Raw genomic sequence first — 57,671 nt, 5'->3', positions numbered from 1 at the left:
TTGTTCAGTATCACTCAACAGATCACTGAAGAACTGTTTGCTGGTGCTGAACGGATGGCGCAGGCGATCCTCGGTTCATGACAGGTCGCCACCTCGGACTCGCCGTCCTCGTCGCCGCCATCTGGGGCGTCAACTTCGTCGCCATCGATGCCGGGCTCAGTCACTATCCGCCCCTGCTCTTCACTGCGCTGCGCTTTCTGGTCGCGGCGGTGCCGGCGGTCTTCCTGGTCGGGCGGCCGGGGGTGCCCTGGCGCCACGTGCTGGCCGGCGGGCTGGTGCTCGGCGCGCTGCAGTTCGGGCTGCTCTTCGAGGGGATGAAGGCGGGCATGCCGGCGGGGCTGAGCTCGCTGGTCCAGCAGGGTCAGGCGGTCTTCACGGCGGCCTTCGCGGCGGCGCTGCTACGGGAGCGGATCGGCGCGCGTCGCCTGCTGGGGCTCGCGGTCGCCGTCGCGGGCATGGCGGTCGCGGCGCTGGACCAGGCCTCGCGCGGCGGGGCCGCGCCGTTGGGCGCGTTCGCCCTGGTCGTGGGAGCGGCGGCGGCGTTCGGGCTCTCCAACATCATCACCCGGAGGGCCGCACCGCCGGACGCACTGCGCTGGATGGTCTGGGTGAGCGTGGTGCCGCCGCTGCCGCTGGCGGCGCTGTCGCTGCTCACCGAGGGGCCCCGGGCGGACGTCCGGGCGCTGACCACCTTCAGCCCGAGCGCCGTGGGCTCGCTGCTCTACGTCGCGTGGGGCGCGACGTTGGTCGGCTTCGGGCTCTGGGGGTACCTGTTGCAGCGTCACGACGCCTCCGTGGTGGCGCCGTTCTCGCTGCTGGTGCCGGTCTTCGGGATGTCGTCGGCCTGGCTGCTCCGCGGGGAGCCGCTGACCCGGCTGTCCGGCGCGGCAGCCGCGTTGGTGATCTCCGGGATCGCGATCGCGTCCATCACCCCTCCGCGGCTCACCCGTCCGCGGCTCACCCGTTCCTGGCTCACCCGTCCGCAGTTCGGGCGGTCGGCGCTCAGTCCTGCGCCGAGGGCTGACCACCCCGAGCAGGCTCGTGGGTGTGTGCGTGAGCATGACCGTGCGGGCCGTGGTGCGGATGGGCCTGCTCGTACGCCTCTTCCGCCACGTGCAGCAGACGCAGCAGCGTCACCCGTTCAGCCGAGCTGACCGGGCCGAAATACTCGGCGGCGACCTCGCGGCGCACCGCCGCGATCTGGGCCACCGCCGCCTCGCCCTGCCCGGTCAGGTGGAGCAGGGTGGCGCGGCGGTCGTCCGGGTCGGGGGAGCGGGTGACCAGTCCTGCCGCCTCCAGGGCGTCAACGACCGTGGTGGCCGAGCGTGGCGCGATGCGCAGCCGCTCCGCCAGCTGGTTGAGGCGGATGCCGCATCCGCCGCTCCAGGCCAGGGTGTCCAGCGCGCGGCCCTGCGAGGGAGTCAGGCCGTGGGGGGCCAGGCGATGGAAGGTGGCCTTCCGCATGCGCTTGCTCGCGCGCATCAGCGCGTCGGCGAGCTCGACCTCGGTGGGGATCGGCTCGGGCGCGGTGGCGGACGGGGCGGCGGTCACGGAAGGGCTCCTGCGTCGGGGGAAGTCAGGATATCGACAGAGCCGGTCTGGGCAGGCATGGGAAATAATTAGAGAGCCAAGCTCATTATGCCTTAGGCTCGCCTAAGCGGCCAGGGTTTCACCGTGGCCGCTGACCTGCTGCCGTACCTCTGGAGGTTTCCATGGCCCGCTCCCATGCCCGCGTCGCCACCGACCGTCCGAACCGCTATGCCAAGCAGCTCGCCTCGCACTTCGGTCGCAAGATCGAGACCAACTGGGACGAGGAGACGGGGCAGGGCTCACTCAGCTTCAGTTTCGGCACGGCCGCCATGACCGCGACGCCGGACGCGCTGCTGCTCGTCGTCGAGGGCGCCGACGACGACCTCGGCCGACTGGAGGATGTCGTCGGCCGCCACCTCGTCCGCTTCGGGACCAAGGACGAGCTGGTCGCCGAGTGGCACCGCGCCGACGGCACCCCCGGCACCGTCCAGCGCAACGAGGAGGAGGCTGCCGCCGAACAGGCCTGACCGGCCGGGATCAACCCAGCGGCAGCTTGAAGCCGACGTGTGAGCCGGTGAAGCCCAGCCGCTCGTAGAAGCGGTGCGCGTCCGTGCGGGAGTTGTCACTGGTCAGCTGCACCAGCGACGCGCCGAGACGGCGCGACTCCGCGACCGCGTGCTCCATCAGCTCCGTGCCCAGCCCGCTGCCCCGCTGGTCGGCGCGGACCCGGACGGCCTCGATGACCGTGCGGGTGGCCCCGCGCCGCGAGAGGCCCGGGATCACCGACAACTGCAGCGTGCCGACCACCTCACCCGACCGCTCCGCCACGATCTGGTGCTGGTTCGGGTCGGCGTCGACTCGGACGAACGCCTCCTCGTAGGGGGCCAGGTCGTCCGGCGACTCCCGTCCGACGCCCAGCGAGTCGGCGGCGAGCATGGCGACGATGGCGGGCAGATCGGCGGCGGTGGCCCGCCGGAAGATGACATCGGTCATGATCGTCACCCTACGCGGCGGGCCGTTGGAGGCGTCGCTCAGGCCGAGAGCTGGGCCTCGATCGCGGCGACCAGTTCCGGTGCCTCCGGCTCGGTCCGCGGGCGGAACCGGCCCACGACCTCGCCCTTCGGCGACAGCAGGAACTTCTCGAAGTTCCAGGTGATGTCACCCGCCTCGCCGGCGGCGTCCTCGGCCGCGGTCAGCTCGGTGTAGAGCGGGTGCCGCTCCGGGCCGTTCACGTCCGTCTTCTCCAGCAGCGGGAAGCTGACGCCGTAGGTGGTCGAGCAGAAGGTCTGGATCTCCTCCGCCGAGCCGGGCTCCTGACCGGCGAACTGGTTGCACGGCACGCCCAGCACGGTGAAGCCGCGCCCGGCGTAGGTCTGCTGGAGCCGCTCCAGGCCTGCGTACTGCGGGGTCAGGCCGCACTTGGACGCGACGTTGACCAGCAGCACCGCCTGGCCCGCGTAGTCGGCGAGGCTGGTGGGCTCGCCGCCCAGGGTCTTCAGCGGAATGTCGGTCAGGCTCATGGTGGATCCTCCGGGGCTCTGCTCGTCAGGGCACGGTCGGCTCGTCAGGGCGCGGTCGGCCGACGTCGAGGGTAGCCCTCGACCATCGGCCACAACCGCGCCGCTGGCCCGCTTCTTCCCGAAGGGTCCCGTGCTTGTTCCCGAAGGACCCGGAACGGACGCCCGGCGCCCGGGTCAGCCGGCCTGAGGGGCGCTGGCGATCACCGAGAACAGGGAGCCGTGCGGGTCGCGCACGGAGGCCATCCGGCCGACGCCCTCGAGCGACGCCGGGCCCATGAGCACGGTGCCGCCGAGCTCGGAGACCTTCTCGGCCGTCGCGTCGCAGTCCGCGACCTCGAAGTAGGGCAGCCACATCGTGACCGTCTCACCGGGGAAGTGGCCCATCAGACCGCCGAAGGAGGTCTCGTCGCTGCCCATGGAGGTGACCGTGTAGGTGAACTCGCCCATGTCGTTGTCGGTCAGCGACCAGCCGAAGACGGAGGTGTAGAAGCCGCGGGCGGCCTCGGCGTCGGCGGTGTGCAGCTCCGTCCAGGAGAGGGAGACCGGGACGGCAGCGATGTCGAAGCCCTTGGTCAGCTGCGGCTGCCAGACGGCGAACTCGCCGCCCTGCGGGTCGGTGAACTGGGCCATCCGGCCGAAGCCCATGACGTCCGAGGCGGGGATGCGGACCTTGCCGCCGGCCTGCTCGACCGCCCTGACGGTGGCCTCGGCGTCGTCGGTGCCGAAGTAGATCGTCCAGGCCGGGGCGGCGCTCGGGTCCATCAGCGGGCCGACCCCGCCGATGCGCTTGCCGCCGCTCAGGTAGAAGCCGTAGCCGCCGGCCTCCGGCCCGGCGTCCTCCTTCTCCCAGCCGAAGAGGGCGGTGTAGAAGGCGTCGGTGGTCTCGACGTCCGGGCTGCCGAGGTCGATCCAGCGCGGGGTGCCCGGGGTGTACTCGGTGCTCAGCATGAGTGCTCCTGTGGATGGTGTCCTGGTGGGTGTGGACCGTGAGCCGCTTCACAGTCTTCCGCGCCCCACTGACAATTCGGGGCCCCCGGGACGGCATGGTCGCGAAGAATCTGTATCGGTCATTTTCGAGCAGACTCGAACGGGAGGGTCGGTTGTCCACAGGGCGTACGGTCCCGCCCGCCGCTGTCGGCCCCACCCGCTACCGTGCTGCCCATGAACCAACTGGCGGTCGTCGAGGGGGTGCTGGAACGCATCACCTTCGCGAGCGAGGAGACGGGCTGGACGGTCGCCCGCGTCGACACCGGTCGCGGCGGGGGCGAGCTCCTCACCGTCGTCGGCGCGCTGCTCGGCGCCCAGCCGGGGGAGAGCCTGCGCATGCACGGCCGCTGGGGCAGCCATCCCCAGTACGGCAAGCAGTTCACCGTCGAGAACTACACCACCGTGCTGCCCGCCACGGTCCAGGGCATCCGCCGCTATCTCGGCTCCGGGCTGATCAAGGGCATCGGGCCGCGCCTGGCCGAGCGGATCGTCGACCACTTCGGCGAGCGGACCCTGGACGTCATCGAGACCGAGCCGGCCCGCCTGATCGAGGTGCCCAAGCTCGGGCCCAAGCGCACCAAGCTGATCGCCGCCGCCTGGGAGGAGCAGAAGGCGATCAAGGAGGTGATGGTCTTCCTCCAGGGCGTCGGGGTCTCCACCTCGCTCGCTGTCCGCATCTACAAGAACTACGGGGACGCCTCCATCTCCGTGGTGAAGAACGAGCCCTACCGCCTGGCCGCCGACGTCTGGGGCATCGGCTTCCTGACCGCCGACCGGATCGCCCAGGCCGTCGGCATCCCGAAGGACAGCCCGCAGCGGGTCAAGGCGGGGCTGCAGTACGCCCTGTCGCAGTCCTCCGACCAGGGCCACTGCTACCTGCCCGAGGAGCGGCTGATCTCCGACGCGGTCAAGCTGCTCGCCGTCGACACGGGCCTGGTCATCGAGTGCCTGGCCGAGCTCGTCGCCGAGGAGGGCCTGGTCCGCGAGCAGGTCCCCGGGGAGGAGCAGGACGAGGCCGGGCACGCGGTGCCGGTCAGTGCGATCTACCTGGTTCCCTTCCACCGGGCGGAGGTCTCCCTGGCCGCCCAGCTCGGCCGGCTGCTGCGCACGCCCGAGGACCGCCTGGGCGGCTTCGCCGACGTCGACTGGACCCGGGCGCTGACGTGGCTGCGCGCCCAGACGGGGGCCGATCTCGCGCCCGAGCAGGAGGCAGCCGTCAGGCTCGCGCTGACCAGCAAGGTCGCCGTGCTGACCGGCGGCCCCGGTTGCGGCAAGTCCTTCACCGTCCGGTCGATCGTCACCCTGGCGCTCGCCCGCAAGGCCAAGGTGGTGCTGGCCGCGCCGACGGGCCGGGCCGCCAAGCGGCTCGCGGAGCTGACCGGGGGTGAGGCCGCCACGGTGCACCGGCTGCTGGAGCTCAAACCGGGCGGGGACGCCGCCTACGACCGCGACCGGCCCCTCGACGCCGACCTGGTCGTGGTCGACGAGGCCTCCATGCTGGATCTGCTGCTGGCCAACAAGCTCGCCAAGGCCGTCCCGCCCGGCGCGCACCTGCTGCTGGTGGGCGACGTGGACCAGCTCCCCTCCGTCGGCGCGGGCGAAGTCCTGCGGGACCTGCTCGCCCCGGGCAGCCCGATCCCGGCCGTCCGGCTGACCCGGATCTTCCGGCAGGCACAGCAGTCCGGCGTGGTCACCAACGCCCACCGGATCAACGAGGGCGTCCCGCCGATCACCGAGGGCCTGGCCGACTTCTTCCTCTTCGCCGAGGAGGACACCGAGCGCACGGCCGATCTGACCGTCGACGTCGTCGCGCGCCGCATCCCGAAGCGCTTCGGTCTCGATCCCGGCCGCGACGTGCAGGTGCTGGCGCCGATGCACCGCGGCCCGGCCGGCGCGGGAAATCTGAACACGCTGCTCCAGGCGGCGATCACGCCCGCTCGCCCGGACCGGCCCGAGCGCCGCTTCGGCGGGCGGACCTTCCGGGTCGGCGACAAGGTCACCCAGATCCGCAACAACTACGACAAAGGACGCAACGGCGTCTTCAACGGCACCGTGGGGGTCGTCACCGCGCTCAACCCGGAGGAGCAGCGGCTCACCGTCCGGACCGACGAGGACGAGGACGTCGACTACGACTTCGACGAGCTGGACGAGCTGGCCCACGCCTACGCGGTGACGATCCACCGTTCGCAGGGCAGCGAGTATCCGTGCGTTGTGATCCCGCTCACCACGAGCGCCTGGATGATGCTCCAGCGCAACCTGCTCTACACGGCGGTGACGCGCGCCAGAAAGCTGGTGGTACTGGTCGGCTCCCGCCGGGCGCTCGGGCAGGCCGTCCGAGCGGTCTCCGCAGGTCGCCGACACACGGCTTTGGACCATAGGCTTTCTCGGGGGTAGGTTCCGCTGTCAGAACTTGAAAGCGAATGACCCGATTCTTTGTGACCTTCGGCTCTTTCGAGCCACCCCGCCTGCACAGGTGTAACCCGCCTGGGGGAAGGTAGGAGGGAGTCAGGGCACCCCTTGAACCCTTGAACAGGGTCATTCCGCTGGTGATGAGGGAAGACGTGAGCGACAACTCTGTAGTACTCCGCTACCAGGGCGGCGAGTACGAGTACCCGGTGACCGAGGCCACCGTCGGCAACGGCGGCTTCGACATCTCGAAGCTTCTTGGCCAGACCGGCCTGACCACCCTGGACAACGGCTTCGGCAACACCGCCGCCTGCAAGTCCGCGATCACCTACATCGACGGTGACGCCGGAATCCTCCGCTACCGCGGATACCCGATCGAGCAGCTGGCCGACCAGGGCACCTTCCTGGAGACCGCCTACCTCCTGATCAACGGCGAGCTGCCCAACGCGGAGCAGCTGCGCATCTTCCAGCACGACATCTCCCAGCACACGCTGCTGCACGAGGACGTCAAGCGCTTCTTCCAGGGCTTCCCGCGCGACGCGCACCCGATGGCGATGCTCTCCTCGGTCGTCAGCGCGCTGTCGACCTTCTACCAGGACAGCCACAACCCCTTCGACGCCGAGCAGCGCTACCTCTCGGCCGTCCGGCTGATCGCCAAGCTGCCGACGATCGCGGCCTACGCCTTCAAGAAGGCCCAGGGCCACCCGTTCGTCTACCCGAAGAACGACCTCGGCTACGTCGAGAACTTCCTGCGGATGACCTTCGCCGTCCCGGCCGAGGAGTACGAGCTCAACCCGGTCGTGGTCAACGCGCTGGAGAAGCTGCTGATCCTGCACGCGGACCACGAGCAGAACTGCTCCACCTCCACGGTGCGTCTGGTCGGCTCCTCGCACGCCAACCTGTTCGCCTCGATCTCGGCCGGCATCAACGCCCTGTGGGGCCCCCTGCACGGTGGCGCCAACCAGGCCGTGCTGGAGATGCTCCAGGGCATCAAGGCCGACGGCGGCGACGTGGACGCCTTCATCCGCAAGGTGAAGAACAAGGAGGACGGCGTCCGCCTGATGGGCTTCGGGCACCGCGTCTACAAGAGCTTCGACCCGCGCGCCCAGATCATCAAGGTCGCGGCCCACGACGTGCTCTCGCAGCTGGGCAAGGCCGACGAGCTGCTGGACATCGCGCTGAAGCTGGAGCAGCACGCGCTGACGGATGACTACTTCGTCTCCCGCAAGCTCTACCCCAACGTGGACTTCTACACCGGCCTGATCTACCGGGCCATGGGCTTCCCGACCAGCATGTTCACCGTGCTGTTCGCGCTGGGCCGGCTGCCCGGCTGGATTGCCCACTGGCAGGAGATGATCACCGACCCGACCAACAAGATCGGCCGTCCGCGCCAGATCTACACCGGCGAGGTCATCCGGGACTACGTCCCGATCGAGGCGCGCTGACGCGCTGACGCGCTGAGACGCGTCGGGACGTCGCACTGACGTAGAACGGGCCCCTGCAGCCGCCGTGGCGGCTGCAGGGGCCCGTTCTCATGTCTGTCGGCTGGTACGGAGCCGCTTGCGGCGCACGGCGGGGCGCGGGGGAGGCCGCTCAACCACCCTGATCACGCCCGCGCCGTGCGCTGTCGGCCGCCCAGCGACGGCGGCCGTCCACCGGGATCCGCCGGAACCCCGGCTCTGGAGTTCTAACACAAAGTTGGCCGGACGAAGTTACGGTCCGGCGATGTGACGCCACACTCACCGACCTTGCATATGCCGATCGGGAGCGGTCCCATCGCCGTTCGTGGTCACCCGTGCGCCCGCAGTCCCGGACGGGCACGGGGCGGGTCGGGGCGACCCGGTGCGAAGCGGGCGAAAGGACGCGTGGTAGGAATCACGTGAGCCGAGGTATGGACTGGGGGCGTAGATGGCTAGAAGTGTCGTCGTGACGGGCGGCGGTACCGGGATCGGACTCGCGGTGTCGCGCCGTTTCGTGGCGGGGGGAGACGCGGTCACCATCGTGGGCCGACGTCAGGAGGTCCTCGAACGGGCCGCCGCGGAGCTCGGTCCGACGGTGCGTCCGCTCGCCTGCGACCTCGCCGACCCCGACGCGGTCGAGGCGCTGCTCAAGGAACTGCCGGGAAGCATCGACGTGTTGGTGAACAACGCCGGCAGCCGCGAAGCCGGCGTCGGCGGCGGCCCGCACGCGCTGCTGGCCCGCTGGCGCGGGGACTTCGAGCGCAACGTGCTGACCGCGGTGCTGCTGACGGAGTCCGTCCGCGACCGGCTGACGCCCGGTCAGGGCCGCGTGGTGACCATCAGCTCGATCGCGGCGCTGCGGGGCGCCGGCTCGTACGGCGCGTCCAAGGCCGCGCTGCACGCCTGGAACCACACCCTGGCCGGACAGTTGGGTCCCATCGGCATCACCGCGAACGTGGTGGCGCCCGGAACGGTGGCGGGCACGGAGTTCTTCGGCGACCGCCTCGACGAGGCGGAGCTCGTCCGCCGGGCCGGACGGACGCTGGTGGGCCGTGTGGGAGCGCCGGAGGACGTGGCGGCGGCGGTCCACTTCCTCGCCTCCCCGGAGGCCGGTTACGTCACCGGCGAGATCCTGCACTGCAACGGCGGCGAGCTGCTCGGCAGGTGAGTCCGGGGCGGCGCGGCGGACGCGAGCCGAGACACCCTGGGAGGACGCCCCTCCGACGAGGGGGAGGTTCCGCCCGGGGTGGCTGGGCGCCCAGTCCCCGGGGCCGGGGCCGGGGCCGCGCCGGTCCTCGGCCGGCCCGGACCCTGCGCGGGTCCTCGCGCGGGTCTCCGCGCCGGTCCTCGGGCAGGCCTCTCGGGAAGCCCCCCGTGCGGGTCTCCGTGCTGGTCCTCGCGCAGGCTCTGGGGCGGGTCCTCGCCCAGGCTTCGGGCGGGTCTCCGCGCCGGTCCTTGGGTGGGTCCCCGGGCGGGTCCCCGGGCGGGTCCTCGCGCCGGTCCTTCGGGCGGGTCTCGTGCGGGCCTCTTGGGCGGGTCCCCGCGCAGGCTTCGGGCGGGTCCCCGCGCGGTCCCCGGGCAGAGTGCCCGCGCGGGTCTCCGCGCCCGCCCCCGCGCGGTCCTCGGGGCCCGCCGGTCCCCGCGCCGCTGAGGTGGTGTAGTCGCCCGCAGTGGCGGAGCGCGTCAGGTCTCGGCCTGGAAGCGGCGCAGCCGGAGGCTGTTGGTGACGACGAAGACGGAGGAGAAGGCCATGGCGGCCCCGGCGATCATCGGGTTCAGCAGCCCCAGCGCGGCCAGTGGCAGCGCGGCCACGTTGTAGCCGAAGGCCCAGAACAGGTTGCCCTTGATCGTGCCGAGGGTGCGGCGCGACAGGCGGATGGCGTCCGCGGCCGAGCGCAGGTCGCCCCGGACCAGCGTCAGGTCCGCGGCCTCGATGGCCGCGTCCGTGCCGGTGCCCATGGCCAGGCCGAGATCGGCCTGGGCCAGGGCGGCGGCGTCGTTGACGCCGTCGCCGACCATGGCGACCGTGCGGCCCTCCGACTGGAGCCGGGCGACGACCCCCGCCTTGTCCTCCGGGAGGACCTCCGCGATGACCTGGTCGGGGTCGATGCCCACCTCCGCCGCCACCGCGCGCGCCACCGTGGCGTTGTCGCCGGTGAGCAGGACGGGGGTGAGTCCCAGCCCGCGCAGGCGGGCGACGGCGTCGGCGCTGGTGGGCTTCGGGCGGTCGGCGACCTCCAGGACGGCACGGGCCGCGCCGTCCCAGCCGACCAGGACGGCCGTCCGTCCGGCAGCCTCCGCCGCGGCCTTGGCCTGCGCCAGTGGCGCGGACAGGCGCATGGCCCAGTCGTCCAGCAGCCGCTGCCGGCCGGCGACGACGGCGTGGCCGTCGACGACGCCCTGGACGCCCAGCCCCGGGACGTTCCGGAAGTCCTCCACCGCGGCGGGCTGTTCGACGGCGGCTGCGACGGCCGCCGCGATCGGGTGCTCGGAGGCGTGCTCGACTGCTGCGGCCAGCCGCAGCGCCTCGGCCTCGTCCACGCCGTCGGCGACGTGCACGCCGACCAGGGACATCCGGCCGGTGGTGACGGTGCCGGTCTTGTCCAGCACGACGGTGTCGACGCGACGGGTGCTCTCCAGCACCTCGGGACCGCGGATCAGGATGCCGAGCTGGGCGCCGCGTCCGGTGCCGACCATGAGGGCGGTCGGGGTGGCCAGGCCCAGCGCGCAGGGGCAGGCGATGATCAGCACCGCCACGGCGGCGGTGAAGCCCTCCGTCGCGCCGTGTCCGGTGGCGAGCCAGGTGACCAGCGTGCCCACGGCGATCAGCAGCACCACGGGGACGAAGACGGCGGAGATCCGGTCGGCGAGCCGCTGCGCGGCAGCCTTGCCGGTCTGGGCCTGCTCGACCAGGGCGGCCATGCGGGCCAGTTGGGTGTCGGCGCCGACGCGGGTGGCCTCGACGACCAGGCGGCCACCGGAGTTGACGGTGGCTCCGGTCACCGCGTCGCCGGGACCGACCTCGACGGGCACGGACTCGCCGGTCAGCATCGAGGCGTCGACCGCCGAGTTGCCCTCGACGACCCGGCCGTCCGTCGCGATCTTCTCGCCCGGCCGGACCACGAAGCGGTCGCCGATCGCCAGCCGGGCGACGGGGACGCGCTCCTCGCGGCCGCCGCGCAGCACCGCGACGTCCTTCGTGCCGAGCTGCAGCAGGGCGCGCAGGGCCGACCCCGCACGGCGCTTGGCGCGGGCCTCCAGATAGCGCCCCAGCAGGATGAGGGCGGTGACGCCGGCGGCCGTCTCCAGGTACAGCGTCCGGGAGGCGTCCTGCGGGGAGAGGCTGAGGTCGAAGCCGTGCCGCATGCCCGGCATGCCGGCGTCGCCCAGGAAGAGCGCCCAGACCGACCAGCCGAAGGCGGCCAGGGTGCCGACCGAGACCAGCGTGTCCATCGTGGCCGCGCCGTGCCGCGCGTTGGTCCAGGCGGCCCGGTGGAACTGCGCGCCGCCCCAGACCACGACGGGGGCGGCGAGCGTCAGCGAGAGCCACTGCCAGTTGCGGAACTGCCAGGCGGGGACCATGGCGAGCAGGACGACCGGGAGGCTGAGTGCCACGGTCACCAGCAGGCGCTGTCGCAGCCGGGTCGTCTCCTCGTCCTGCGGGGAGCCCGCGTCGGCGTCCTTCTCCTCGGGCGCGACGGCGGCCGGCGGCGGGGGCGGCTCCGCGGTGTAGCCGGCCTTCTCCACCGTGGCGATCAGGTCGGCGACGGCGACGTCGGGGGCGAAGTCGACGCTGGCCTTCTCGGTGGCGTAGTTGACCGTGGCGGAGACGCCCTCCATCCGGTTCAGCTTCTTCTCGATCCTGGCCGCGCAGGAGGCGCAGGTCATCCCGCCGATGGCGAGCTCGATCCGCTGGGCGGCCGGGTCTATGCCGGATGTGGCCGTGGTCATGCCGTTCCCTCCTGATGCACTCGGACTGGACGCCGACGGACTCGGTCAGGCGCTGCGGCCGGTGAGCTCGTAGCCGGCCTCGTCGACGGCGGCACGGACCGCGGTGTCGTCGATCGGCTGCTCCGACTCGACGGTGACCGTGCCGGCTTTGGCGTCGGCGGAGACCTGGAGGACGCCGGGCAGCGCGCCGACCTCCTCGGACACCGACTTCTCGCAGTGGCCGCAGGTCATGCCGGAAACGGTGAAGACGGCGGTGGTCATGGCTGCCTCCTGGGGGCTTGCTCGCTGGGTGGGACGTTCGATGATGACAACACCATACCCCCCTAGGGTATGCCGCAGTACGGGGGGTGGATGGAGAAATCTCATCTGTACCGAGAGTAACGAATCGTCGCTGGGGGTAGCAGAAAGCCCGCCGACCACACCCGAAGGTGTGGCGGCGGGCATGCCGGGCGAACGAGCCCTACAGCAGTTCGAGCTCCGGGCGCTTCGCGACGACGTGGTCGCCGGAGGATTCGCCGCGCAGGCGGCGGCCGACCCAGGGGAGCAGGAACTCGCGCGCCCACTGGATGTTCTCCCGCCGCAGGTCCGCCGGGGTGTGCGGGGCGGTCGGCGGCCACGGCGACTCCGGGTCGCCGGCGGGCACGCCGAGCGCACGCGCGGCCAGCTGGGCGACGCGCTCGTGGCCCTCGGGGGAGAGGTGCAGCCGGTCCTCGCTCCAGGCGCGGCGGTCGCGCACCGAGCGCAGGGCCCAGACGTCCGCGACGGCGAGGTCGTGCCGGTCCGCGATCGCGCGCAGGTGCGCGTTGTAGGTGGCGATCTTGCCGCGCAGGTGCTTGAGCACCGGGGTGTCCCGGGTGTCGAACCCGGTGAAGATCAGCACGCGCCCGGCGTGCGGCGTGATCCGGGTGACGGCCTGCTCGAAGCGCTCGGCCACGCCGTCCGGGTCGCTGCCCGGGCGGAGGATGTCGTTGCCGCCGGCGCAGATGCTGACGAGGTCCGGCTGCATCGGCTCCAGCTGCGGGATCTGCTCGGTGGCGATCTGGTCGAGCAGGCGCCCGCGCACGGCGAGGTTGGCGTAGCGCAGGTCGTAACGGCCCGACTCCGTCTGGGGGCGCTGCTCGGCCAGCAGCCGTGCCAGCCGGTCGGCCCACCCGGCGAACCCGCCGTCGGGGCCGGGGTCGTTCAGCCCCTCGGTGAAACTGTCACCGATGGCCACGTAGGACGTGATCTCTGGGGTCTCCTGGGGTGATCGCGAAGTCGGCATGGCACGATACTTCACCTCATGAAGTGACCTACGCCACCGTAGGTAGGCCTTGACGATGGTGAGATGAGGCACGTCCGGCGCGGGGAATAGCCCGCCGACGCGACTCGGCCGGTACCGCGTCGTCGTGACGCCGCACCGGCCGAGTCTGTTCAGTTCAGGTCAGCGGTGCACGTTGAGGATGTGCTGCGAGGACCAGTCGAGCTGCTTCCAGACGCCCTTGCGGGGGTTCGAGTCCAGGACGAGACGCAGGTCGTACTCGCCGGCCGGGAGGCCGTGGTTCGCGACGGCGTCGAAGCCGACGCGGTGGCCGGACCGCCGGTTGCTCTCGCAGATCGCGGTGTTCCAGGCGCTCCAGCGGCCGTGGACGAGCACCCGCTGCTGCAGGCAGATCACGCCGTAGGAGGTGCGGTAGTCGTAGCCGGTGCCGGTCACGTGGAAGGCCTGGCCGGTCTTGATGCTGGACGGCGCGCTGATCGAGACGTAGTGCGACGACGCGGCGGACGCGGCCCCCGCGGCGCCCACGGTGCCGACGAGAGCGCAGGTCGCGACCGCGGCCACGGCGGCGGCGCGCATGGTGGTACGCATGGTGGTTCCCCCCAATTTGCAGTTGATCGTATGTCGTTGGCGCAGAAGGACCCGCGTGGACGGGTCCGAACGTGCTGACGCCGAGGCTATCGAACCGGTTCCTGGCCGGCTCTGGGTTTTTTCACAGGGAGCGGTCGGTCACGTCCCGGGCGGGCTCGGCGGCCGGTACCAGCGCTGGTGCGGCTCCAGTGGGGGCTGCTGCGGACGCGGCCGGGTGCGGCGCGGCGGCAGGTCGCCCTCGCGGCGGGCGCGGTGGACGATCAGCCCGAGCCAGCCGAGGCCCAGGCAGGACACCAGCACCAGCCCGAGCGTGGAGAAGAGGGTGAACAGCGCCACCTGGTCGCGGGTCGGGTCGGGCAGGTAGCCGAGGTCGAAGACGGCCCGCTGCCACCGCGTCTCGGTCAGCCTGCCCACGATCCAGGTCGCGATGCCGTGCGTGGAGTCCCACAGCGCGTGCAGCACGGAGACGCCGAGGAAGGTGAGCAGGACGCGCAGGTTCAGCCGGAAGCGCCCGTCGCCGCGTCGCTCGTGGAACAGCACCGCGCCCAGGATCGCCGTCCACAGGCCGTGGCCGAGCGGCGTCAGGATGCCGCGCAGGATCTCGGTCGAGACCAGGTCCCGGAGCGAGTACCCGTGCTCGGTCAGTACCGCGTTGAAGGCGTACCCGGCGCTCTCGAAGGCCGCGAAGCCGAAGCCGACCGTCGCGCCGAGCACCAGGCCGACCCGGACGCCGCCCGCGGGGATCCGGCGGGTCAGCAGGATCAGCACCCAGGCCTTGACCGCCTCCTCGATCAGGCCGACCCCCAGGTAGAGCCAGACCGAGGACCTGAGCAGGTAGTACTCGAGCAGCGACGCGCCCAGCACACCGATGACCCCGCCCACGGCGAAGCAGGCGACGATGCGGTCGGTGCCCAGGTCCTGTCCGTACCGCTCGTGCGCCCAGACCACGAAGCTGCCCGGCACGAGGAAGCTGCCGAGCAGGACCACGGTCGGCACGAGGGTGTGGTTGCCGGTCCAGTAGGTGACGGCCACGCTGGCCGCCCACAGCGCGAGGCCTACGAGGAAGCAGGTGCGCCAGCGGTGGGTGCGCGTGTCGGGGAGGGGCGGGCGCTGCGGCGGGCGCGGGGGCGGAGCGGCCGCAGCGGACATGTCGGGGCCTCCCGGCGAGTGGATATCTCCCTTTCTGTCATATTTCCTCATCCGTCGCAGGGCGGTGATCCAAACGTGTTGCTTACCGGGCATTCCGATAAATTCGGCGTGTGAGAAGCACGCGGCCCGGCGACCGAGCGGGCTTTCCCGCGCCGTCGGCCGGCCTGGCCGTCGAGACCGGCGCCACCCTGCTGGGGCTCCCGATGTGGCAGCGGCTGCTGCCGATCGGCGCTGCGATGGCCGTCGTCTGCGCCGCCGACCTGCTGGCCGGTCACGACACCTACCTGGCTTCGCTGATGTCCGTGGTGCCGCCGTTGGCCGCACTGCTGCTGTATCCCCTGGAGGTGGTCGTCAGCAGCAGCCTGGGCCTGCTGCTGATGGTGGGGCTCACCCGCTACGACGGCCTCGGGGACGCGGAGGCGCGCAAGCTCTTCGAGGGCACCCTGGTGGCCTACGTCGCACTCACCGTCGCCGCCGTGTTCATCTCGCACTTCCGGATCATCAGGACCCGCCACCTGGTGGCCGTCCGCACGGTCGCCGAAGCGGCCCAGCTGGCCCTGCTGCCGCCGCCCGAGCCGCGCGTCGGACCGGTCCGGGTCGCCGCACGCTACGTCTCGGCGGCCGACCTGGCCCAGATCGGCGGCGACCTGTACGCGGTGCTGGACACCCCCTACGGCGTGCGCGCCCTGATCGGCGACGTCCGGGGCAAGGGCCTGCCGGCCGTGCGGATGGCCTCCCTGGTGCTGGGCGCGTTCCGCGAGTCCGTCTACGACGAGCCGGAACTGGCGGGCGTCGCCGCGCGCCTGGACCGGAGCGTGGCGCGCCACGCGGCCACGGGCGAGTTCACGACGGCGCTGCTGGTGCAGTTCGAGCCGCCGGACACCATCGAGTTGGTCCACTGCGGCCACGTCCCGCCGCTGCGCGTCCGGCCGGACGGTTCGGCGAGTGTGCTGGAGCCGCCGGACCCCTGGGTCCCGCTCGGGCTGGCCGGCCTGGCCGGGGGCAAACCCCAGCCCTGGCTCGAACGCTTCGCCCCGGGCGACCGGCTCTTGCTCTACACCGACGGGGTCGCCGAGGCCCGCGACGCGGACGGCGCGTTCTACCCGCTCGCCACCCGCGTACCGGAGCTGATCGGCTCCGCCGCCTCGGACCTCGACGCGGTCCTGCTCTCCGTCCACACCGACGTCACCCGCACCACCGGCGGACCGCTGCGCGACGACGCCGCCCTGATGCTCCTCACCTGGGCCGACCCGCCAGCGGAGCGCTGAGCCGCACCCCTGGGCCCGCCCCCCGGGCGCAGCGTGCCTGAGCCTCTCCCGACCCGGCCGACCCCGCCGACCCATGGCCGACCAGGGCGAAGCCTGCCCGCGCGGGGACGGCCTGCCCAGCGTCGGCCGGGAACGTCGGGGAGGGTCCGGGGGGCGGCGGAACCGCCGGCTGCGCGCCCGACCCCGCCTGCCGCGTGTGACCCCGACGCGTGTGGTCCGCGGCCCGGCCTCGGCAGGCCGGGCCGGCGAGGCACGGGGGTCAGCGGATCGGGAGGTCCTTGGTGTGCTCCTTGTCGACTCCGACGAGCCCGGCCGGGTCGAGGCCGAGGAGGGTGAGGATCGTCGGGGCGATCTGCTTGGTCTCGACGGGGGCGGTGTCGACGACGTGGTTGGGCGTGAACGCGCCGCTGATCACCAGCGGGACGTTCAGGTCGTCGGGGTGGGCGCCGCCATGCTCGGCGATCTTGCCCGTACCGCCGGTGTAGACGACGCCTTCCTGGCTGATGCCGAAGATGTCCGGCACGCGCGCGTCGCCCGGCTTCACGCCGAAGTACTTCGCGGCCGCCGCGCCCGCGTAGACCGTGGCGAGGCCGCTGTGGGTGAAGGACTTGGGCGCCTTGTCGATGTCCGTGCCCTTGCCGGACTGTGCGAGCAGGTACGACTTGGCGAAGTCCGTCGCCGCCGGGGAGCGGTCGCTCAGCCAGAGCAGCATGCCGTCGTCGTCGACCGAGTGGACCACGAGGTCGCCCGCGCTCGGGTGGAGCTTCTTCCACGCCGCGTTCAGACCGGCCAGCAGTGGCGCGTCGTCGATGCGGGTCAGCGTCTTCGGGTCGGTCGGGGACTGGCCGTGCTTGGAGGACAGGATGATCGTGGTGGTCTTGTCCAGGTGGCGCTTGCGCAGCTCCGAGACCATGCGGCCGATCTCGTCGCTGACGAAGTCCAGGTTCTTGGCCAGCAGTGGGCCGGGGACGTTCGTCGAGGCGTAGCCGCCCTTCAGGCCGTCCGAGGAGGGGAGCTTCTGTGCGGTGGAGACCGCCTGGAAGTTCATGCCGAAGATGGCCGGCGTGCCGACCCGGTCGGTGTGCTGGTGGTTGAAGCCGTCGATCTCGTTGAGGACGGCCTGCACCCTGTAGTTGTCGTACTGCTCGGTCGCCTTGTTGTCGGTGGTCCAGTCGCCGCCCGCCGGGTAGCCGTTCGCGTCCGAGTTGATCTCCGGCGTGAACAGGTCGTCGATGCCGGTCCCGGTGGGGCCGTCCAGGATCTCGTAGGCGGCGTGCTTGTCCGACCAGGCCGTCCGCAGGCCGGCGTTCTGGGCCACCTCGAACACGGTGTTGGCCAGCAGGTAGGAGTGCGGGTACACGGGCTTGCAGGTCTTCGGGTCGACCGGCAGCTTGCTCGGGTCGATCAGCTTCTGCGGGGCGCCGGTCATCTGCAGGATCGAGCCGGGCAGGCCCGTAAGGCCCTCGCCGGCGTCGATGCTGGACTTGTTCTTGTCCAGGTCCTCGGTGAAGTCGATCTCGGCCCCGGGCTTGACGCCCTTGCAGTTCGTCGTGCCTGCGGGCAGCAGCTTGGCGTTCCAGGCGTCGTCGTAGTAGACGCCGGTGGTGCCGGGGCCGCCGCCGGTGAACTGGGCGACCATGCCGGGGAAGCTGTCCGACGGGATCGTCGTGCTGGCCTGCGTGTACTGGGTCCCGCCCGTCACCAGCTGGGCGAGAGCCGAGCCCGGGTGCGTCGAGACGTACCACTCCAGGTCGGACTGGTGCATGCCGTCGACGGAAAGGACCAGGACGTGGCGCGGCTTGCTGGTCGGGGCGCTCTTCAGCGGGGAGGCCACGGCCTGGGCGAAGAACGCCCCGCCGAGCATCCCGGCGGAGCCGAGCGCGGCCGCGAGGCGCAGGGTACGTCGGGTCACTGGATGAGTCTCCTCGTCGCGCGCTGTTTGGCTTGAGTGATCAAGTGGTCTGGGCCAGCGCAGCGCCCGCGACATGAGTAGTGGCCCGGGGTGACCCCGGGGGAGACGGTCGCTGAACGCCGGACGACCCGGGGAGTCCTCTTACCGGCTCCCTACCGTCGAACGGTGGCAGCGCCCCTTCCACCCCGATCGGGTTCCGTCGAGCGCCCTCAGATCATATGCGGACGGATTCGGGCCAATGGTTAACGTCAGGCAAGGGACCGGGAAGTTCCGGCTGAGTTCCGCGAGGAGTCTCTTGCCGGCTTCCTGTGCGTCTCCTGTCCGTCGGCCGGGCAAGCGGCGGCTTCCCGCCGGCGGACGGTGCGGGCGCGTCCGGTCGGGGATGGCCGGTCGGGGGTGGCCGGGCTGTCGGTGGGCCGCCCTATGCTGGCGCGATGGCAGCAGTCGACCCCGCCCGCACCGGGCCCCTCGCCGGCGCGATCGACCCGCGCGCGTCCCGGGCCGTGCCGCGCGACGCGTGGCTGTGCGCCACACTGCTGCTGACGCTGGGTTCGCTGCTGGGCGCCGCGCTCGCGGCGCCCCCGGCCGGGGTGAACGCCGGCGCGGCCCTCGGCGGGCTGCTCTTCCTCGGCTCCTCCGTGCACGTCGCCAGCAGCGCCTGGTTCTGCACGGTGCCGGAGGTGCGCCGTTTCATGGCCGCCCGGCGAGGTCGGTACCTGGCGGCCCCGCTGGGCCTCGTCGCCGGGATGACGCTGCTGGGCGCCCTGGTCCCGCCGGGGCCGTTCGCGCTGCTGCTGCTCGCCTTCTTCGCCTGGCAGTTCTTCCACTTCCAGAAGCAGAACCTGGGTCTGGCCGCGCTCGCCTCCGCCGCCTACGGCACCGGGCCGCTGCGCCGCGGGGAGCGCCTGGCCGTCACCGCGACCGGGGTGTTCGGCACGTTCGGGCTGCTCTGCCACCCGGCGCTGCTCCAGCTGACCGGCTCGGTGCCCCGGCTGACCGGCCTCTTCCCCGTCGCTGCGGCCCTGTTCGCCGTCGCGGTCGGCTACGGCGCGGTGCAACTGCTGCGCCGTCGGCCGGAGGAGCGGCCCTGGCAGGTCGCCGCGCTCTTCGGCACGGCGCTCGGCTTCTTCCTGCCGGTCTTCCTCTTCGACTCGCCGTACGCGGCCGTCGCCGGGCTGACCATGGCGCACGGTTTCCAGTACCTGGTGATGATGGGCCTGGTGGCGGGCGGCGGCCCGGTCGAGCGAATACCGAGACTGATCTCGCTGGCCGTGCTGCTGAACATCGCGCTGCTGCTCGGCCTGCTGCTGAACCTGGCCTCCCACCTGCACGGCGGCGGTCCCGCGGAGCGCGCGCTCTACGGGGCCTACCTGGGCGCGGTGATGGCGCACTTCGTCATGGACGCCGGCCTGTGGCGGCTCCGCGACGCGTTCCCGCGTGCCTTCCTGCGGGAGAGGCTGCCCTACCTGCTCGGGTGATCGTGTGACGCGGTGAGCCCGTGAGCCCGTGAGCCCCTGAGCCCGTGGGCAGGCGACCGCTGGTGAGGCGTTCGGCGGGTGTGCCGGTGAGTCACAGCCCGGCGAGAGGTGCCGCAGTGACGAGGCGTCGGCGGGAGCCCTCAGGGCGAGGGGAGCGCCGCCCTGTCCGTCGGGTCACCCGCCGCCGCAGCCTCCGGCCGCGCTCGCGCTCGCGCCGAGCAGCACCACGAACCCGACGGCGAGCCCGGCGAGCGTGACCAGGGAGATCAGCACCGCGAGCGTCGCCTTCCGGTTGCCGCGGCCTGCCGCCTGCGCGTGCGCCGCCTCCGGCTCCGGCTCCGGCTCTGTCTCCGGCCCTGGCGTCGGCGGGAGGTCCGTCCAGCTCGTGTCCGTCGTCATGCCCCATGGGACGCGGGCGGCTCTGAATCGGTTTCATCCCCGCTGCCGCAGGGCCCATGACGGGAGGTCAGCAGCGGCGGGAGGTCAGTAGCGCGAGCCGGTGGGGGCCGGGAGGGCGCCCAGTTCGGCGAGGTCCGCCGCGTCGAGCGTCAGCGCTGCCGCGCCCGCGTTGTCCACCAGGTACTTCGGGGTCTTGGTGCCCGGGATCGGCACCACGTAGCGGCCCTGGGCCACCACCCATGCCAGCGCGACCTGCGCCGGCGTCGCGCCGTGGCGCTCCGCGACCTTCCTGACGGTCCCGACGATCGCCTGGTTGGCGGCCAGCGCCTCCGCCTGGAAGCGCGGCAGGGTGGAACGCCAGTCGTCGGCGGGCAGGTCCTGCGCACCGGCGAAGCGTCCGGCCAGGAAGCCGCGGCCCAGCGGGGAGAACGGCAGGAAGGCGATGCCGTGGCTCTCGCAGTAGGGGAGCACCTCCGCGAGGGGGTCCCGGGTCCACAGGGAGAGCTCGGACTGGACCGAGGCCACCGGGTGCACCGTCCGGGCGCGCTCGATGTCCTCCACGCTCACCTCGGACAGGCCGATCGCGCGCGCCTTGCCGGCGCCGACGGCTTCCGCCATCGCACCCCAGGACTCCTCGATCGGCACCTCGGGGTCGACCCGGTGCAGCTGGTACAGGTCGACGTGGTCGGTGCCGAGCCGTCGCAGGCTGGCGTCGATTCCGGCGCGGATGTGCTCCGGCCTGCCGTTGCGCGCCAGCGCGGCTGCGCCGCCGCCGAGGCCGCCCTCGGGGAGGACCAGCCCGACCTTGGTCGCCAGCACGGCGCGATCGCGGTGCCCGCCGCCCAGCGCGCGCCCGACCAGCTCCTCGTTGGTGAAGGGCCCGTACGCGTCGGCGGTGTCGATCAGCGTCACGCCGAGGTCCAGCGCCCGCCGGATGACCGAGACGGACGTCTCGTCGTCCCGGCCGCCCGGGTCGTAGGCGTGCGACATGCCCATGCAGCCGAGGCCGACGACCCCGACCTCGGGTCCGTCGGCGCCGAGGGTGGTGGTGCGAACGGTGCTGCCGCTCATCTGCGTCATTCCTTGCCTGTCCGGATGGTCCGGCGGATGGTTCGTGATCAACGATAGTTGAGGTCATCAATTTCGCGGACGTAGACTCGCTCCATGAGCACGAGCAAGGCCGATCTGATGGACGTGATCGCGGCCGTCGGCGGCGCCTACTACCAGGACTTCGCCGCCGTCGCGGCCCGCCACGGCCTGACCCCCGTCCAGGCCAAGGTCCTGGGCGCGGCGGTCCGCGCGCCGCTGCCCATGCGGGCCCTGGCCGAGGCGCTGGTCTGCGACGCGTCCAACGTGACCGGCATCGTCGACCGGCTCGAGTCCCGTGGTCTCGTGCGCCGGGAGGCGGGCCCGCAGGACCGCCGCGTCAAGATCGTCACCGCGACGGACGAGGGCCGCGCGGCGATCCTCGCCGTCCGCGAGGACATGAAGTCGGTCCACGACGCGCTCGACCGCCTCGACGAGGCCGAGCGGGACTCCCTGCACGACATCCTGCGGAAGCTGCTGCCGGAACTCGTGGCCCGCTAGGCAGGCGCTTTCCGCGGACACCTCGGTCGGCCCGGTGAAGTCCGGTGGCGCCGCTGCGGCATGCCACTCGGGCCCGGCCCCTACGTCTCGGGCCCCTACTGGGGAAAGACCGGCAGCGCCGTCTCGAAGAGCCACTCCTCCAGCAGGCCGTCGATCGGCTGGGCGCTGTAGCGGCGGACGTGGGCCAGGAACGCACCCGTACTCACCACGCCGTGCCGGTGCAGGCGGGTCCAGTCCCGCAGCATGCGGAAGAACGCCTCGTCGCCCAGGGCCACGCGCAGCGCGTGGACGGTGACGCCGCCGCGCTGGTAGAGGCGGTCGTCGAACATCAGACGGCGGCCCGGGTCCGCCAGGCGCAGGTCCTGGGGGAGCGAGACCAGCAGTTGGTACGCCTTCAGCGCGCGTTCGGCCGCGCACATGCCGCCGGTGGCCTCGGACCACAGCCACTCCGCGTACTTGGCGAAGCCCTCGTTGAGCCAGATGTGGCTCCAGTCCGCGACGGTGAGGCTGTTGCCGAACCACTGGTGCGCCAGCTCGTGGGCGACCATCCGCTCGGAGTGCCAGCCGGCTTCGAGGTGGTTGGTGCCGAAGGTGGCCATCGCCTGGGACTCGACCGGGACGTCCAGCTCCTCGTCGACGACGACGGCGGTGTAGCGGTCGAAGGGGTAGGGGCCGAAGAGGTCCTGGAACAGCCGCATCATCTCCGGCTGCCGCGAGAACGCCGCGGCGAAGGCCGGCACCTTGGGGTGCGGCGCCCAGCCGAACTGCGGCACGCCCTCGGCGTCCGGGTCGTCCAGGCGGATCTGGTGCAGCGGACTGATGGCGATGCCGACCAGGTAGCCCGCGGTCGGCGCGGGCTGCTCGTACACCCAGGTGGTGCTGGACGACTTGACGGTCCGTGTCAGCAGCGTCCCGCCCAGGGCGACCGCGTAGGACGACGGCGTCGTCACCGAGATCTGGTACGAGGCCTTGTCGGCGGGGCGGTCGTTGCAGGGGTACCAGGACGGCGCGCCGGTCGGCTGGCTGGCCACCAGCGCGCCCTCGTTCAGCTCCTCCCAGCCGATACCGCCCCAGGGGCTCCGGACAGGCTTCGGGTTGCCGGTCCAGTGCACCTCGACGGTGAACGCCGCGCCGGGGAGCAACGGCTTGACCGGACGCAGGCGCAGCTTGCCCGCGCGGTGCGCGTAGTGCGGGGCCTTGCCGTTGACCAGGACCCGGCCGATGCGGAAGCCCGCGGCCAGGTCCAGGGCGAACTCGGCGAGCGGGCCGCCGCCCTCCGCCGCTATGGCGCTCAGCCGCGCGGTGCCGGCCAGCCGGTTCGGCTCGGGGCGGTAGTCGAGTGCGATCTCGTAGCGGTGCACGTGGTAGCGCGGGTCGCCGTTGGTCGGGAAGTACGGGTCGACGTCGGGCACGCCCGGTCTGCCCGTCGCGTGCTGCTGCTGCCGGGCCTGTCGGGGACTCACCGGTGTTCCGCTCCCTGCCGCTGTGCTTCCGTGCGTCATCTTCCCGCGCGGGGCAGGTGTCAGTCCTGCCACGCCTCGATCGGGTTGCCGAGCCAGCGGGTGTCCGCGGGCACCGACTCGCCGCCCATGACGAGCGAGGCCGGTCCGAGCGTGGTCCTGGCCCCGACCCGGCTGCCCGGGAGGACGATGCCACCCGGACCCAGGGTGGCCCCTTGATCGAGGACCACAGTATCCATGCGCATGATCCGGTCGTGGAAGAGATGGGTCTGCAACACACAACCGCGGTTGACGCTGACGCCGTCCCCGAGCGTGACCAGATCGGACTCGGGCAGCCAGTAGCTCTCGCACCACACGCCGCGCCCGACGCCCACGCCCAGCGAGCGCAGCCAGGCGTTCATCACCGGCGTTCCGGTGGTCCGGCCGACCAGCCACGGCACCGCCAGCACCTCGACGAAGGTGTCGGCGAGCTCGTTGCGCCACACGAAGCCGCTCCACAGCGGGTGGTCCACCGCCTTGAAGCGGCCCACCAGCAGCCACTTCGCCGCGACCGTGACGACCGCGGCCAGCACGCCCGCGCCGAGCAGGACGAGGCCCGCCAGGACGGTCCACCCGCTCTGCCACAGCACGCACAGCGCCGCTCCGGTGAGCACCGCCAGCGCGGCGGAGAAGAAGACGGGGACCAGACGGCACAGCTCGACCAGGCCGCGCGCCCACAGCAGCCGCGCGGGCGGGTCGTAGGTGAGGCCCTCGTCGGACTGCGCGGCGGCGCGCGGCAGGCGGACCGGGGGGAGGCCGAGGTAGGAGGAGCCCTTCTTGGCCTTCTTCGGCGTCGCCGACAGCACGCCGACCAGGCCGCCGTCCGGGACGGACCGGCCGGGGCCGGTCATGCCGGAGTTGCCGAGGAAGGCGCGGCGGCCGATCTCGGCCTTGCCGATCCGCATCCAGCCGCCGCCCAGCTCGTACGGGGCGGTCAGGGTGTCGTCGGCGAGGAAGGCCCCGTCGCCCACCTTGGTGAGGCTTGGCAGCGCCAGGACGGTGGAGACCTCCGCGCCGCGGCCCACCTTCATGCCGAGCAGTCGCAGCCACACGGGGGTGACCAGGCCCGCGTAGAGCGGGAAGAGGGTGTCGCGGGCGGCGTCCATCAGCTGGCTGACCGTCCACGCCTGCCAGCCGACGCGGCTGTGCACGGGGTGGTGGCCGGTGCGCAGCCCGATGCTGAGCAGTCGGACGCCGACCAGCACCAGCAGCGCGTAAGTCGCGCCGTAGGCGAGCGCGGCGGGCACGACAGCGAGCAGCGCGCCCTGCAGCGCGGCGGCGCCGCCGTCGGCCGGGGTGACGAACTGGGCGGCGATCACCGCCGCCGGGGCCGCCGCGAGGAACGGCAGCAGCGTGAGGAACGCGCCGCTGGCGCCGTAGGCGGCGGACCAGCGCAGGTGGCGCGCCGGGCGGCGCTTGGGCCAGGCGTGGTCGGCCTTGCCGAGCTTGACGGCCGGGACGCCGCCCCAGCGCTGGCCGGTCGGGATCTGGCCGGTGACGCCGGAACCGGGCACCACCTCGGCGCGCTTGCCGACGCGGGCGCCGGGGAAGAGCACGGTCCGGGTGCCGACCACGGCCTGCGAGCCGATCTTGATCGGGCCGACCTCGAGCCGGTCCCCGTCCAGCCACCAGCCGGCCAGGTCCACCTCGGACTCCACCGCGCAGCCGCGGCCGAGCTTCAGCATGCCGGTGATCGGCGGCAGCGAGTGCAGGTCCACGTCCTCGGCGATGCGTGCGCCCAGGGCGCGCCCGTAGCGGATCAGCCACGAGCCGGAGAGCTCGCTCGCGCCGCTGAACTCCGCGAGGCGCTCGGCGGTCCACAGCCGCAGGTGCACCCGGCCGCCGCGCGGGTACGTGCCGGGGGCAAGCCCGCGGAGCAGCAGACGCGCGCCCCCGGCCGCGATCGCGATGCGTCCCGGCGGGGAGAAGAACAGCAGCGCTGCGGAGCCGACCAGCCACCACGACGCTGTCGGTGCCCAGGAGTATGTTCCGAACCAGTGCAGGACATTGCCGAGGGCGAGCAGAGCCGTCGCCCACCGCAGTCCGACGAGGGTGAGGAGCGGCACCAGCAGCGCCAGTTGGATCGCCTGAGCGCGGCGCGGTGTCGGAGGGATGACGCGCTGCTCGCCGCCGGTGCGCGCCGAGCGGTCCAGCAGCTTGGCCTGCTTGCGCAGCGTCGGGTAGGCGTAGACGTCGAGGACGGCCACGGAGGGGTAGCGCTCGCGCAGCAGCGTGGCCAGGCGGGCGGCGGCCAGGCTGCCGCCGCCGATGGCGAAGAAGTCGTCCTGGTGGCTGGTCACGGAGACGCCGAGGATCTCGGTCCACCGCTCGGCCAGCCAGGCCTCGGTGCCCTCGAACCGCTCGGCGGCCTCGTCCTGCCCGGCGTCGGGCAGCGGCCAGGGCAGCGCGTTGCGGTCGACCTTGCCGGAGGTGCGCGTCGGCAGGTCGTCCACGACGGCGAGCACGGGGACGAGGGCGGCGGGCAGCTCCTTGCGGAGCCGCTCGATGGCCTCGGTGCGGTTCCACTCCTCGGTGACGACGACGTAGCCGACCAGCAGCTGGTTGCCGCCGCGCGCGGTGCGGACCGCGGCGGCCGCACCGGCCACGCCGGGCAGGGCCTGCAGTGCGGCGTCGACCTCGCCCAGCTCGATGCGCCGGCCGCCGAGCTTGACCTGCTCGTCGGCGCGCCCGAGGAAGACCAGCCCCTCGGCGTCGGCACGGACCAGGTCGCCGCTGCGGTACGCCCGCTTCCAGCCGAGCGAGGCCAGCGGCGCGTACTTCTCGGCGTCCTTGGCCGGGTCGAGGTAGCGGGCCAGGCCCAGACCGCCGATGACGAGCTGGCCGGAGCCGCCGATCGGCACCGGCTGCTCCTGCTCGTCGACGACGGCCAGCTCCCAGCCGTTCAGCGGCAGGCCGATGCGGACGGGCTGGTCGCCCTCCATGAGCGCGGCGCAGGCCACGACGGTCGCCTCGGTCGGGCCGTAGGTGTTCCACACCTCGCGGCCCTCGGTGACCAGGCGCGCCACCAGTTCGGGCGGGCACGCCTCGCCGCCGAAGATCAGCAGCCGGACCTCGATCAGCGCCTCGGCGGGCCACAGCGAGGCGAGGGTCGGCACGGTGGAGACGACGGTGATCTCCTGGTCCACCAGCCACGGACCCAGGTCCGCGCCGCTGCGCACCTGCGCGCGCGGCACCGGGACCAGGCAGGCGCCGTGGCGCCAGGCCAGCCACATCTCCTCGCAGGAGGCGTCGAACGCGACCGAGAGCCCGGCCATGACCCGGTCGCCGGGCCCGATCGGCTCCTCCTGGAGGAACAGGGCGGCCTCGGCGTCGACGAACGCGGCGGCGCTGCGGTGGGTGACCGCGACGCCCTTCGGCTTGCCGGTCGAACCGGAGGTGAAGATGATCCAGGCGTCGTGCTCGGGCGTGGGACGGCCGGCGGCCTGAGGCTGGTCGGGCTGAGGCCGTGCGTCCTCCGGTCGCCCTTCCCGGGGCCTGGCGTCGTGCGGCCCGGCGTCCTGGGGCAGGGCGTTCTGCGCTTGGGTGTTCTGCGGCTGGGCGTCCTCGGCCTTCTGGTGCAGCGTCAACTCGTACCCCGCGCCCATGACCGCGCGGACCTCCGCCTCACCGAAGACGAGCGCGGCGCGCTCGTCCGGGTCCTCGAAGTCGACCGGCACGTAGGCCGCACCGGCGGCGAGGACGGCGAGGATGCCGACGTAGAGGTCGTTGGTCCCCGAGGGGATCCGCACACCGATCCGGTCGCCGGGGCGGACGCCCGCCGCGACCAGTCGCCTCCGCTGGGCCTCGACCGCGGCTGCGAGCGCGCGGTAGCTCAGCTGGGTCTGCCCGTCGTCCAACGCGGGCTCGCCCGGGTGGGCCCGGACGGTGGCGTCCAGGACGTCCACGAGGGTACGCGTCGGAGCACCCGCGCCCGCGCTGAACAGCGCGGTCGGTGCGGCAGGTGCGGGCTGGGCAGTGGTGGCGGTGGTCATCAGGCCCTCGTCCCTTGGTGACAAGAGAGTCGAGTTTACCGAATCGGAACCGGCAAACCGGGCATGTGTGACGCGTGACCACCTCTGGGGCGCCCGTGACGACCCCCGTGACCGCCCCTGTGACAGCCCGCCCGCACCGGGCCCCCGCCGCCACGTCGGCCCTGCTCGGGGCACCTCTCCGGGCTCGCGACGGGACGGCCGCACGCTGTCGAGGCCTTGCGCCGTCAGGGTCGTTCGTGGCCGGGGCACGCGTTCGTCGAGCCGTGTTCGAGGCAGCCGCGCCGTCTCGGGCCGGAGGTGTGCGCTCCTGGCCCGAGACGGCCCGCGTCAGGCCAGCAGGGCGTCGCAGGCCTTCAGGATCCGCTGCTCGGAGATCGAGTACGGGGTGCCCAGGGGCTGCGCCCACAGGCTGACGCGCAGCTCCTCGATCATCCAGCGGACCTGCAGCACGCCCTCCTCGTCGCGGCGCTCCGGCGGCAGCTCCGCCAGCAGCTCCGCGTAGGCGTCCTGCATGCGGATCACGGCGCTGGTGCGGTCGCGGTCGCGGATCGGGTCGTCCGGGAGCTTCACCAGGCGGCGCTCGACGGCCTTGAGGTAGCGCAGCAGGTCCGGCAGCCGGCGCAGGCCGGTCTCGGCGACGAAACCCGGGTGGATCAGGTCCTTGAGCTGCGTCCGGACGTCCGTCAGGCCCGTCAGCAGCGCGAGGCTGTTCCCGATGCCCTTGAGGCGCTCCTGGACCCGGTGGTGGACGGCCAGGATGTTGGCGGTCTTCACCACCGCGTCCGCCGTCGCCTCGTACAGCTCGCCGCGGACGTGGTCGCGGAGCTTGGCGAAGTCCTCGCCGTCCCAGGCCGGGCCGCCCGCGTCAGCGATCAGCTTGTCCGCGGCCGCCGTCAGGCAGTCGGCGAAGAGCGCCTCGGTGCTGCCGTGCGGGTTGGCGGCCAGCGCCAGCTTCGCGCCGTTGCCGAGGCGCGACTGGATCGCGTTGACCGGCGAGTTCGCACCCAGCAGGATCAGCCGCTGGGTGCCCGCCGCCATCGCGCGCCGCTGCTCGTACGGGGTGTCGAGGAGCTGCACGGAGACCGAGTCGCCGTCGTCGACCAGCGCGGGGTAGCCCTTGACGGTCTGGTTGCCGCGCTTGGTCTCGAAGGTGTGCGGCAGCTCGCCGATCGTCCACTTGGTGAGGCCGCGCTTCTCCAGCCCGCCCGCCGCCTTGGCGATGGCCTGCTGGGTGCGGGACTTCAGCTCCAGCTTGAGCCGGTCCAGGTCCTTGGCCTCGGCCAGCTTGCGGCCGCGCTCGTCCTCGACCCGGAAGGTGATCCGCAGGTGGTCGGGCACCGCGCCCAGGTTCCAGCTGTCCCGGGGGACCGGGATGCCGCGCAGGCGGTGCAGCTCCCACTCGAGGATCTCGACGAGCTGCTTCCCCTCGGCCTCGGCCTCCTCTGCGTGCGTGGCCAGCGTCTGCATCAGCCGCTTGGCGTAGTCGGGCGCGGGGACGAAGTTGCGGCGCAGCGCCTTGGGCAGCGAGCGGATCAGCGCGGTGACCAGTTCCTCGCGCAGGCCCGGGATCTGCCAGTCGAATCCGGTCGGCTTGACCTGGTTGAGCAGGGTCAGCGGGATGTGGACGGTGACGCCGTCCTGCTCCGCCCCCGGCTCGAACTGGTAGGTGAGCGGCAGCTCCAGGTCGCCCTGGTGCCACACGGACGGGTAGTCCCGCTCGGTGACCGCCTCCGCGCTGTCGTTGACCAGCAGCTCGGGGGTGAAGGTCAGCAGCTCGGGCCTGGCCCGGTGCGCCTTCTTCCACCAGCTGTCGAAGTGGGCCGCGGAGACGACCTCCTGGCCCACGCGCTGGTCGTAGAAGTCGAAGAGGGTCTCCTCGTCGACCAGGATGTCGCGGCGGCGGGCCCGGTTCTCCAGCTCCTCGACCTCGTCGAGCAGCTTGCGGTTGTCGTGGAAGAACCGGTGGTGGGTGCGCCAGTCGCCCTCGACGAGCGCGCGGCGGATGAACAGCTCGCGCGACAGCTCCGGGTCGATCCTCCCGTAGCCGACCTTGCGGCCCGCCACGAGCGTCAGCCCGTAGAGGGTGACCCGCTCGAAGGCGACGACCTGGCCGCGGTCCTTCTCCCAGTGCGGCTCGCTGTAGTTCCGCTTGATGAGGTGCTCGGCGAGCTCCTCGATCCACTGCGGCTCGACCTTGGCCGCGATCCGCGCCCACAGGCGCGAGGTCTCCACCAGCTCGGCCGCCATCACCCAGGCGGGTGTCTTCTTGAACAGGGCGGAGCCGGGGAAGACGGCGAACTTCGCGCCGCGCGCCCCGAAGTACTCCTGCTTCTCGGCGTCCTTGGAGCCGACGTGCGAGAGCAGACCGGCGAGCAGCGAGCGGTGGACGGCGTCCCCGTCGACCTCCTCGGGCATGTGCGCCGCCCCGAGATCCACGTCGAGGGACTTGGCCACCTGCCGCAGCTGCGCGTCGATGTCCTGCCACTCGCGGATGCGCAGGTAGTTCAGGAACTCGGCCTTGCACATGCGCCGGAACTGGCTGCTGCTGAGCGCCTTCTGCTGCTGCTTCAGGTAGCGCCACAGGTTCAGGTAGGTGAGGAAGTCCGAGGTCGGATCGGTGAAACGGGCGTGCAGCTGGTCCGCGTGGGTGCGCTTCTCCACGGGCCGCTCGCGCGGGTCCTGGATGGACAGCGCGGCGGCGATCACCATGACCTCGCGGATCACGCCGTTCTTCTCCGCCTCCAGCACCATGCGGGCCAGGCGCGGGTCGACGGGCAGCTGGGCCAGCTTGCGGCCTATGGGGGTGAGCCGCATCGCCTTGCCCTGCTGGGCGGCGGTGTCCGTCTCCAGGGCGTGCAGCTCCTGGAGCAGGTCGACGCCGTCCTTGATGTTGCGGCGGTCCGGCGGCTCGATGAAGGGGAACGCCGAGATGTCGCCGAGGCCGGCCGCCGTCATCTGCAGGATGACGGAGGCCAGGTTGGTGCGCAGGATCTCCGGGTCGGTGAACTCCGGACGGGAGAGGAAGTCGTCCTCGGAGTAGAGACGGATGCAGATGCCGTCGCTGGTACGGCCGCAGCGGCCCTTGCGCTGGTTCGCGCTGGCCTGCGAGACCGCTTCGATCGGCAGCCGCTGCACCTTCGTGCGGTGGCTGTAGCGGGAGATACGGGCCGTGCCGGGGTCGATCACGTAGCGGATGCCCGGGACGGTGAGCGAGGTCTCGGCCACGTTGGTGGCCAGCACGATGCGGCGGCCGGTGTGCGCCTGGAAGACCCGGTGCTGCTCGGCGGAGGAGAGCCGGGCGTAGAGCGGGACCACCTCGGTGTTCCGAAGCTTGGCCTTCTCCAGGGCCTCGGCGGTGTCGCGGATCTCCCGCTCGCCGGAGAGGAAGACCAGGATGTCGCCCTGGCCCTCGTGGCCGAGCTCGTCGACGGCCTCGACGATCGCCTGGACCTGGTCGCGGTCCCGGTCGATGCCGCCGCCGCCCGACTCGTTCTCGTCGTCGTCCTCGTCGACGCTGTCGTCGATGATGGGGCGGTAGCGGACCTCGACCGGATAGGTGCGGCCGGAGACCTCGATGATCGGGGCGTCCTTGCCGGTGCGCGGGTCCGCGAAGTGGCGGGCGAAGCGCTCCGGGTCGATGGTGGCCGAGGTGATGATCACCTTGAGGTCCGGGCGCTTGGGCAGCAGTTGCTTGAGGTAGCCCAGGATGAAGTCGATGTTGAGGCTGCGCTCGTGGGCCTCGTCGATGATCAGCGTGTCGTACTGGCGCAGCTGCCGGTCGTTCTGGATCTCGGCGAGCAGGATGCCGTCCGTCATCACCTTGATCGCGGTCTGCTCGCCGACCTGGTCGGTGAACCGGACCTTCCAGCCGACGGTCTCGCCGATCTCGGTGCGCAGCTCCTCCGCCACGCGCTCGGCGACCGTGCGGGCGGCGATGCGGCGCGGCTGGGTGTGCCCGATCAGGCCGCGTACACCGCGGCCGAGCTCCAGGCACATCTTGGGGATCTGGGTCGTCTTACCGGACCCGGTCTCACCGGCGATGATCACGACCTGGTGGTCGCGGACGGCCTCCAGGATGTCCTCCCGGCGGCCGCTGACCGGCAGCTCCTCCGGATAGGCCGGGGTGGGCACGGATGCCCGGCGGTTCTCCAGCCGCAGCTCGGCGGCGTCGACCTCGGCGGTGATGGAGGCGAGGACGCGCTCGCGTTTCTCGGGCTCGCGCACCTTCCGCAGGCCCTCGAGCCGTCGTCCGAGCCGCGACTCGTCACGGAGCGAGAGGCCCGTCAGACGGGCGGCCAGTGCGCCGAACTCGCCGCTCGGCGCGGCCTGCGCAGGGGTGTGCGCGGGGCGGCGGCGGGGACGGGGGGACGCGGTGTTCTGCTGCTGGGTTCCCATTGCACGGACAAGCGTACGCAAGGGGGTGCGCCGTATGTCGAGCCGTTATCCGTGAGCGCCTCAAAGGAGCCGTAGAGGAGCGGCAGAGGAGGGGCAGAGGAGCGGCGGAGGCGCCGCGAAGGGACAGCGGAGGGCGGCAGAGGGGCAGCAGAGGGGCAGCGGAGGCGAGGGCTCTTGGCTCGGCTCAGCCTGGGTCAACTCAGCCGGAAGTGGACCATGCCGTCGGCCGGAGGCACGGGCACCTGGGCGAACCCCGCCCGGAGCAGGACGGCCTGGGAGGCGGTGTTCGCCGGCGCGGTCCGCGCGGTGACGGCGCGGACCTCCGAGTGCGTCAGTCCGAGCGCCGCCAGCGCCCGCACCGCCTCCGTGGCATACCCTGCGCCGCGCGCCACGGGCGCGAGCTCGTACCCGAGCTCGACCTCGCCGGTCGCGCTGGGCGGCCCGTGGAACCCGATCCCACCGATCGCCCGGTCATCCGCGCTGCGCACGATCACATAGAGCCCCCACGGCGGCATGTACCACCCGACCTCCGCCGCACGCGCGGTGATCCCCGCCAGCTCCCACACCCCCGGCCCGGGAGCCTCCACGACCCATTCGAACCCACTCGGGTCGAACGGTGGAGGCGCGAGACAGATCCGCAGGCGAGGCGTGGTGAGGAGCACCTGCCGACTATGCCACTCGTGTGGCGCTTTTGCGGACAGGGACGTGCGACCCATCGCACGCGGCCCCAAGCCCGCGATCCGTGCGGGGTCGGCCGTTTCCCCTCGAAGCGCGCCTGTGGATCGCGGCCGACCCGCAGGCCCGGGCGTGGAACCTCAGCGGATGCGGAGGAGGAGCTTGCCGGTGCTGGTGCGGCTCTCCAGGAGGCGGTGGGCCTCGCCGGTGTCGTCGAGGGCGAACTCGCCTGTCACCGGGATGGTGATGCCCGAGCGCTCCGCCTCGCGGAAGGCCTGCTCGGTGAGGACACGGAGGCGGGCCGGGTCCGCGGCGGCGAGGCCGAGGATGGAGAAGCCCGCGACCGAGAGGCCGCGTGCGGCGAGCTCGGCCGAGCCCACGGTCCACGGTGCCGCGTCGCCGGCGTTTCCGAAGGAGACGGCGCGGCCGAATCGGGCCAGCGCGGCGACGCTGCGCCGCCAGCTGTCGCCGCCGACGGGGTCGAGGGAGACGTCGACGCCGCGGCCGTCGGTCGCGCGCAGCACCTGCTCGTCGAAGTCGTCTCCCACGAGGACCTCGTCGTAGCCGGATTCCTTCGCGTGGGCGGCCTTCTCCGGGCGGGAGACAACGCCGAAGACGCGTCCCGCGCCGGCGGCGCGGGCCAGTTGGCCGGTGACCGTGCCGACGCCTCCGGCCGCCCCCTGGACGAGCACGGTCTCACCCTCGCGCAGCCGGGCGACGTCGTGCACGAGGGCGTAGCCGGTCGCCAGGACCGTGCCGAGCGCCGCCGCGTCGCGCAGGTCGAGGGCCTCGGGCACGGCGAAGGTGGTGGCGGCCGGGGCGACGACGGTCTCCGCGTAGCCCCGTCCGTTGAGCATGGCGAAGACGCGCTGGCCGACCGCCAGGCCGGTGACGCCGGCGCCGAGGGCGCGGACGGTGCCGGAGACCTCGAGGCCGGGCCTGAACGGAAGGGCGTCGACCCGGTAACCGGCCGAGCGCGCCTTGGCGTCGGCGAAGTTGACACCGGCCCAGGTCACCTCGATAGCGACCTCGCCCTCGCCCGGCTCGGGTTCGGGGAGATCCACGACCTCAAGCACCTCGGGCCCGCCCAGCTTGTCGAACGCAACAGCACGCATGTCGCACTTCCCCCAGCGGAGTCTGAGTGTTCGGTGATCGCCGAACACTGGCGTGGCTCTGAGTGTACGACATCCAACGAACACTCGGGCGCGTTTCCTCGGCAGAGCTCGTCCGTCGCGGAACGCGTCACCCGCAGGACGCTTGAGCCGCAGGACTCGGCGGCCTCAGAACTCGGGGTTGTCCTCGTCGTCCAGCTCCGACTCCGTGGACTCGCCGCCCTTCGCATCCGCATAGCGCTCGACGACATGCGTGTCCATCGGGAAATGGACGAGGGTGTCGCCGAAGACCAGCCGGCGGGCCTCCTCCGCGGAGGCGGTCACCGCCGCCGCGACCGCCTCAGCCAGCGGGGCCGGGCAGTGCACGACGATCTCGTCGTGCTGGAAGAAGACCAGGCGCGCCCGCTCACCCCCCGGGCCCGGCGGCAGCTCCGCCAGACGGCGCCGCAGGGCGGCGATCAGGGCCAGCGCCCAGTCCGCGGCGCTGGCCTGGATGACGAAGTTGCGGGTGAAGCGGCCCCGTGAGCGGGCCGCCGACCCGGCGCGACCGCCGCCCTCCTCCGCCAGGGCGTCCACATCGCCGCCGAACGCCGCGGACGTCGCGTCCTGCCAGGCCGCCGAGGGCGGCGGGCAGACCCGACCCAGGCGGGAGCGGACCGTGCCGCCCGCCTCACCCGTGCGCGCCGCCGCCTCCACCAGCCCCATCGCCTGCGGGAACCGACGCCGCAGCACCGCCAGCAGTGGGCCGACCTCGCCGCTGGTCTGTCCGTACATCGCGCCGAGCAGCCCGAGCTTGGCCCGCGCCCGGTCCCCGCCGAAGGCGTCCGCGGCCAGACCGGCGTACAGGTCGCCCGCGGCGCCCGCGCGGATCAGGCCCGGGTCGCCGGACAGCGCCGCCAGCACCCGGGGCTCCAACTGCCCGGCGTCCGCCACGACCAGCCGCCAGCCCGGGTCGGCGACGACCGCCCCGCGCAGGGTGCGCGGAATCTGGAGCGCGCCGCCGCCCCGGCTCGCCCAGCGTCCGGAGACGACCCCGCCCACCACGTACTCGGGCCGGAACCGCCCGCCGCGCACCCAGGCGTCGCGCCAGGCCCAGCCGTGGGCCGCGTAGATGCGTGACAGCTCCTTGTAGCGCAGCAGCAGCGGCGCGGCCGGATGGTCGACCTGGCGCAGCAGCCAGTTCCTGGTCGAGGTGAGGCTGACGCCCTGCTTGGCGAAGGCCTGAAGCACCTGGCCGGGGGAGTCCGGGTTGAGCTGCCGTGCGTGCAGGGCTTCCTGGAGCTCGACGCCGAGCGCCGCCAGCTTGGGCGGGCGCGCCCCGCTCGCCGCCTGAGCCGTCGTCGGACGCGAGCCGAGCAACTCCTCCAGCAGCGCGTCGTGGACGGCCGTGCTCCACGGGAGCCCGTCGTAGGCCATCTCGGCGGCCGCGAGCCCGCCTGCGGACTCCGCCGCCACGAGCAGCCGGAGTCCTGGCCGGTCCGACTCGGGCAGGGCGGCCAGCCGACGCAACTGCTCCGCGTGGGCGGCCACCAGGGCGGTCAGCGGGTCGACGCCCGGTTCGAGCCGGCTGCGGTCCGGTGCGAAGAGCGCGTCCTGCGCGTGGGCGTCCGCCTCGGCCCCGGCGAGGCCCAGCGGCAGGTCCTCCGGGACCGGCAGCCCGTGCAGCCGTGCCCAGACCGCCCCGAGAGAGCGCGGCGCCCCGTACAGCCCCTCGTGCGCGAGAAGCAGCGGCTCGACCAGCTTGACGTCGTGGCAGCGGGCGAGCCGGCTCTCGGGCAGCCGCGGCAGCAGGCGGGCGTAGACCTCGTCCGTGGCGGCCCAGACCCAGCGCGGCCGCTCCGCCCGCTCCCGGGCCGCCATGGCGCCCGCCAGATCCCGGGCCCGTTCGACCGGCCCCGAGGGTTGCCCGCGCCCGTCCAGGGGCTGGAGCCGCCCGCCCGGACCGTCCTGGTCCGCGTCGACCGCGATCCGCAGCTCCGCCACCGTTCGTCGTCCCTGTCGTCTGTCGTCGTGTCGTCGAGCTGGTCAGCTGTCCTGACGCCGAACGTAGCACTGCCCTCTGACAGGAGCCGCGGCTCGCCCCGTCCGCCTACCGATCGCGAGGAGGAAACGCCCCGGCGGCCTCAGCCCGTGCGCAGCGGCATGAAGAGGTAGCGGTACTCGTCCCGGCCCCGAGCGGTGAGGACGGCGGGCCGGGTGGGCGTCGTGTAGTGGAGCTCGACCTCGTCGCAGGCGAGGGCGGAGAGCCCGTCGACGAGGTACCCGGCGTTCGCGGCGAGGGTGATCGGCTCGACGTCCGCTGGGAACCCCGCAGTCAGCGCCTGCCGCCCGCGTGCCTCGCCGCCGGTGCCCGCGTCGACGGACACATGCCCGGCCTCGAACGCCAGCCGCACCGGGCGGTGCCTGTCGGTGACGAGGGCCATCCGCTTGACGGCGTCGAGGAGAGGCTGACGCTCGATCACGGCGCTGCCGACATAGGAGCTCGGGAAGATCGACTGGTACCTGATGAAGTCCGCGCCGAGCAGGCGCGTCGTCGCCTCACGGCCTCCTGCGGCGAAACCGACCAGGCCGCCGCCGGTGCCGCCCGTGCCGCCGGTGCCCCCCGCGCCGGTCCCGGTCCCGAGGCCGGTGTCGTCGCCGCTGGCCGAGATGGTGATCTGCTCGCCCTTGGTGAGGGAGCGGGCGATCTCGTGCAGGCTGCGGGCCGGGAGCAGCGCGACGACGGGCTCCTCGGCCCGGCCGCTCCCCGCTCCGGTGGCCGGCTGCGGCCCCGCCCCCGGCTCCCAGGCGATGTCGCGGACCGCGAGCCGGTAGCGGTCGGTGGCCACCAGCCGGAGTGTGTCCCGGGTGAACTCCAGGCGGATCCCGGTGAGGAACGGCAGCGTCTCGTCCCGCCCCGCGACGACGGCGACCTGCGCCACCGCCTCCGCGAACAGCGCGCCGTCCACCGAGCCCAGCACCGGCGGCAGAGCGGGCAGCCGCGGGTAGTCCTCCACCGGAACCAGCGGCAGTTCGAACTGGACCGGGCCGCAACGCAGCGACAGATCCGCACCCGAGGCGGCGAGTTCGACGTCGTGGCCGCCGCCGGGCAGTGCCCGCGCCAGATCCGCGAGGAGTCGCCCGGGCACGAGTGCCTCACCGGGCTCGGCGACCTCCGCCCCGGCCAGGAACCGGGCCGACATCTCGAAGTCGAACCCGGACACGGCCAGCGTTCCTCCGCCTCCGTCCTGGCCCGCCGTCAGGAGCAGCCCGGTGAGCGCCGGGACGGTGGAGCGGGCCGGGAGCGCGTGGGCCGCCCAGGAGACGGCCTCGGCCAGGGCTTCGCGGGAGATTCGGAGTTTCACCAGGCGCCGGCTTTCGTGCGGGGACATGGATGCTCTGCTCGTTCGCATCCTGTACCCCGGCACTGACAACGCCCGTGGACCCGGTTCGGTTCGGCCCGCGGGGCGGCGGCGCGCAAGACCGCGCGATCGGTCACACGGGTCCGGTCACACGGGTCCGTTCACCGGCCTGCGCGGGGCAGGGGCGGACCGGACCGGGGTGGCCCGGATCAGGGTCGCCCGGACCGGACCGGGTGGACCGGAGCGGACCGGGATCGACCCGACCGTCTCCGCGCCGGTGAGGGACCGTCAACTCGGCGTCAGGCTCAGGCCCAGGCCCGGGGTGCTGCGGCGGATGGCGACCGAGCCGCGGGGAGCGGTGAGGCGGAGCCAGGCCGGGTGGCGGTGCAGGGCCAGCTGCGGGGACTGGCGCAGGAGGCCGGTGAGGTGGGCGGCGTGCAGGGCCCGCAGGGTGAGGCCCGAGGGGTGGACCCGGCGGGACCAGATGGCCTCGGCCAGGGCGTCGCCGCCCTCCGCGGCGTCAGCCGCCTTGCGGAACTCCCCGATCGCCGCGGCGACCGCCGCGCCCAGCGGCGCGGTTGCGAGGTCCTCGACGTGCTCCCAGCCGGAGCGCGGTGGGAGCAGACCGGCCCAGGACGGGCCGGTGATGGCGGGCGGCAGGGCGACGTCCGTGACCTCGGCGTCACGCGCCAGCTCGTCCAGCCACTGGCCGGCCGAGACGGTCACGTCCAAGGGGACGGGCTGCGCGAGCCGCGCCGTGCGGACCACCAGCGGTCCTGTCTGGCCGAGTGGCAGGCGGGCGAAGACCGCCAGCGTCGTGCCCGCCGTCTGTAGGCGGACGGCCGCCGCGCGGTCGTAACGCAGCAGCCGCTCCAGGAACTCGGCCAGGGGGGCGGCCTCCTGCGGCTCGGCGAGGCGCAGCGGCTCTACGGCGGTGCTCATACGGCGACCGTGCGGGGTTCCAGGTACTCGGCCAGGAAGGCGTGCTCGCCCGGGGTGAGCCGACGCGGCCGGGCGGCCGTGAGGTCGTAGGGGACGCAGACGGTGGTGGCGCGGGCGTAGACCTTGTCCTTGCCGTCCGGGCCTGCGCCGACGTCCTTGACCTCGTACATCACGGTGAAGGACGCGCGACCGAGCTTGGTGATCCAGGTCTCGATGGTGATCGGCTCGGGCCGGTAGACCAGCGGGATCAGGTAGTCGATCTCGTGTCGGGCCACGACCGAGCCCTCGGCCATCGCCCTCTCGCCGACCTCACCCGCGGTGGTGAAGGTGAAGTCGATCCGGGCCTCCTCCAGATAGCGGAGGAAGTTCACATTGTTGATGTGCCCGAAGACATCCATGTCGGACCAGCGCATCGGGCAGGCGTATATGTGGCGGGCCACGGAGTCTCCGTCGGTTGCGGTGCCGGGGCAGGAGGGACGTCGGCGTCCGTCCTGCCCCGGTCACTGGTCGTGCGGGTGTGCGGGACGCTGCTCGCTCAGTCGCGGGTCAGCTTCTTGTAGGTGGCGCGGTGCGGACGGGCCGCGTCGGCGCCCAGGCGCTCGATCTTGTTCTTCTCGTAGGACTCGAAGTTGCCCTCGAACCAGAACCACTTGGAGTCGCCCTCGTAGGCCAGGATGTGGGTGGCCACGCGGTCCAGGAACCAGCGGTCGTGGGAGATGACCACGGCGCAGCCCGGGAACTCCAGCAGCGCGTTCTCCAGCGAGCTCAGCGTCTCGACGTCGAGGTCGTTGGTGGGCTCGTCGAGGAGGAGCAGGTTGCCGCCCTCCTTGAGGGTCAGCGCCAGGTTCAGGCGGTTGCGCTCACCGCCGGAGAGGACGCCGGCCGGCTTCTGCTGGTCCGGGCCCTTGAAGCCGAACGCCGAGACGTAGGCGCGGGACGGCATCTCGACCTGGCCGACGTTGATCCAGTCCAGGCCGTCGGAGACGACCTCCCAGAGCGTCTTGTTCGGGTCGATGTTGGCGCGGCTCTGGTCGACGTAGGAGACCTTGACCGTCTCGCCGACCTTGACGTTGCCGGAGTCCGTCGGCTCCAGGCCGAGCATCATCTTGAACAGCGTGGTCTTGCCGGCGCCGTTCGGGCCGATGACGCCGACGATGCCGTTGCGCGGCAGGGTGAAGCTCAGGTCGTCGACCAGCACCTTGTCGCCGAAGGCCTTCGCCAGGTGCTCCGCCTCGATGACGACGGAGCCCAGACGCGGGCCCGGCGGGATCTGGATCTCCTCGAAGTCCAGCTTCCGCATCTTCTCGGCCTCGGCCGCCATCTCCTCGTAGCGGGCGAGACGGGCCTTGGACTTGGCCTGGCGGCCCTTGGCGTTGGAGCGGACCCACTCCAGCTCTTCCTTGAGGCGCTTGGCGCGCTTCGCGTCCTTCTGGCCCTCGATCTTGAGGCGGGACTGCTTGGTCTCCAGGTAGGTGGAGTAGTTGCCCTCGTAGGGGTAGGCGCGCCCGCGGTCCAGCTCCAGGATCCACTGGGCGACGTTGTCGAGGAAGTACCGGTCGTGGGTGACGGCGACGACGGTGCCCGCGTACTTCTCCAGGTGCTGCTCCAGCCACTGGACCGACTCGGCGTCCAGGTGGTTGGTGGGCTCGTCGAGCAGCAGCAGGTCGGGCGCCTCCAGCAGCAGCTTGCAGAGCGCGACGCGGCGCTTCTCGCCACCGGAGAGGTTGCCCACCGGCCAGTCGCCGGGCGGGCAGCCCAGCGCGTCCATGGCCTGCTCGAGCTGGGCGTCGAGGTCCCAGGCGTTGGCGTGGTCCAGGTCCTCCTGGAGCTTGCCCATCTCGTCCAGCAGCGCGTCGGAGTAGTCCGTCGCCATCAGCTCGGCGATCTCGTTGAAGCGGTCCAGCTTCTTCTTGATCTCGGAGACGCCGTCCTGGACGTTCTCGAGGACCGTCTTGGTCTCGTCGAGCGGAGGCTCCTGGAGCAGCATGCCGACCGTGTAGCCGGGGGAGAGGAAGGCGTCACCGTTCGACGGCTGCTCCAGACCGGCCATGATCTTCAGCACGGTGGACTTACCAGCGCCGTTGGGCCCCACGACGCCGATCTTCGCTCCAGGCAGGAAGCTGAGCGTCACGTCGTCAAGGATGACCTTGTCGCCGTGCGCCTTTCGCGTCTTGCGCATGGTGTAGATGTACTCAGCCAAGATGAACCGTCCGGCGTCGTTGTTGGGGTGTGGCTACAGCCTTCCATTGTGCCGCACCCGCGGAGGGACCCCGACCGCCCGTGGGCCCCTACGCCGGGCCGGGCGGCGCCGCCGCCGCTGCCACGCTGCGACCCTTGGCCTCCTCTGCCATGGCCGATCCAGCCGATCCGGCCGACGCAGCCGACGCAGCCGAGGGGGCCTTGGGGGCCGCGGCGAGCGCGAGCACCTTGCCCCCCGCCTCGCCGACCACCTTGCCCACCCCGCTGCCCACCCCAGAGCCCTCCGCCTTGCCCACTGCAGTGCCCTCCGCTGCGGGCGGTCGCTCCCCGCGCGCCGGCGCGCGGCGCTGCTCGGCGATCCGGTTCCGCTCCGACGCGGAGGCGACCAGCTCCGGCCGACCGCGCAGCGTCCGCCGGAAGACCGTCGTCCCCCGGGCGAGGTCGTGGCCGAGGGCGGTGGCCTCGATCTCCGCGGAGACACCCTTGGACTGGCCGTCCGGCCGCTCCCACTCGCGCACCCGCATCCGGCCCGTCACCAGCAGCGGATCCCCGCAACCGATCGAGGTGAGGGCGTTCTCGGCCAGGCTCCGCCACGCCCATACTGTGAAGTAGCTGGTGTCGCCCTCCACCCAGACCTGCCGCGGCCGGTCGAAGCGCCGCTCCGTGGCCGCCAGGCGGAAATGCGCCACCGGCACCCCGCCGACCGTCGTCGCGTACCGGACCTGACTCACCGCGACCCCGACGAGGGTGACCATCGTGCCGTTCATCATCGTGCAGCCCCCACTGGTCGTTCTCCGGCCCCACGGGGCCGCCTGGGACCACACTGCCTCGCTGCTCCCACCTCCGCGCGTGGGGCTGCCGCGACTGTGGACAAGCCCGGGGGTGTGGACAACTTCGCCACCCTTACGGGTGCACTTTCACGAGAACCCCACACTTTTCGCCCGGCCGTGCGACTCCATAACGGCTGAGGGAGCAGCGCAGTAACGACTGGACAACAGCAGGGTTCCATTGTTCCGCGACCGCTGCGCCCGACCGACGCCACCTGCGATTATCAGACCGCCTCGCGGCAGGATTCGCCCGAACGACCCGGCCGCACGCACCCGACGCGACGCCCGGCGCTGCTTATCCTGTCCCACGACAGGAACAGGCCGCCCGCCAGGCTCCGCGCCAGGCCCCCGTAGCTCAGTGGATAGAGCAGGTGCCTTCTAAGCACTTGGCCGCAGGTTCGAGTCCTGCCGGGGGCGCGTCTGCAGAACCCCTGCGCCAGCTGGTCTTCTGCGGTGTTTTCGCAGGTCAGGTGGCTTGAAGTTGTATGGCGTGTACATTACCAGCCACCCGCCCCGAGCAACAGGGGTTGTCCGGCCGAGTCGAGCCGACTGCGGGTCGTTGCGGGTGGCTGCGACGAATACGCGGTGGAACCCGTTGCGGTCGTCGGCGTGGTCGCGGCCGCGCTCCCGGCGACGACGCCTCTACTCCCACACCTCGGAACCGCCGCCGATCCACTCGACCATGCGCTCGGCGTCGAGGTCGAGCTCCTCCAGGCCGGCGCGGCGGCAGAACTCGGACACGTCCCCGATGCCGTAGGCCTTCCCGACGTACTCGCCGAGGATGTCCACGCGCCGGTACGGGGGTGTTGCGTCGGTCTGGACGGGGTGGACGACGACGTGGGCGTGATGATGCGCGTCGGCGGGCGCGGGCTCGGTCATGCCGACCAGCCTGCGATGCCCGGAGGGTGATCGCATCCGCGTTCGCCCATCCGCCACTCGAACGAACGAGGAAGCCCCCGGCATCGTGACGATGTCGGGGGCCTTCTGCGGCCGGCCGAGTCCGGCGGTTCGAACCGCGGACCCGGCCGGCAGTCACCAGCCGCCCAGAGGCGGTCAGCGGCTCGGGACCGCGAGGAGGAGGGCGAAGCGGGCGGCTTCGTCCGTCCACCAGTGGCGGACGGTCAGACCGCCCGCCGCCAGTTCCGCGGTGAGGGACTCGCGCCGGAACTTGCAGGAGATCTCCGTGCGCATCAGTTCGTCGGCCGCGAAGTCGACCGAGAGGTCGAGTGCCGGGACCTTGACCGTCTGGGCGCGCAGGGAGCGCAGGTGCATCTCGATGCGCTCCTCCTGCTCGTTCCAGAGGGCGACGTGGGCGAAGGCGTCCACGTCGAAGTCGGCGTCGAGCTCGCGGTCGAGGACGCTGAGCACGTTCTTGTTGAACTCCGCCGTCACGCCCTCGGCGTCGTCGTAGGCGCGGACCAGGACCTCGGGGTCCTTGACCAGGTCGGCGCCGAGCAGCAGCACGTCGTCGGCGCTGAGGGTGCGGCGCAGGGCGCGGTAGAACTCCGCGCGCTGCCGCGGGTCCAGGTTGCCGATGGTGCTGCCGAGGAAGGCCACCAGGCGCGGGCCGGGCGCGTCCGGCGGGAGGGTGAGGTCGGTCTCGAAGTCGGTGACGGTGGCGGCGACGCGCAGGCCGGGGTAGTCGCGGACGAGCGCCGAGCCCGCCTGCTCCAGGGCGCTCGGGCTGACGTCGAGCGGGGCGTAGCAGGAGAGCGTGCCGGCCTCGGTGAGGGCGTCGAGGAGCAGCCTGGTCTTGCGGGAGGAGCCGGAGCCGAGCTCGAAGAGGGTGCCGGCGCGGGTGAGCGCGGCGATCTCCGGGGCCCGGCGGGTCAGGATCTCCTGCTCGGCGCGGGTCGGGTAGTACTCGGTGAGGCGCGTGATCTGCTCGAACAGCTCGCTGCCGTGGGCGTCGTAGAACCACTTGGGTGGCAGGGACTTCGGTTCGGCGGTGAGGCCGGAGGCGACGTCCTTGCGCAGGGCCTTGGCCAGGTGGTCGGCGGGAAGCCGGTCGTCCAGGGTGAAGCGGGGTCGCTGCGTGATCATGGTGAGTCTCTCCGGTTCTGATCCGCCGTCGGCGGGCAGGCGCTGGTCGGGCCTGCTGGTGGAACGGGTTGGACGGGTAGGACGGGAAAGGCTGTCTGCGGCGGTGATGCCGTCCCCGGCGCGGTCGCGCTCCGCGGTGCTGACCTCGATGCGGTCGCGCTCCGCGGTGTCGACCGACAGGCGGGGAGGCGCTGTCGGCGGGCGCAGGGGGATGAGGCGGACGCCGGCCCGGGTCGCCAGCAGGAGGGAGTGGTCCGGGACCTCCTGCCAGGCGCCCACGGCCTCGGACGCGGGGTCGTCGTCGGGTTCGGAGGCGACGAGCACCCGGCCCGGTGCGTGCCTGTACCAGAGCGTGTCGCCGTAGCGGGTGGCGGCGATCGTCGTGCCGTCGGTGAGCAGCAGGTTGAGCCGCGCGTCGGGGCGCACGGAGGCGACCTGCCGGACGAGCGCGGCGAGTGCGCCGCCGGCCGGCTCGCCCCGGCGCAGGCGGCGGGTCAGCATCGCCCACAGCAGCGCGGAGTCGCTGCGGGCGTCGAGGGCGAGCAGCGCCGCGCTGTCGAGTGGAGAGTCGGCGCCCGGGCCGCCTGCGGCGGCGATCGCCGCCGGCAGCCGGGTCCAGTCCCGGACCGCGCCGTTGTGGCTGAACAGGCGGCGCCCGTCGCGGAACGGCGCCGAGGCCGACTCGTCCTGCGTGGTGCCGGCGGTCGCCGAGCGGACGGCCGCGAGAATCGCGCCGCTGCGTACCGCGCGCGCCAGCTCGGGGAGGTTCGGATCGGCCCAGATCGGCACCGCCCGCCGGTAGCGCGCGGGCTCGGGAGCCTCCTCCGCTCCGAGGGTCTCGGCGTCGGGCGCCGCACCCGTGCCGGCCTCGGCCTCCTCCGGCTCGGAGGGGAGCGGCTCCGGGTACCAGCCGATGCCGAACCCGTCCGCGTTGACCTTGCCGTAGCGCTGGAGGCGGGGCGCCCAGGACTGCTCGTGGAGCCCGCGGGCAGGACGCAGCACGACCTCGGTGAGCGGCACCACCGGGCCGAGATAGGCGAGGTGACGACACATCAGTGGCGCGCCTCCGCCGGGTCGTCGGCGGTCCCGCCGGGGGCCGCGTCACGCGCGGTCCGGAAGCCGGCGAAGATCTGCCGGCGGATCGGGTAGTCCCAGTTGCGGAAGGTGCCGCGACAGGCCACCGGGTCGACGCCGAAGGCGCCGCCGCGCAGGACCTTGTAGTCCGGGCCGAAGAAGACCTCCGAGTACTCCTTGTACGGGAAGGCCGTGAAGCCCGGGTGCGGCTCGAAGTCGCTCGCGGTCCACTCCCAGACGTCGCCGATCAGTTGCCGTACGCCGTGGGGGGAGGCGCCGGCCGGGAAGCTGCCGACCGGGGCGGGCTGGAGGTGGCGCTGACCGAGGTTGGCCAGCTCGGCAGTGGGGTCCGCGTCGCCCCACGGGTAGCGGCGGGAGCGGCCGGTGGCCGGGTCGTACCGGGCCGCCTTCTCCCACTCCGCCTCCGTGGGCAGCCGGCGTCCGGCCCAACGGGCGTAGGCGTCGGCCTCGTACCAGCACACGTGCAGCACCGGCTCGTCGAGCGGCACCGGCTCGACCACGCCGAAGCGGCGGCGCAGCCAGCCGCCCTCGACCGCGTCCGGGTCCTCGGCGCGCCGCCAGAACAGCGGCGCGTGCAGGCCCGCCTGGACGCGGTGGGACCAGCCGGCGGCGCTCCACCAGCGCGGGTCCTCGTAGCCGCCCGCCGCCATGAACGCCTGGTAGGCGCGGTTGCTGACGGGCACGGTGTCCAGCCAGAACCCGGGCACGTCGACTTGGTGGGCGGGCCGCTCGTTGTCGAGGGCCCAGGGCTCGTCGTCCGTGCCCATGGTGAACGGTCCGCCGGGGATGTGGACCTCGGCCGGGAGGTCGCCCGCGTCGACGGGCGCCGGGGCGGGCGGCGGTGCGTGCAGTACGGCGGGGCCGCGGCGCAGCTGGTGGGTGGCGAGCATCGTCTCGTCGTGCTGCTGCTCGTGCTGGGCGAGCATGCCGAAGACGAAGCCGTCGGCGAGCAGCGGGTCCTCGCCACGCCCGAAGGGCGCGGCGTCGAGCACCGCGAAGGAGCGCTCGCGCACGGCGGCGACGTAGCGACGCGCCGGACCAGGGGGCAGCAGCGGCAGCGCGGGCCGGTCGGCACGCGGGTGCTGGAAGGCGTCGTAGAGCGGGTCCAGGTCCGGCCTGATCGGGTCCTGGCCGCCCGCCGCGCGGACCAGCCAGATCTCCTCCTGGTTCCCGATGTGGGCCAGGTCCCAGACCAGCGGCGACATCAGCCGCGAGTGCTGCGCGCCGAGCTCCTCCTCGTCCAGGCAGTCGGTGAGCGCGAGGGTGCGTCGCCGGGCCCGCTCCAGGGCGGCCCGCGCCTTGGCCCGAAGGGCCTCGGAGGACTCGGGGGCGGCTTCGGTGGCGCCCTCGGGCGTTGTCGCGGGGCCGACGGGCGACGCGGCCGAGCCGCGGGCGTCCCGCGCGTCAAGCCTGTCCTTCGGGCCGGGCCCGCCGGCCGGGCTGGGCCCGCCTGCCGGTCCGGTCGTGCGCCCCGGGTCGGTCGTCCGGGAAGGGCCGGTGGTGTCGGAAGGGCCGGTCGCGCCCGCCGGACCCGTCCTGTCGGCACGGTCGGTCGTGCTCCTGGCGGGGGTCGTGCTCGTGGGGTCGAAGGGACGGGAGGTCGCGGTCATCGGAGGAGTCCTTCCGGATGGGCGGGTCGACCAGCGACGCGGTCGTCCAGGAGGTCGTCGGCGGGACATCGCCCGCGGGCGGGGTAACGCTCGGCGAAGGCCGCGACGGCCTCGCGCATCGACGCGGGGACGCCGGCGCGGGTGAGCGCCGCGTCCGCGACCTCGAAGCAGGCCAGCGCGGCCTTGGCGAACTCGGGCGCGGACGCGCCCAGCCGCGCGGCGCGGGACCAGACCGACTGCGGGGGGAACGGGGAGGACGCCCGACACAGTGGCTCCGTCGCCGACCACGCCGCCCGGGCGGCGTCGCGGTCGTCCAGCAGCACCGCGGTGAGCAGTGCCGGGACGAGCCAGCCGTCGCCGGGCTGGGCGTCGATCATCCGCAGTTCCAGCCAGCCACGGGCGCGGACGGGCGGGAAGAGCGTGCTCAGGTGGTAGTCCAGGTCCTCCTGGGTGGCCGGGCGCTCGGTGATGCCGCCCTGGAGCCACGAGGCGAAGCTGTGGCCGGGCGGGGCGGTCCAGTCGGCGGGCGGGGTGCGTTTCAGGCAGAGGAGCCCGGCGTCGAGGGCGAAACGCGCCCACGCGTCGCGCGGGTCGGCGTCCGCGGGCAGGCCCTGCGGGGGACGGGTGCGGCTCGGGTCGAGGTGTTCCCAGACGGCCTGGCGGGTGGACCGCCATCCGGTGGGCTTGCCGTGCCACAGCGGGGAGTTCGCGAAGGCGGCGACCAGCACCGGGCCGAGCCGGTGGGCCAGCTGCCAGCGGGCGCGGTAGCCGTCGATGTCGCCGTTCTCGGTGCCCGCGTCGAGGTTGAGCTGGACGGCGGCGGTGGATCGCATCATCATCCGGCCCCAGGGACCGATGCGGTCGAGGTAGGCCTCCATGGCCGCGTAGCGCGGATGGTCGAGCACCCGCGGCGAGTCGCGGAACGGGTCGAGGCCGTAGCCGGAGAGATCCAGGCCCTGCTCGGCGAGGGCCCGCCGGACCAGTGCGAGGTCGTCGGCGGCCGTGGTGACGCAGGCGAGCGGGCCGGGTGCGCACGATGTGCTCAGTTCGAGCTGCCCGCCGGGTTCGCGGGTCAGCAGTGTGCCGCTGGGCAGCCGTCCGTCGGTGGTCGGAAGCGGCGCGAGCGCCGCGTCGAGGCGTTCAGGCGGTACGGGACGGTGCGGCTGTGCGTGGTCGAGGACCAGCCATTCCAGTTCGACACCCGCGGTTCCGGGCGGGCCGGTCTTGAAGCACACGCCGTGGATGTGGCCGGCGGCCCTGTCGAGTGTGAGCTCGTGCGGCCTGCCGGCATCGAGTTCATGGTCCACGGTTACTCCTCCTCCCAAGTCCACCTAACCCCTCGTCGCGCCGGGTGGCACGCCGAGCGCGTCCATCCTCCGAGCCGGGACAGAGGATCGACAGAAGGGTCTGAGCCGTTCGTCGCCTGCGGCCCCTCGTCGGCCCGGCATCCGCGAGGCGCTCGAACACAAGTGCGGTAAGGGTGCATCGTATGCGGAGAAATCTGCCCGACTTGGCTGGAAATATGCGTTTGGTGTGGCGTGATGTCGATCGATCGGAAAGCTTCCCGAAGGGGCTACCCGTCGGTAGAGTGCGGCGATCCGGTCGAAGCGTCGCGAGGCAGTGGTACAGAGCGTGGAACAGAACGTCGAAGCAGGCAGATCAGTGTGGACGCGGGCCGCCCTCTGGTGGCGGATCGGCATCGTCCTCTCCTCCGGAGCAGGGCTGATCACCGGCACCAGTTCGTTGGTGTACTTCACCGTCGAGAGCAACGTGCTCGTCTTCGGCTACTTCACGGCCGCCCTGTACCGGATGATCACCCGGCGCACCGTCGACGGCCCGGCTCCGCGCCTGCGCGGCGCTGTGACCCTCTACATCCTGATCACCGGCCTGGTCGCGCACATCGTGCTCAACCACGGCGCGAGCCCGCTGCCCGGCCTGACGCACGGCAGCGCAGCGGACCGCCTGCAGAGCTGGTCGCTGCTGCTTCTGCACTACACCACGCCGATCATGGTGGTGCTGGACTGGCTGTGCTGCCGACCGCGCAACGCCTCCCGCTGGCGCGACCTGCCGCTCTGGCTCGCCTTCCCGCTCGGCTACGCGGGACTGACGGAGCTTCGCGCCGCGCTCTTCCCCTTCTTCCCCAACCGCTACCCGTACTTCTTCCTGGACCCGACCGGCCACGGGTACGGCTGGGTCGGGCTGCAGATCCTTCAGCTGACCGTCGAGTTCGTGGTGCTCGCGGCCGTGGTCGTGGGCCTCGACCGGCTCGGCACGGCCGCCCGCTCGGGGCTCGCCGGCCGCGGCCAGGCGGCCGGGATCCGCTCCAGCACGCCCCCCGCGAAGACGTCGTAGAGCGGCAACGACTCCAGGTGCACGTAGCCGATGTGGCAGTCGCAGACGGCGAGCGGGCACGGCCGCGGGCGTAGCGCCGCCCGGAAGGAACCGTCGTAGAGATTGCCGAGCGGCTGCTTCACGAAGTGGCAGCGCCGGACCGTTCCCTCACCGTCGACCGAGACCACCGTCTCGCCCGTCCGGCAGGCGCGCCCCGCACTCGGGTGCGGGTCGCGGCTGAACGGGAAGAGCGGGTCGAGCGCCGTCCACGGCTCGGCCTCGGCATCGGAGTACCGGCGCCCCTCCTGGGCGTTGACCCAGAGGTAGACGTGCTCGGGCAGCGCGGCGCGCATCCGCCGCGCCGCGTCGAGGTGCGCCGGGTCGCCGACCACGCCCACGCTGTATCGGACGCCGCGCGCGTCCAGCTCGCGGCACTTGGTGAGGAAGCGGTCATGGCCGACCTGGCCCGGGTGGTACGTCGTCCACAGGGCCAGCGTCGCCGGGCAGGCCCGCTCGACCCAGTCGGTGCGGTGGCTGAGGTTGGTCTGGATCGCCACCCGCCGCACGTGTGGAAGCAGGCTCAACTCGGCCAGAGTGCGCCGGTACCAGGAACGGACCAGGCCCTCGCCCCACGGCGTGAACAGCAGCGAGAGCCGGGTCTCCCGTTGCTCGCCCACCCAGGCCGCGAAGCGCTCCAGCGCCTCGCGGTCGGCGGTCAGCTCGGCCCGGCTGTCGCGGCGCTTGGCGAACGGGCAGTACGGGCAGTCGTAGTCGCAGGAGGCGAGCGGGCCCCGGTAGAGGATGGTCAGCGCGTCGCGCGCGCCGCGCGCGCGGCTGAGGTCGTCGAGGTCGCTCGGGCTGTTCGGGTTGTTCGCGTCGTCGTCCACGGGGTCACCTCGTCTCGTAGGCGGCCATCGCGGCGCGGACCTGGGTCGAGAAGAACGCGGGACCGATCGCGTCGGAGTGCGCCAACCCCTCCGGCGAGAGGCGGATCCGGCCGCCCTGGGCGGTGGCGGCGACGAGCCAGCCGCGCTCGTCGAGCCTGATCAGCTCGGCGGTGAAGTCGTCGGACGGATCGCTGCCGAAGCGGCGCCGGTAGTCGGCGACCTCCAAGCCCTCGGCCTGGAGCAGCGACTGGACCAGATGACGGCGTCGGGCCTCGTCCTGCGTCATCGCGAAGCCCACCTCGGCGTACGCGAAGTCCGCTGCGGGACGCGCGACGTAGTCGTCGATGATGCCGCGCACCTCGGCGGTCGAGACGGCGTAGTCGAACGAGTAGTGCAGGCGGCTGGTGTAGGAGCGGGCGCCGCAGCCCAGCCCCACCATCCCGTCGGTCTGGCAGCAGTACTCGGTGCCGCCCGCCTGCGGGGAGGCGGCACGGCGGAACATCCGCATGGAGACCTGCTCGTAGCCGTGCGCCAGCAGATGGTCGCGGCCCTGGCGGTACAGGGCGAGGCGCTGGGCGTCCCAGACCGGATCGGACCCACCGGCCGTGGCGCGGCGTCCCAGACCGGTCAACGGGCGGACGTAGAGCGGGTAGAGGTACAGCTCCTCGGGCTCGAAGGCGAGGGCCGCGTCCAGCGAGCGGCGCCAACTCGCCTCGGTCTGGCCGTCGATGCCGTAGATGAGATCGAGGTTGAGGACCGGTATCCGCGCGTCGCGGACGCGGCCGATCGCCGCCTCGACGTCGGCGCGATGCTGCGGCCGGACCGCCGCGCGGGCCTCCGCGTCCACGAAGCTCTGCACGCCGAGACTGAGCCGGGTGGCGCCGCGTGACGCGAGGACGGCGAGCCGGTCGGCCGTCGCCGTCGCGGGCGAGGCCTCGACGGAGAGCGGGATCGCGCGCAGGTCGACGCCGAGGCGGCGCTCGGTGATGTCGCAGAGGCGGACGAGTTCGTCCGCCGTCAGGAAGGTGGGCGTGCCGCCGCCGAACGCGGCCTGGGCGAAGTGCGGTTCGTCGCCGGGAGCGGCAGGGGCGGCGTTCAGGGCCTCGGCGGTCCGGGCGGCCTGACGGTCCAGCGCGTCGAGGTAGGCGGTGCTCAGACCGTCCGGAGCGCCGATCCGGGTGAACAGGTTGCAGAAGCCGCAGCGGACCTCGCAGAAGGGGATGTGCGCGTAGAACGACAGGGCGTGCTTCGGCTCCGCGGCCCACAGGTCCGCGAGGCGCGGGCGCGGGGACAGCGGGCGGTACGCCGTCTTGTGCGGGTACCAACACATCGTCAGATGTATGTTAACTCCATGGCTGCTGACGACCTGGTACAGCGTGCACACTGGGGCGACCTGAGCGGGATGAACATCGCCGGACTGGTCCGACTCTCGTTTGAACTTGACGACGCGCTCCTCACCGCGGCATCGACGCCCGTCGACTCAGGCAAGGCCGAGGGCCGCAGGTTCGTGCCCATGAACGGGCGCGACATCAAAGGTCGCGAAGAACAGATGAAGGACGTTCGTCAGTTCGTAGAGGCCCGCGGTGGAACCTACATCTACACGTACGAGGAGCCCGACACATCGGCCTGGAAGCGGAGGCGGGTCCGTCTTCCTGGCGGCAGGATCGCATACCGCGTTCAGCGCCCGGTGCTCGAAGCCGCATTCGATGACCTTAAGCACGGGATTACCCCCGACGGGCAGCGAATCGACGGACTCATCGTTTACGACATAGACCGCCTGACTCGCGACAATCGCAACCTTGAGGATGCGATTGAAGTGGTCGAGAACTTCCGGCGGCCCATCATAGACATAACCGGGACGCTGGATCTGCTTACCGACAATGGTCGCACGGTGGCACGGATCCTCGTTGCCACTAGTAATAAGCAGTCTGCGGACACGGCACGTCGGGTGAAGCGTAAGCATCGGGCGATGAAGGAAGCTGGTCTGACGACTGGTGGGCCACGTCCTATCGGATGGAATGCCGACAAGAAGACTCTGAATCATAGCGAGGCGGAAAAGATCAGGATTGCCGCAAGGCGAATCCTTGAAGGCGGGTCACCTTTCACGATTGCCGCCGAGTGGAATCGGACTGGGTTCGCCACCCCCAAAGGCAATAAGTGGACCGGCTATACCATTCGCTACATCCTGCGCAATCCAAGGATATGCGGGTACTCCTATCGAAGCGCCTCCGTCTTTGATCCGCTAACCGGCGCGGAGAACCGGCGCGTCGAGGTTGTCTACGACGAGGGTGGGGAACCCATCCTCGGGCACTGGGACAAGATACTAGAGCCCGAGACCTGGAAAGACCTCGTGGCAATCTTGGGGGAGAACCCTGAGCCCGGGGCCGGCCACAATGCGCGGAAGTACCTGAGCACCGGCACACTTAGGTGCGGCAAAAACGATTGCGGGGCCCCCTTGCGTGCCACGAAAGCCCCGAACCGGGCAAAGAAGCCCGCTGGCTTCTTCTACTACGTTTGCCCAAGCAAGTCGTCAGGGAAGGGGTGCGGGGGGATCACGATCGATGGCCCTGAAACCGACAAGGCCGTGAAGAACTTGGTGATCGCAAAGTACGAACTTGAGGCTCAGAGGCGCAAAGCCATTCTCAAGCCACAACGCTGGGCGCACGAAGAGGAGTTGGCGCGCCTCCAAGAAGACATCGCTGACTGGAAGGAACAGCGATCCGCGCGACTGGTCAGCAAGGAAGCGTTCTTCGAGTTCATCGCGGAAGCCGACGCCAAAGAGCGTGCCCTGCTTCGCGACCGCATCAAGTATGAGCGCCGGACACGGGGAGCGGTTGAGCAGCCGATCGACCTTCGCGCGATCTGGGACGATCTTTCACTCACAGAGAAGCGTGGCTATATCGAAGCCACACTCACGGCGATCGTGGTTGCATCCGCAGTCGGGCGGGGAAGGCCGGTCCGGGAACGGCTCACCCCCTTGTATCGCCACAAGGAGTGACCGAAGGGGCGGCCCCTGCGCCCGACCGTGCAGGGGCCGACCGCCCTTGCGTGACCTCAAGGCCGAGAAGAGCGTTGATCTTCCGCCAGCGCTTCTCTGACCACGCCGGGGAGCTCTCTGCGTGGTCGACTGCCCAGGCCCAGTCCGCGTCGTCCGTCGCCGAAGACTCTCCGTTCATGCGCGCGCACCGCGAGCCAGTTCCCGGCTCCGCGCCACATTCTCAGCAATGCCCAGTGCGATGAGAGCTTCACCGGGAGTGTGGCCCGAGCCCGCGTAGGACCAGGCCGACGCGGTGACGGTGTCCTCGGTGTCGTGGGTGTAGAGCGCGCCTTGGTGGCGGGCGCGTTCGGCGCGGAGTTCGGTGTAGGTGGTGGAGTAGGTGCGGCTCTTGGTGAGGCAGTGTCCTCGGTAGCCGAGGGTGTGTGCCCAGGCGTGGAGGTTGAGGTGCGCGAGTTCGGGCACGTTGCCGAGTCGCCAGCAGGTCCCGATGAGGGCCCGGTGGTGCGCGGTGAGGGGCAGGTGCGAGATGCGGTCGGGGTGGCCGATCCGGTGGTCAAGCGCGCCGGATTCGTGGGCGCTCTTGGTCGTGTACTTGGCGACGTAGGCCGCCACCTGTTCGTCTGTGAGCGTGCCGCCGGCGTCTGCGCGGAGCGCGTGTGCTTCGAACTGGTCCCCGTAGGGCAGCTGGCGTTCGCCGTATGCGGATGAGGGCGGGGCGAAGAGGCGCACGGCACCGGCCGCGGTGCGAATGGTCTCGATCAGCAGTCCCGTGGTGGCCCAGGCAGGGGGCGTACTGCCGGGGCCGTCGGGTCCGTCGATCCGGATCACGGCATGGAAATGGATCGCGCCGCGCGCCTGGTACTCGGCGACCTTCGCCGCGCAGATGCGCACGTGCTTGCGGATCCTGGAGCGCTTGACCCCGGCCGCCGCCGCGAGATGGTGGTAGAGATTGATGCAGAAGGCGTTCCACAGTCGGGGCGCGTGCGCGTTCCACAGCACATGCCCGACGTAGTCGTAGCAGTCTGCGCACAGGGGTTGTCCGATGCGCGGGTCATCGTCGGCGTGCACAGTCCGGCAGCGGCGCGTGCGTCCGTGTGCGCATCGTCCGCGCCGGTTGCTATGGCACGTGCCCGCGCGGTGCACAGGCCCGAAGGATGGGGCGGTGAGGGTGGCGAAGACGCGGGGGTGGGTGCGCACGTCGTCGGGGATTCCCTTGCCGCCGATCAGGCCCGCGCGCACGAGGTGGAAGGTGTCGCCCTGGTAGAGGCGGGAGCAGGAGGGGCAGAGTCCGGCGCGCCGGTTGCCGCAGCGGATCGCGAGCCGCCCGCCGGGTTCGTCGCGCGTGGTGTAGTGGCGCAGCACGTCCCCGGTGATGGTGTCGCGGGTGGTGGTGTGGCCGGTGATGTAGATCGGGTGGGCGCAGCCGCCGATGTTGTGGATCTGCTCCAACCAGCGCCCCAGGCCGGGCATCTGGCCCAGGCGGACGAGGTCTTGTTCGGTTTCGGTGAGCGCGGCGAGCCGGTCCAGGTGGGCGAGGAAGGCCCGCCGCGCTGTGGGGCTGTCATAGGGGTTGGGGATGGTCATGGCGGGTGTCTCCAGGGCGGGTGGGGCCGCAGCCCCGACCGTGCGCATGTGTGCGCAGATCGGCCGGGGGCTGCGGTGCGGGATGGGGGTGGGGGTGGTGGCAGGGGTGGCATGCGCGGGTCTCCTAGTGGTTGTGGGTGAAGCCGTAGACGAGCCATTGGGTGGTGAAGGCGATGAAGTTCCCCATGGGGCTGCGAGCGAGGTAGAAGCCCGCCAGGCCGACCAGGAGGACTTGCCAGATGCGCAGTTCCCCGGAGCGGACGATCAGGAAGATCACCACGATCAGGAATGAGACCAGGGGGATGGTGAGGGTCACTGGTCCACCACCGCCCCGGCCGGCACCGCGTCCTCGACCTGCTGCAGCACGGGCAGCGGCGGAGTCATGTGCGCATACCGGGCGGATGTCCGGCGTGCCTCGTCGGGGGTGACCAGCAGGGACCGTCCGCGCATGACGCGCCCGTCGGCGTACCCGATGACAACGCCCTGTTGGGTGGGGCTGATCTGCTGCGCCGCCACCACGGCGTCGGGGCTGACGTCGCCCAGGACCATCTCGGCAGTGGCGGGGTCGTTGACGCGGTGGCAGACCCGGCCGCCCAGCTGCGCGCGCAGCGCCGTCACCCCGGTGCCCAAGTCCGATCCCACGCGCTGACCCGCGATGAGCAGGTGCACCCCGAGCGCAGCACCGAGCTGGCCGATGCGCAGCAACGCCGTGGAGACGCGCGCAACCTCCGCCTTTTCGGCGTTGGACGCCATCAGGTACAGCTCGGCGACCTCGTCGACCAGGACCACGACCGGCACCGGGCGCAGGTTCTCGGGCAGGTCCCAGATGGAACGCGCAGCGTGCGCGCGGCAGGTGCGCATCCGGTCCAACGCGAGGTCGACCAGGTACTCCAGCAGGTCAGTCGCCTCCGCCCGAGTCGTCGCCAGGGCAGAGAGGCGTGGTTCGAACAGGCCAAGTTCCATGCCGCCCTTGAGGTCGATGCCGACCAGGGCGAGCGGTTGCCGGGCCCACTCCGTCACCAGCGCGGCGAGGAGCGTGGACTTGCCGGAGCGGGTGGCGCCGACGATCAGCCAGTGCGGTATCTCGCGCAGGTCGATGTGCCAGGTGAAGCCGTCTTCCCACTGCCCGACCGACGCGCGCATGAACTGACCCCGGTGGTGCGCGGGAACGGTCGGGTTCGCGAGCGGGTCCCAGGCGATCAGGCGCAGGTGCACGTACCCGTATTGCTCGGAGTGCACCAGCACCCGGAACACCTTGAAGGCGTGCGCCATCGCCTCTGCGGCCTGCGCGTACTGCTCCGGGACCTGCCCGGGGTGCATCTTCACGCGCACCACCAGGCCACCGTGCTCCACCCTCGGCATCCCGAGCCGTGGAGCGGCGGGGCGCAGCGACCGGCCGCGGATCAACACATCGCCGCCGATCAGCGCGAGCGGCGGACGCTTGGCCACCGACAGGTCCCGCAGGGCCGCCAGCTTGCGCCAGGTCCACAGCACCCGCACCCAGGCGAGCGGGAAGCCGATCAGCCTCCACCAGAGTTGCGGATACTTGGCCCGCAGCGTCGGCGCGAGGATGCGCAGGCTGAGCGCTGCCGCAGTCCCCAGGATCACGATCGTCCAGAAGATCCGCACCCCGACCCCGCTGTCGTCGGAGAGTTGCTGGCGCTGCATCTCGCACGCCGCCCCGACCAGGCCACCGCAGCCGGCGGCCCCATCTGCCCAGGTCACGGCGCACCACCTGCGCCCAGGTCGAGCGGGGGCAGCTCCACGCCGTTCTCCGCCATCTCGTTGCGCAGCTCCGTCTCCAGGTCGGAGGCCAGGCGCGCGGCGTCGGTCGCCATCGGCGCGATGACCGCGAGCAGGAACCGGTACTGCCCCTGCTCCAGGGCCGCGTGCAACTCCGCGCCCAGCGACGCGAGATCCGCTAACCGCTCTTGCAGGTGCGTCCAGGTCCTCCCGCTCACTTGGCGCCCGCCTTCGGCGCAGCCGCCGCGTCCGCGGCAGGCTTGACGGAGGGCGGGGTGAGGATCGGGGAAGCGGCGGGGAGGACCTTGGCGGCGCGGAACGACAGCCCGGAGCGGCCGTTCATCTCCCACATGAACGCCTCGGGCTCCACCAGGTCCACGTATATCCCGGGCTGAATCCCCTCCGGCTCGCCCGACACGGCCACCTCCATCAGCGCCGCGCGCCGGGCGTCAGGGCGCACCGCGACCCCGACCGTCCACACCGGAACACCGTCCCGGTCCGTCTTCACCACCCCGGTCTCCGGGTCGGTCTTGCACTCCACGGACACGCACAGGGCGGTGCCCAGCCGTCCCGCGTGCAGCGGCAGATTCTTGATCGACACAGCTGTGATCCCTCTCGAACCCCAGACAACATTCGTCAGTTGTCATGATGAATATCGGCGAGGTCGAGAATGCGCCGCCTTGACCCCAGGCGCAAGGGGATTCATGCTTACAACTGACGATTGAGGGCAGTCGCGCGGTGTCTGATCAGCGCGAACGTGTTCGAATAACCGTTCGATAACGAGGGGGTGCGTGGCCACCCGACCGGCCACGCGCGAGGAGGGCAGCAGCCATGGCGATCATCAAAGCCCAGGCGCTGTACAAGCAGGTCGCAGCCGAGATGCGCCGCACCATCGCCGCCGGCGAGTGGGCACCAGGCCAGCAGATCCCCACCGAAGACCAGCTGTGCCAGCTCTACGACGTCTCCCGCCCCACCGTCCGCCAAGCAGTCGCCTCACTGCGCACCGAGGGTCTGCTAGATGCCCAGCAGGGACGCGGTACCTTCGTCCGCACCCAGCCAGCGTCGGGGCGCACCGCCTACCCGCGCGACACCGACCCCGCCGCAACCGGCTGGACCAGCGACGATCCAACCGTCACGCACATGCGCCTGAACGCCGACCAGGCCGTCGCCCTTGAGATCGACGAAGGCGAAGCCGCCCTTTGCGTCGAACGCCTCATTACCCACGAGCAGTCAGGTGCCCGCGCACTGCACCGCACGATCCTGCCCATGGAACGCATCACCGGCACGACGCTCGCGAAGAAGCCCGCCCAGACACCCGCCAAGACGCTGACTGCCCTGTTCATGGCGCACGGGCCCGTGGAGTGGCGCGAGTCGGTCACCGCCCGCATGCCTCACCCCGACGAGATCGCCGCACTCCAACTCGACCAACCCGCTCCCCTGCTGATTACCAATCGCGTCACGGTGGCGACGGAGTCAGGGCTACCCCTGGCCGTCGAGACCACCGCCACCCCCGCCGACGCCGCCCGCTACACCTACACCCTCACCCCCGCGCCCGCCCCGGCCACAGCGCCCCGCCGCAGGAACCTTCGCCCCATGCAGTAGCCCTCCGGTGAGCAGGCCTCGCCAGTGGCTGAACCCGAGCACGGGCTCGCGCCCCCTGTCTCCTGGCCCTCCGGAGCCTTACCCTGGCTGCACTCCTGCCCTCACCTGGATCCGGGTTCTTACTGGCTGCTGGATCGCCATGACAACGGGCCTCCGAGTACTCCGGCGCCCTGCCCGGTGGCCATCAGCCGGCGATGGGCCTGCCCTCGACCAAACTGGAGATCATGCCGGGCTACGGCGTGGCTGGTGTCAATCCGTGGACGGGCGCAGGCTGGAAGAGCACAGCTCGTCGTGGCTGAACCTGCCGAAGGGAGTCGCGCCGTGATCGAGTCCGCGGACATTCGCGAGTGGCGCACGCATGACGTCGTCGACGCGGGCGGCCACAAGATCGGCGCTCTGGAGGCCGTCTACGTGGACACCAGTACCGACGAACCGGCCATGGCGAGCGTTCAGGTCGGCCTGCCCACCCGACACCGCCTGGTCTTCGTCCCCCTGGACGGTGCGATCGTCGGACCCGACTACATCAAGGTCCGCTACGACAAGTCCTTGGTCAAGGACTGTCCCGCGATCGGCACCGACGACGTGCTCCCCGCTGCAGACGAGGAAGCGATCTTCCGGCACTACGGCATGGACTACCAGACCGGCACCGGTGGTGAGCGGCAACTCGCACGCCGCTGACCCCCCGCCCACGCAAAGGAGGCACCCGGCATGGTCCTGTTCCTGCTCGTGATCATCGTCGCCGTCGTGCTCGGCATCATCGGCGCCGTCGCGCACGGGTTGCTCTGGCTCCTCGTCATCGGCGCCGTGATTCTCGTCCTCGACCTGGCGTACGCCGGATGGCGCTGGCGTCGGTCGGGGCGCACCGCACAACGCTAGGCACGCCGCAGCAACCGAGGACTGCCGGAGCGTTCATCCCGCGGATGAACCCCGGCACCGCCCACGGCGCGACCGCTGTGGGCGGTGCTGACCTCGCAGGCTCCCGCCTGGCCCGACGGCGCTGTCACGTTGCACCGTGTCCCCGGCCTGCGTACGCGGCCTGCTTGGGGGTCACAGCACCGAAGACCTGCACCGTGGCGCCCAGGGCGACCTGGCAGACGAGACGCCCGTGAGTGCGCGGGTGCGGCCCCCCGACGGCGACTCGCCGGGGCGATGCGGATGGCCCACTCATCGTGCAATGCCTGTCCGTGGACACTCCGGGCGGGAATGGGGAGCGAGCGGACGCGGCAAGTCCCCCGGCTGCGAGTCCAGGGCCCGGCATGGGATCGGCTGGGCCGAAGCACCCTGACCCGTGAAAAAGCCA

Annotated in this window: 45 protein-coding genes, 1 tRNA gene and 2 pseudogenes; 14 read left to right on the top strand and 34 right to left on the bottom strand. The window is 72.0% G+C overall.

The features are described 5' to 3' along the window. Positions 1–77: 77 nt before the first annotated feature. Positions 78–1,154 carry an EamA family transporter gene (locus TR50_RS44190; protein WP_084700325.1) on the top strand — a complete coding sequence of 359 codons (1,077 nt, stop codon included), beginning with the start codon at positions 78–80 and terminating at the stop codon, positions 1,152–1,154. Positions 1,155–1,257: 103 nt separating this feature from the next. Here TR50_RS44190 and TR50_RS48750 read toward each other — a convergent pair. After that, a pseudogene (locus tag TR50_RS48750) lies at positions 1,258–1,464 on the bottom strand (MarR family winged helix-turn-helix transcriptional regulator); the annotation flags it as partial. A gap of 248 nt (positions 1,465–1,712) precedes the next feature. On the opposite strand from TR50_RS48750, the gene TR50_RS15185 reads away from it, so the two are divergent. Next, positions 1,713–2,057 carry a DUF2218 domain-containing protein gene (locus tag TR50_RS15185; protein ID WP_042420795.1) on the top strand — a complete coding sequence of 115 codons (345 nt, stop codon included), beginning with the start codon at positions 1,713–1,715 and terminating at the stop codon, positions 2,055–2,057. A gap of 10 nt (positions 2,058–2,067) precedes the next feature. On the opposite strand, the gene TR50_RS15180 is transcribed toward TR50_RS15185, so the two are convergent. The 3 genes from TR50_RS15180 to TR50_RS15170 all read right to left on the bottom strand — a co-directional run bounded on the left by TR50_RS15180 (position 2,068) and on the right by TR50_RS15170 (position 3,998). Then, positions 2,068–2,523, bottom strand: a complete 456-nt coding sequence (locus TR50_RS15180; protein WP_042420931.1) for a GNAT family N-acetyltransferase — start codon at positions 2,521–2,523, stop codon at positions 2,068–2,070. A 38-nt stretch (positions 2,524–2,561) separates the two neighbouring features. Next, complete coding sequence (locus tag TR50_RS15175) at positions 2,562–3,050, bottom strand: glutathione peroxidase (RefSeq protein WP_042420792.1); 489 nt, start codon at positions 3,048–3,050, stop codon at positions 2,562–2,564. 174 nt (positions 3,051–3,224) lie between these two features. Continuing rightward, on the bottom strand, positions 3,225–3,998 hold the full coding sequence (locus TR50_RS15170; RefSeq protein ID WP_042420790.1) for a VOC family protein: 774 nt from the start codon (positions 3,996–3,998) through the stop codon (positions 3,225–3,227). 213 nt (positions 3,999–4,211) lie between these two features. On the opposite strand from TR50_RS15170, the gene recD2 reads away from it, so the two are divergent. The 3 genes from recD2 (at position 4,212) to TR50_RS15155 (ending at position 9,071) form a co-directional block, all read left to right on the top strand. Beyond that, positions 4,212–6,431 carry an SF1B family DNA helicase RecD2 gene (recD2, locus tag TR50_RS15165; protein WP_042420788.1) on the top strand — a complete coding sequence of 740 codons (2,220 nt, stop codon included), beginning with the start codon at positions 4,212–4,214 and terminating at the stop codon, positions 6,429–6,431. A 167-nt stretch (positions 6,432–6,598) separates the two neighbouring features. Then, positions 6,599–7,888, top strand: a complete 1,290-nt coding sequence (locus TR50_RS15160; RefSeq protein WP_042420786.1) for a citrate synthase — start codon at positions 6,599–6,601, stop codon at positions 7,886–7,888. Between the two features lie 463 nt (positions 7,889–8,351). After that, positions 8,352–9,071, top strand: a complete 720-nt coding sequence (locus TR50_RS15155) for an SDR family NAD(P)-dependent oxidoreductase (RefSeq protein WP_042420784.1) — start codon at positions 8,352–8,354, stop codon at positions 9,069–9,071. A gap of 515 nt (positions 9,072–9,586) precedes the next feature. On the opposite strand, the gene TR50_RS15150 is transcribed toward TR50_RS15155, so the two are convergent. The 5 genes from TR50_RS15150 to TR50_RS15130 form a co-directional block, all read right to left on the bottom strand. After that, positions 9,587–11,854, bottom strand: a complete 2,268-nt coding sequence (locus TR50_RS15150) for a heavy metal translocating P-type ATPase (RefSeq protein WP_042420782.1) — start codon at positions 11,852–11,854, stop codon at positions 9,587–9,589. A 45-nt stretch (positions 11,855–11,899) separates the two neighbouring features. Then, positions 11,900–12,115: a heavy-metal-associated domain-containing protein gene (locus TR50_RS15145; RefSeq protein WP_052441010.1), complete on the bottom strand. Its 216-nt coding sequence runs from the start codon at positions 12,113–12,115 to the stop codon at positions 11,900–11,902. Positions 12,116–12,314: 199 nt separating this feature from the next. After that, positions 12,315–13,118: an SGNH/GDSL hydrolase family protein gene (locus tag TR50_RS15140; RefSeq protein WP_042420780.1), complete on the bottom strand. Its 804-nt coding sequence runs from the start codon at positions 13,116–13,118 to the stop codon at positions 12,315–12,317. A gap of 159 nt (positions 13,119–13,277) precedes the next feature. Then, positions 13,278–13,703 (bottom strand): hypothetical protein, encoded by a 426-nt coding sequence (locus tag TR50_RS15135; protein WP_042420777.1) that lies wholly within the window; start codon positions 13,701–13,703, stop codon positions 13,278–13,280. Between the two features lie 138 nt (positions 13,704–13,841). Continuing rightward, positions 13,842–14,852, bottom strand: coding sequence for a PrsW family intramembrane metalloprotease (locus tag TR50_RS15130; protein WP_052441009.1), 1,011 nt, complete (start codon positions 14,850–14,852; stop codon positions 13,842–13,844). Between the two features lie 110 nt (positions 14,853–14,962). On the opposite strand from TR50_RS15130, the gene TR50_RS15125 reads away from it, so the two are divergent. Continuing rightward, positions 14,963–16,120: a PP2C family protein-serine/threonine phosphatase gene (locus tag TR50_RS15125; protein WP_052441008.1), complete on the top strand. Its 1,158-nt coding sequence runs from the start codon at positions 14,963–14,965 to the stop codon at positions 16,118–16,120. 259 nt (positions 16,121–16,379) lie between these two features. Here TR50_RS15125 and TR50_RS15120 read toward each other — a convergent pair whose 3' ends face one another. After that, positions 16,380–18,032 (bottom strand): alkaline phosphatase family protein, encoded by a 1,653-nt coding sequence (locus TR50_RS15120; protein WP_042420776.1) that lies wholly within the window; start codon positions 18,030–18,032, stop codon positions 16,380–16,382. Between the two features lie 434 nt (positions 18,033–18,466). Between TR50_RS15120 and TR50_RS15115 the strand changes: the two genes are divergently transcribed. Further along, a complete protein-coding gene (locus TR50_RS15115; RefSeq protein ID WP_042420774.1) occupies positions 18,467–19,510 on the top strand; it encodes a hypothetical protein in 1,044 nt (347 codons plus the stop codon). Positions 19,511–19,684: 174 nt separating this feature from the next. On the opposite strand, the gene TR50_RS15110 is transcribed toward TR50_RS15115, so the two are convergent. Both TR50_RS15110 and TR50_RS15105 read right to left on the bottom strand, forming a co-directional pair. After that, positions 19,685–19,909, bottom strand: a complete 225-nt coding sequence (locus tag TR50_RS15110) for a hypothetical protein (RefSeq protein ID WP_042420772.1) — start codon at positions 19,907–19,909, stop codon at positions 19,685–19,687. Between the two features lie 84 nt (positions 19,910–19,993). After that, complete coding sequence (locus TR50_RS15105) at positions 19,994–20,989, bottom strand: aldo/keto reductase (RefSeq protein WP_439654222.1); 996 nt, start codon at positions 20,987–20,989, stop codon at positions 19,994–19,996. A gap of 84 nt (positions 20,990–21,073) precedes the next feature. Between TR50_RS15105 and TR50_RS15100 the strand changes: the two genes are divergently transcribed. Then, positions 21,074–21,496 (top strand): MarR family winged helix-turn-helix transcriptional regulator, encoded by a 423-nt coding sequence (locus tag TR50_RS15100; protein WP_042420768.1) that lies wholly within the window; start codon positions 21,074–21,076, stop codon positions 21,494–21,496. Between the two features lie 95 nt (positions 21,497–21,591). Here the strand turns inward: TR50_RS15100 and TR50_RS15095 are convergent, their stop codons facing one another. From TR50_RS15095 to TR50_RS43560, 11 genes are all read right to left on the bottom strand, one after another. Next, complete coding sequence (locus TR50_RS15095; RefSeq protein WP_439654221.1) at positions 21,592–22,959, bottom strand: M1 family metallopeptidase; 1,368 nt, start codon at positions 22,957–22,959, stop codon at positions 21,592–21,594. A gap of 59 nt (positions 22,960–23,018) precedes the next feature. Next, positions 23,019–26,987 carry a Pls/PosA family non-ribosomal peptide synthetase gene (locus TR50_RS15090; protein WP_042420766.1) on the bottom strand — a complete coding sequence of 1,323 codons (3,969 nt, stop codon included), beginning with the start codon at positions 26,985–26,987 and terminating at the stop codon, positions 23,019–23,021. 327 nt (positions 26,988–27,314) lie between these two features. Further along, positions 27,315–31,382: an ATP-dependent RNA helicase HrpA gene (gene hrpA, locus TR50_RS15085; protein WP_084700321.1), complete on the bottom strand. Its 4,068-nt coding sequence runs from the start codon at positions 31,380–31,382 to the stop codon at positions 27,315–27,317. 194 nt (positions 31,383–31,576) lie between these two features. Beyond that, complete coding sequence (locus TR50_RS15080; protein WP_160311115.1) at positions 31,577–31,969, bottom strand: GNAT family N-acetyltransferase; 393 nt, start codon at positions 31,967–31,969, stop codon at positions 31,577–31,579. A gap of 228 nt (positions 31,970–32,197) precedes the next feature. Then, positions 32,198–33,172: a quinone oxidoreductase family protein gene (locus TR50_RS15075; protein WP_042420760.1), complete on the bottom strand. Its 975-nt coding sequence runs from the start codon at positions 33,170–33,172 to the stop codon at positions 32,198–32,200. Between the two features lie 165 nt (positions 33,173–33,337). Next, on the bottom strand, positions 33,338–35,152 hold the full coding sequence (locus tag TR50_RS15070; RefSeq protein WP_439654220.1) for a bifunctional 3'-5' exonuclease/DNA polymerase: 1,815 nt from the start codon (positions 35,150–35,152) through the stop codon (positions 33,338–33,340). A 140-nt stretch (positions 35,153–35,292) separates the two neighbouring features. Then, on the bottom strand, positions 35,293–36,513 hold the full coding sequence (dnaN, locus tag TR50_RS15065; RefSeq protein WP_042420919.1) for a DNA polymerase III subunit beta: 1,221 nt from the start codon (positions 36,511–36,513) through the stop codon (positions 35,293–35,295). Between the two features lie 285 nt (positions 36,514–36,798). Next, entirely contained in the window at positions 36,799–37,452 is a 654-nt protein-coding gene (locus TR50_RS15060) for a DUF8010 domain-containing protein (protein ID WP_042420758.1), read from the bottom strand. Beyond that, complete coding sequence (locus TR50_RS15055; RefSeq protein ID WP_042420917.1) at positions 37,449–37,892, bottom strand: acyl-CoA thioesterase; 444 nt, start codon at positions 37,890–37,892, stop codon at positions 37,449–37,451. Before TR50_RS15055 ends, TR50_RS15060 begins: the two co-directional genes overlap by 4 nt. A gap of 95 nt (positions 37,893–37,987) precedes the next feature. Next, on the bottom strand, positions 37,988–39,652 hold the full coding sequence (gene ettA / locus TR50_RS15050) for an energy-dependent translational throttle protein EttA (protein WP_042420756.1): 1,665 nt from the start codon (positions 39,650–39,652) through the stop codon (positions 37,988–37,990). An 88-nt stretch (positions 39,653–39,740) separates the two neighbouring features. Continuing rightward, a complete protein-coding gene (locus tag TR50_RS43560; protein ID WP_063775067.1) occupies positions 39,741–40,421 on the bottom strand; it encodes a single-stranded DNA-binding protein in 681 nt (226 codons plus the stop codon). 401 nt (positions 40,422–40,822) lie between these two features. On the opposite strand from TR50_RS43560, the gene TR50_RS15040 reads away from it, so the two are divergent. Continuing rightward, a tRNA-Arg gene (locus TR50_RS15040) sits at positions 40,823–40,895 on the top strand. Between the two features lie 225 nt (positions 40,896–41,120). Here the strand turns inward: TR50_RS15040 and TR50_RS15035 are convergent. The 4 genes from TR50_RS15035 to egtA form a co-directional block, all read right to left on the bottom strand. After that, the gene (locus TR50_RS15035) at positions 41,121–41,357 is read right to left on the bottom strand and encodes a hypothetical protein (protein ID WP_042420753.1); all 237 of its coding nucleotides are present in this window, start codon (positions 41,355–41,357) and stop codon (positions 41,121–41,123) included. A 174-nt stretch (positions 41,358–41,531) separates the two neighbouring features. Beyond that, positions 41,532–42,521, bottom strand: coding sequence for an L-histidine N(alpha)-methyltransferase (gene egtD / locus TR50_RS48745; protein WP_169790431.1), 990 nt, complete (start codon positions 42,519–42,521; stop codon positions 41,532–41,534). A gap of 1,052 nt (positions 42,522–43,573) precedes the next feature. Beyond that, complete coding sequence (gene egtB, locus TR50_RS15025; protein ID WP_084700317.1) at positions 43,574–45,226, bottom strand: ergothioneine biosynthesis protein EgtB; 1,653 nt, start codon at positions 45,224–45,226, stop codon at positions 43,574–43,576. After that, positions 45,223–46,533 (bottom strand): ergothioneine biosynthesis glutamate--cysteine ligase EgtA, encoded by a 1,311-nt coding sequence (gene egtA, locus TR50_RS15020; RefSeq protein ID WP_042420751.1) that lies wholly within the window; start codon positions 46,531–46,533, stop codon positions 45,223–45,225. The genes egtB and egtA overlap by 4 nt, the downstream gene beginning before the upstream one ends. A 313-nt stretch (positions 46,534–46,846) precedes the next feature. Between egtA and TR50_RS48055 the strand changes: the two are divergent. Continuing rightward, a pseudogene (locus tag TR50_RS48055) lies at positions 46,847–47,431 on the top strand (Pr6Pr family membrane protein); the annotation flags it as partial. Between the two features lie 5 nt (positions 47,432–47,436). On the opposite strand, the gene TR50_RS15015 reads toward TR50_RS48055, so the two are convergent. Both TR50_RS15015 and TR50_RS15010 read right to left on the bottom strand, forming a co-directional pair. After that, positions 47,437–48,366, bottom strand: coding sequence for an STM4011 family radical SAM protein (locus TR50_RS15015; protein ID WP_042420909.1), 930 nt, complete (start codon positions 48,364–48,366; stop codon positions 47,437–47,439). 82 nt (positions 48,367–48,448) lie between these two features. After that, positions 48,449–49,774, bottom strand: coding sequence for an STM4012 family radical SAM protein (locus TR50_RS15010; RefSeq protein ID WP_042420750.1), 1,326 nt, complete (start codon positions 49,772–49,774; stop codon positions 48,449–48,451). A gap of 21 nt (positions 49,775–49,795) precedes the next feature. Between TR50_RS15010 and TR50_RS15005 the strand changes: the two genes are divergently transcribed. Then, the gene (locus tag TR50_RS15005) at positions 49,796–51,442 is read left to right on the top strand and encodes a recombinase family protein (RefSeq protein WP_042420749.1); all 1,647 of its coding nucleotides are present in this window, start codon (positions 49,796–49,798) and stop codon (positions 51,440–51,442) included. 174 nt (positions 51,443–51,616) lie between these two features. On the opposite strand, the gene TR50_RS15000 is transcribed toward TR50_RS15005, so the two are convergent. From TR50_RS15000 to TR50_RS14980, 5 genes are all read right to left on the bottom strand, one after another. Further along, positions 51,617–53,026: a replication initiator gene (locus tag TR50_RS15000; protein WP_304941202.1), complete on the bottom strand. Its 1,410-nt coding sequence runs from the start codon at positions 53,024–53,026 to the stop codon at positions 51,617–51,619. Between the two features lie 124 nt (positions 53,027–53,150). Continuing rightward, complete coding sequence (locus TR50_RS14995) at positions 53,151–53,342, bottom strand: hypothetical protein (RefSeq protein ID WP_042420748.1); 192 nt, start codon at positions 53,340–53,342, stop codon at positions 53,151–53,153. After that, positions 53,339–54,751 (bottom strand): FtsK/SpoIIIE domain-containing protein, encoded by a 1,413-nt coding sequence (locus TR50_RS14990; protein ID WP_236654426.1) that lies wholly within the window; start codon positions 54,749–54,751, stop codon positions 53,339–53,341. The genes TR50_RS14995 and TR50_RS14990 overlap by 4 nt, the downstream gene beginning before the upstream one ends. Next, a complete protein-coding gene (locus TR50_RS46715; protein ID WP_160311114.1) occupies positions 54,748–54,921 on the bottom strand; it encodes a hypothetical protein in 174 nt (57 codons plus the stop codon). The genes TR50_RS14990 and TR50_RS46715 overlap by 4 nt, the downstream gene beginning before the upstream one ends. A gap of 62 nt (positions 54,922–54,983) precedes the next feature. Next, positions 54,984–55,370: a hypothetical protein gene (locus TR50_RS14980; protein ID WP_052441005.1), complete on the bottom strand. Its 387-nt coding sequence runs from the start codon at positions 55,368–55,370 to the stop codon at positions 54,984–54,986. A 230-nt stretch (positions 55,371–55,600) separates the two neighbouring features. On the opposite strand from TR50_RS14980, the gene TR50_RS14975 reads away from it, so the two are divergent. The 3 genes from TR50_RS14975 to TR50_RS47585 all read left to right on the top strand — a co-directional run bounded on the left by TR50_RS14975 (position 55,601) and on the right by TR50_RS47585 (position 57,247). Continuing rightward, positions 55,601–56,371 carry a GntR family transcriptional regulator gene (locus TR50_RS14975; RefSeq protein WP_042420745.1) on the top strand — a complete coding sequence of 257 codons (771 nt, stop codon included), beginning with the start codon at positions 55,601–55,603 and terminating at the stop codon, positions 56,369–56,371. A gap of 321 nt (positions 56,372–56,692) precedes the next feature. Next, on the top strand, positions 56,693–57,049 hold the full coding sequence (locus TR50_RS14970; protein WP_042420743.1) for a PRC-barrel domain-containing protein: 357 nt from the start codon (positions 56,693–56,695) through the stop codon (positions 57,047–57,049). Positions 57,050–57,079: 30 nt separating this feature from the next. Continuing rightward, complete coding sequence (locus TR50_RS47585; RefSeq protein ID WP_162837960.1) at positions 57,080–57,247, top strand: hypothetical protein; 168 nt, start codon at positions 57,080–57,082, stop codon at positions 57,245–57,247. Positions 57,248–57,671 lie beyond the last annotated feature (424 nt).

It is taken from the genome of Streptacidiphilus anmyonensis (assembly GCF_000787855.1).
In the GTDB taxonomy this organism is placed as follows: domain Bacteria; phylum Actinomycetota; class Actinomycetes; order Streptomycetales; family Streptomycetaceae; genus Streptacidiphilus; species Streptacidiphilus anmyonensis.
This window is presented reverse-complemented; position numbering and strand designations above follow the sequence as displayed.

Bases quoted from the DNA above. Each gene is read 5' to 3' on its own strand.
- TR50_RS44190 (WP_084700325.1), top strand. From the start codon at position 78: ATGACAGGTCGCCACCTCGGACTCGCCGTCCTCGTCGCCGCCATCTGG.
- TR50_RS15185 (WP_042420795.1), top strand. From the start codon at position 1,713: ATGGCCCGCTCCCATGCCCGCGTCGCCACCGACCGTCCGAACCGCTAT.
- TR50_RS15180 (WP_042420931.1), bottom strand. From the start codon at position 2,523: ATGACCGATGTCATCTTCCGGCGGGCCACCGCCGCCGATCTGCCCGCC.
- TR50_RS15175 (WP_042420792.1), bottom strand. From the start codon at position 3,050: ATGAGCCTGACCGACATTCCGCTGAAGACCCTGGGCGGCGAGCCCACC.
- TR50_RS15170 (WP_042420790.1), bottom strand. From the start codon at position 3,998: ATGCTGAGCACCGAGTACACCCCGGGCACCCCGCGCTGGATCGACCTC.
- recD2 (WP_042420788.1), top strand. From the start codon at position 4,212: ATGAACCAACTGGCGGTCGTCGAGGGGGTGCTGGAACGCATCACCTTC.
- TR50_RS15155 (WP_042420784.1), top strand. From the start codon at position 8,352: ATGGCTAGAAGTGTCGTCGTGACGGGCGGCGGTACCGGGATCGGACTC.
- TR50_RS15150 (WP_042420782.1), bottom strand. From the start codon at position 11,854: ATGACCACGGCCACATCCGGCATAGACCCGGCCGCCCAGCGGATCGAG.
- TR50_RS15145 (WP_052441010.1), bottom strand. From the start codon at position 12,115: ATGACCACCGCCGTCTTCACCGTTTCCGGCATGACCTGCGGCCACTGC.
- TR50_RS15140 (WP_042420780.1), bottom strand. From the start codon at position 13,118: ATGCCGACTTCGCGATCACCCCAGGAGACCCCAGAGATCACGTCCTAC.
- TR50_RS15135 (WP_042420777.1), bottom strand. From the start codon at position 13,703: ATGCGTACCACCATGCGCGCCGCCGCCGTGGCCGCGGTCGCGACCTGC.
- TR50_RS15130 (WP_052441009.1), bottom strand. From the start codon at position 14,852: ATGTCCGCTGCGGCCGCTCCGCCCCCGCGCCCGCCGCAGCGCCCGCCC.
- TR50_RS15115 (WP_042420774.1), top strand. From the start codon at position 18,467: ATGGCAGCAGTCGACCCCGCCCGCACCGGGCCCCTCGCCGGCGCGATC.
- TR50_RS15110 (WP_042420772.1), bottom strand. From the start codon at position 19,909: ATGACGACGGACACGAGCTGGACGGACCTCCCGCCGACGCCAGGGCCG.
- TR50_RS15105 (WP_439654222.1), bottom strand. From the start codon at position 20,989: ATGACGCAGATGAGCGGCAGCACCGTTCGCACCACCACCCTCGGCGCC.
- TR50_RS15100 (WP_042420768.1), top strand. From the start codon at position 21,074: ATGAGCACGAGCAAGGCCGATCTGATGGACGTGATCGCGGCCGTCGGC.
- TR50_RS15090 (WP_042420766.1), bottom strand. From the start codon at position 26,987: ATGACCACCGCCACCACTGCCCAGCCCGCACCTGCCGCACCGACCGCG.
- hrpA (WP_084700321.1), bottom strand. From the start codon at position 31,382: ATGGGAACCCAGCAGCAGAACACCGCGTCCCCCCGTCCCCGCCGCCGC.
- TR50_RS15075 (WP_042420760.1), bottom strand. From the start codon at position 33,172: ATGCGTGCTGTTGCGTTCGACAAGCTGGGCGGGCCCGAGGTGCTTGAG.
- TR50_RS15060 (WP_042420758.1), bottom strand. From the start codon at position 37,452: ATGAGCACCGCCGTAGAGCCGCTGCGCCTCGCCGAGCCGCAGGAGGCC.
- TR50_RS43560 (WP_063775067.1), bottom strand. From the start codon at position 40,421: ATGATGAACGGCACGATGGTCACCCTCGTCGGGGTCGCGGTGAGTCAG.
- TR50_RS15035 (WP_042420753.1), bottom strand. From the start codon at position 41,357: ATGACCGAGCCCGCGCCCGCCGACGCGCATCATCACGCCCACGTCGTC.
- egtD (WP_169790431.1), bottom strand. From the start codon at position 42,521: ATGATCACGCAGCGACCCCGCTTCACCCTGGACGACCGGCTTCCCGCC.
- egtB (WP_084700317.1), bottom strand. From the start codon at position 45,226: ATGACCGCGACCTCCCGTCCCTTCGACCCCACGAGCACGACCCCCGCC.
- TR50_RS15010 (WP_042420750.1), bottom strand. From the start codon at position 49,774: ATGTGTTGGTACCCGCACAAGACGGCGTACCGCCCGCTGTCCCCGCGC.
- TR50_RS15005 (WP_042420749.1), top strand. From the start codon at position 49,796: ATGGCTGCTGACGACCTGGTACAGCGTGCACACTGGGGCGACCTGAGC.
- TR50_RS15000 (WP_304941202.1), bottom strand. From the start codon at position 53,026: ATGACCATCCCCAACCCCTATGACAGCCCCACAGCGCGGCGGGCCTTC.
- TR50_RS14975 (WP_042420745.1), top strand. From the start codon at position 55,601: ATGGCGATCATCAAAGCCCAGGCGCTGTACAAGCAGGTCGCAGCCGAG.
- TR50_RS47585 (WP_162837960.1), top strand. From the start codon at position 57,080: ATGGTCCTGTTCCTGCTCGTGATCATCGTCGCCGTCGTGCTCGGCATC.